The sequence below is a fragment of the Streptomyces sp. NPDC000983 genome (assembly GCF_040299205.1).
GTDB lineage: Bacteria > Actinomycetota > Actinomycetes > Streptomycetales > Streptomycetaceae > Streptomyces.
Genome location: NZ_JBEPBM010000002.1, coordinates 342,200 through 398,136 on the forward strand (window position 1 = coordinate 342,200; position 55,937 = coordinate 398,136).

The 55,937-nt window shown below is 72.5% G+C and carries 49 protein-coding genes (1 of these 49 cut by a window edge); 21 read left to right on the top strand and 28 right to left on the bottom strand.

Annotated features, from left to right (window positions below; translation table 11 throughout):
- Positions 1 to 136 precede the first annotated feature (136 nt).
- Both ABT296_RS03570 and ABT296_RS03575 read left to right on the top strand, forming a co-directional pair.
- Positions 137 to 811, top strand: coding sequence for a GntR family transcriptional regulator (locus ABT296_RS03570; protein ID WP_351922720.1), 675 nt, complete (start codon positions 137 to 139; stop codon positions 809 to 811).
- Positions 808 to 2,100 carry an MFS transporter gene (locus ABT296_RS03575; protein ID WP_351922722.1) on the top strand — a complete coding sequence of 431 codons (1,293 nt, stop codon included), beginning with the start codon at positions 808 to 810 and terminating at the stop codon, positions 2,098 to 2,100. Before ABT296_RS03570 ends, ABT296_RS03575 begins: the two co-directional genes overlap by 4 nt.
- Positions 2,101 to 2,139: 39 nt before the next feature.
- On the opposite strand, the gene ABT296_RS03580 is transcribed toward ABT296_RS03575, so the two are convergent.
- Entirely contained in the window at positions 2,140 to 2,982 is an 843-nt protein-coding gene (locus ABT296_RS03580; protein WP_351922724.1) for an SAM-dependent methyltransferase, read from the bottom strand.
- 72 nt (positions 2,983 to 3,054) lie between these two features.
- Positions 3,055 to 3,879, bottom strand: a complete 825-nt coding sequence (locus ABT296_RS03585; RefSeq protein WP_351922726.1) for a maleylpyruvate isomerase family mycothiol-dependent enzyme — start codon at positions 3,877 to 3,879, stop codon at positions 3,055 to 3,057.
- A 179-nt stretch (positions 3,880 to 4,058) separates the two neighbouring features.
- On the opposite strand from ABT296_RS03585, the gene ABT296_RS03590 reads away from it, so the two are divergent.
- Positions 4,059 to 4,844 (top strand): carbon-nitrogen family hydrolase, encoded by a 786-nt coding sequence (locus tag ABT296_RS03590; RefSeq protein ID WP_351922728.1) that lies wholly within the window; start codon positions 4,059 to 4,061, stop codon positions 4,842 to 4,844.
- 19 nt (positions 4,845 to 4,863) lie between these two features.
- Here ABT296_RS03590 and ABT296_RS03595 read toward each other — a convergent pair whose 3' ends face one another.
- Together ABT296_RS03595 and ABT296_RS03600 are read right to left on the bottom strand one after the other, a co-directional pair.
- The gene (locus ABT296_RS03595) at positions 4,864 to 5,358 is read right to left on the bottom strand and encodes an LURP-one-related/scramblase family protein (RefSeq protein WP_351922730.1); all 495 of its coding nucleotides are present in this window, start codon (positions 5,356 to 5,358) and stop codon (positions 4,864 to 4,866) included.
- On the bottom strand, positions 5,355 to 6,356 hold the full coding sequence (locus tag ABT296_RS03600; protein WP_351922732.1) for a GlxA family transcriptional regulator: 1,002 nt from the start codon (positions 6,354 to 6,356) through the stop codon (positions 5,355 to 5,357). The genes ABT296_RS03595 and ABT296_RS03600 overlap by 4 nt, the downstream gene beginning before the upstream one ends.
- Before the next feature lie 51 nt (positions 6,357 to 6,407).
- On the opposite strand from ABT296_RS03600, the gene ABT296_RS03605 reads away from it, so the two are divergent.
- On the top strand, positions 6,408 to 6,800 hold the full coding sequence (locus tag ABT296_RS03605) for a cupin domain-containing protein (RefSeq protein ID WP_351922734.1): 393 nt from the start codon (positions 6,408 to 6,410) through the stop codon (positions 6,798 to 6,800).
- Between the two features lie 9 nt (positions 6,801 to 6,809).
- Here the strand turns inward: ABT296_RS03605 and ABT296_RS03610 are convergent, their stop codons facing one another.
- Positions 6,810 to 7,466 carry a hypothetical protein gene (locus ABT296_RS03610; RefSeq protein ID WP_351922736.1) on the bottom strand — a complete coding sequence of 219 codons (657 nt, stop codon included), beginning with the start codon at positions 7,464 to 7,466 and terminating at the stop codon, positions 6,810 to 6,812.
- A gap of 61 nt (positions 7,467 to 7,527) precedes the next feature.
- Here ABT296_RS03610 and ABT296_RS03615 point away from each other — a divergent pair, with 61 nt between their 5' ends.
- Positions 7,528 to 9,363 (top strand): NHL domain-containing thioredoxin family protein, encoded by a 1,836-nt coding sequence (locus tag ABT296_RS03615; protein WP_351922738.1) that lies wholly within the window; start codon positions 7,528 to 7,530, stop codon positions 9,361 to 9,363.
- Between the two features lie 9 nt (positions 9,364 to 9,372).
- Here the strand turns inward: ABT296_RS03615 and ABT296_RS03620 are convergent, their stop codons facing one another.
- The 3 genes from ABT296_RS03620 to ABT296_RS03630 form a co-directional block, all read right to left on the bottom strand.
- Complete coding sequence (locus tag ABT296_RS03620; RefSeq protein ID WP_351922740.1) at positions 9,373 to 9,600, bottom strand: hypothetical protein; 228 nt, start codon at positions 9,598 to 9,600, stop codon at positions 9,373 to 9,375.
- A gap of 58 nt (positions 9,601 to 9,658) precedes the next feature.
- Positions 9,659 to 10,951 (bottom strand): M18 family aminopeptidase, encoded by a 1,293-nt coding sequence (locus ABT296_RS03625; protein WP_351922742.1) that lies wholly within the window; start codon positions 10,949 to 10,951, stop codon positions 9,659 to 9,661.
- Positions 10,952 to 11,038: 87 nt separating this feature from the next.
- Positions 11,039 to 12,865: an acyl-CoA dehydrogenase gene (locus ABT296_RS03630; RefSeq protein ID WP_351922744.1), complete on the bottom strand. Its 1,827-nt coding sequence runs from the start codon at positions 12,863 to 12,865 to the stop codon at positions 11,039 to 11,041.
- A 219-nt stretch (positions 12,866 to 13,084) separates the two neighbouring features.
- Between ABT296_RS03630 and ABT296_RS03635 the strand changes: the two genes are divergently transcribed.
- From ABT296_RS03635 to ABT296_RS03650, 4 genes are all read left to right on the top strand, one after another.
- Positions 13,085 to 13,567, top strand: coding sequence for an SseB family protein (locus tag ABT296_RS03635; protein WP_351922746.1), 483 nt, complete (start codon positions 13,085 to 13,087; stop codon positions 13,565 to 13,567).
- 190 nt (positions 13,568 to 13,757) lie between these two features.
- Positions 13,758 to 15,689, top strand: coding sequence for a YncE family protein (locus tag ABT296_RS03640; protein ID WP_351922748.1), 1,932 nt, complete (start codon positions 13,758 to 13,760; stop codon positions 15,687 to 15,689).
- Positions 15,690 to 15,816: 127 nt separating this feature from the next.
- On the top strand, positions 15,817 to 16,788 hold the full coding sequence (locus ABT296_RS03645; RefSeq protein WP_351922750.1) for a pirin family protein: 972 nt from the start codon (positions 15,817 to 15,819) through the stop codon (positions 16,786 to 16,788).
- Positions 16,789 to 16,863: 75 nt separating this feature from the next.
- Entirely contained in the window at positions 16,864 to 17,910 is a 1,047-nt protein-coding gene (locus tag ABT296_RS03650; protein WP_351922752.1) for an AI-2E family transporter, read from the top strand.
- On the opposite strand, the gene ABT296_RS03655 is transcribed toward ABT296_RS03650, so the two are convergent.
- Positions 17,892 to 20,042, bottom strand: a complete 2,151-nt coding sequence (locus ABT296_RS03655) for a SpoIIE family protein phosphatase (RefSeq protein WP_351922754.1) — start codon at positions 20,040 to 20,042, stop codon at positions 17,892 to 17,894. The two genes, ABT296_RS03650 and ABT296_RS03655, sit on opposite strands and share 19 nt — an antisense overlap.
- A gap of 151 nt (positions 20,043 to 20,193) precedes the next feature.
- Between ABT296_RS03655 and aspS the strand changes: the two genes are divergently transcribed.
- Positions 20,194 to 21,957, top strand: a complete 1,764-nt coding sequence (gene aspS / locus ABT296_RS03660; RefSeq protein ID WP_351922756.1) for an aspartate--tRNA ligase — start codon at positions 20,194 to 20,196, stop codon at positions 21,955 to 21,957.
- 82 nt (positions 21,958 to 22,039) lie between these two features.
- Here aspS and ABT296_RS03665 read toward each other — a convergent pair whose 3' ends face one another.
- From ABT296_RS03665 to ABT296_RS03680, 4 genes are all read right to left on the bottom strand, one after another.
- The gene (locus ABT296_RS03665; protein ID WP_351922758.1) at positions 22,040 to 22,297 is read right to left on the bottom strand and encodes a cupredoxin domain-containing protein; all 258 of its coding nucleotides are present in this window, start codon (positions 22,295 to 22,297) and stop codon (positions 22,040 to 22,042) included.
- Positions 22,294 to 22,641, bottom strand: coding sequence for a hypothetical protein (locus ABT296_RS03670; RefSeq protein ID WP_351922760.1), 348 nt, complete (start codon positions 22,639 to 22,641; stop codon positions 22,294 to 22,296). The genes ABT296_RS03665 and ABT296_RS03670 overlap by 4 nt, the downstream gene beginning before the upstream one ends.
- A gap of 62 nt (positions 22,642 to 22,703) precedes the next feature.
- Positions 22,704 to 23,555: a helix-turn-helix domain-containing protein gene (locus ABT296_RS03675; RefSeq protein ID WP_351922762.1), complete on the bottom strand. Its 852-nt coding sequence runs from the start codon at positions 23,553 to 23,555 to the stop codon at positions 22,704 to 22,706.
- Between the two features lie 147 nt (positions 23,556 to 23,702).
- A complete protein-coding gene (locus ABT296_RS03680) occupies positions 23,703 to 24,248 on the bottom strand; it encodes an ATP-binding protein (protein WP_502977165.1) in 546 nt (181 codons plus the stop codon).
- 156 nt (positions 24,249 to 24,404) lie between these two features.
- On the opposite strand from ABT296_RS03680, the gene ABT296_RS03685 reads away from it, so the two are divergent.
- Positions 24,405 to 25,280, top strand: a complete 876-nt coding sequence (locus ABT296_RS03685) for a helix-turn-helix domain-containing protein (RefSeq protein ID WP_351922764.1) — start codon at positions 24,405 to 24,407, stop codon at positions 25,278 to 25,280.
- Positions 25,277 to 25,483 (top strand): DUF397 domain-containing protein, encoded by a 207-nt coding sequence (locus ABT296_RS03690; RefSeq protein ID WP_351922766.1) that lies wholly within the window; start codon positions 25,277 to 25,279, stop codon positions 25,481 to 25,483. Before ABT296_RS03685 ends, ABT296_RS03690 begins: the two co-directional genes overlap by 4 nt.
- On the opposite strand, the gene ABT296_RS03695 is transcribed toward ABT296_RS03690, so the two are convergent.
- The 6 genes from ABT296_RS03695 to ABT296_RS03720 all read right to left on the bottom strand — a co-directional run bounded on the left by ABT296_RS03695 (position 25,476) and on the right by ABT296_RS03720 (position 35,552).
- Positions 25,476 to 26,891 carry a VCBS repeat-containing protein gene (locus ABT296_RS03695; protein WP_351922768.1) on the bottom strand — a complete coding sequence of 472 codons (1,416 nt, stop codon included), beginning with the start codon at positions 26,889 to 26,891 and terminating at the stop codon, positions 25,476 to 25,478. The genes ABT296_RS03690 and ABT296_RS03695 overlap by 8 nt on opposite strands.
- Before the next feature lie 8 nt (positions 26,892 to 26,899).
- Positions 26,900 to 29,995 (bottom strand): FG-GAP repeat domain-containing protein, encoded by a 3,096-nt coding sequence (locus ABT296_RS03700; protein WP_351922770.1) that lies wholly within the window; start codon positions 29,993 to 29,995, stop codon positions 26,900 to 26,902.
- A 90-nt stretch (positions 29,996 to 30,085) separates the two neighbouring features.
- Positions 30,086 to 31,588, bottom strand: coding sequence for a polysaccharide pyruvyl transferase family protein (locus ABT296_RS03705; protein ID WP_351922773.1), 1,503 nt, complete (start codon positions 31,586 to 31,588; stop codon positions 30,086 to 30,088).
- Positions 31,589 to 31,717: 129 nt separating this feature from the next.
- Positions 31,718 to 32,083, bottom strand: a complete 366-nt coding sequence (locus ABT296_RS03710; RefSeq protein ID WP_015659096.1) for a PH domain-containing protein — start codon at positions 32,081 to 32,083, stop codon at positions 31,718 to 31,720.
- Positions 32,084 to 32,177: 94 nt separating this feature from the next.
- Positions 32,178 to 33,896, bottom strand: coding sequence for a methionine--tRNA ligase (gene metG / locus ABT296_RS03715; protein ID WP_351922776.1), 1,719 nt, complete (start codon positions 33,894 to 33,896; stop codon positions 32,178 to 32,180).
- A gap of 120 nt (positions 33,897 to 34,016) precedes the next feature.
- Positions 34,017 to 35,552, bottom strand: coding sequence for a VWA domain-containing protein (locus ABT296_RS03720; protein WP_351922778.1), 1,536 nt, complete (start codon positions 35,550 to 35,552; stop codon positions 34,017 to 34,019).
- A 235-nt stretch (positions 35,553 to 35,787) separates the two neighbouring features.
- Between ABT296_RS03720 and ABT296_RS03725 the strand changes: the two genes are divergently transcribed.
- Complete coding sequence (locus tag ABT296_RS03725; protein ID WP_351922780.1) at positions 35,788 to 37,866, top strand: PhoX family protein; 2,079 nt, start codon at positions 35,788 to 35,790, stop codon at positions 37,864 to 37,866.
- A 16-nt stretch (positions 37,867 to 37,882) separates the two neighbouring features.
- Here ABT296_RS03725 and ABT296_RS03730 read toward each other — a convergent pair whose 3' ends face one another.
- The 3 genes from ABT296_RS03730 to ABT296_RS03740 all read right to left on the bottom strand — a co-directional run bounded on the left by ABT296_RS03730 (position 37,883) and on the right by ABT296_RS03740 (position 41,877).
- Positions 37,883 to 39,832 (bottom strand): FUSC family protein, encoded by a 1,950-nt coding sequence (locus tag ABT296_RS03730; protein ID WP_351922782.1) that lies wholly within the window; start codon positions 39,830 to 39,832, stop codon positions 37,883 to 37,885.
- Positions 39,833 to 40,006: 174 nt separating this feature from the next.
- Positions 40,007 to 40,996 carry an endonuclease/exonuclease/phosphatase family protein gene (locus tag ABT296_RS03735; protein ID WP_351922784.1) on the bottom strand — a complete coding sequence of 330 codons (990 nt, stop codon included), beginning with the start codon at positions 40,994 to 40,996 and terminating at the stop codon, positions 40,007 to 40,009.
- Positions 40,997 to 41,031: 35 nt separating this feature from the next.
- The gene (locus ABT296_RS03740; protein ID WP_351922786.1) at positions 41,032 to 41,877 is read right to left on the bottom strand and encodes a hypothetical protein; all 846 of its coding nucleotides are present in this window, start codon (positions 41,875 to 41,877) and stop codon (positions 41,032 to 41,034) included.
- A gap of 154 nt (positions 41,878 to 42,031) precedes the next feature.
- On the opposite strand from ABT296_RS03740, the gene ABT296_RS03745 reads away from it, so the two are divergent.
- A complete protein-coding gene (locus ABT296_RS03745) occupies positions 42,032 to 42,577 on the top strand; it encodes an SH3 domain-containing protein (protein ID WP_351922788.1) in 546 nt (181 codons plus the stop codon).
- A 61-nt stretch (positions 42,578 to 42,638) separates the two neighbouring features.
- Here the strand turns inward: ABT296_RS03745 and ABT296_RS03750 are convergent, their stop codons facing one another.
- Positions 42,639 to 43,085, bottom strand: a complete 447-nt coding sequence (locus ABT296_RS03750; protein WP_351922790.1) for a hypothetical protein — start codon at positions 43,083 to 43,085, stop codon at positions 42,639 to 42,641.
- A gap of 120 nt (positions 43,086 to 43,205) precedes the next feature.
- On the opposite strand from ABT296_RS03750, the gene ABT296_RS03755 reads away from it, so the two are divergent.
- Both ABT296_RS03755 and ABT296_RS03760 read left to right on the top strand, forming a co-directional pair.
- Positions 43,206 to 44,429 (top strand): PP2C family protein-serine/threonine phosphatase, encoded by a 1,224-nt coding sequence (locus ABT296_RS03755; RefSeq protein WP_351922792.1) that lies wholly within the window; start codon positions 43,206 to 43,208, stop codon positions 44,427 to 44,429.
- A gap of 69 nt (positions 44,430 to 44,498) precedes the next feature.
- Positions 44,499 to 45,578 carry a hypothetical protein gene (locus ABT296_RS03760; RefSeq protein ID WP_351922794.1) on the top strand — a complete coding sequence of 360 codons (1,080 nt, stop codon included), beginning with the start codon at positions 44,499 to 44,501 and terminating at the stop codon, positions 45,576 to 45,578.
- 6 nt (positions 45,579 to 45,584) lie between these two features.
- Here the strand turns inward: ABT296_RS03760 and ABT296_RS03765 are convergent, their stop codons facing one another.
- Together ABT296_RS03765 and ABT296_RS03770 are read right to left on the bottom strand one after the other, a co-directional pair.
- On the bottom strand, positions 45,585 to 46,826 hold the full coding sequence (locus tag ABT296_RS03765; protein ID WP_351922796.1) for an amidohydrolase: 1,242 nt from the start codon (positions 46,824 to 46,826) through the stop codon (positions 45,585 to 45,587).
- Between the two features lie 30 nt (positions 46,827 to 46,856).
- Entirely contained in the window at positions 46,857 to 47,090 is a 234-nt protein-coding gene (locus ABT296_RS03770) for a hypothetical protein (protein ID WP_351922910.1), read from the bottom strand.
- A gap of 123 nt (positions 47,091 to 47,213) precedes the next feature.
- On the opposite strand from ABT296_RS03770, the gene ABT296_RS03775 reads away from it, so the two are divergent.
- The 3 genes from ABT296_RS03775 (at position 47,214) to ABT296_RS03785 (ending at position 50,398) form a co-directional block, all read left to right on the top strand.
- A complete protein-coding gene (locus tag ABT296_RS03775; RefSeq protein WP_351922798.1) occupies positions 47,214 to 48,557 on the top strand; it encodes a helix-turn-helix domain-containing protein in 1,344 nt (447 codons plus the stop codon).
- A gap of 90 nt (positions 48,558 to 48,647) precedes the next feature.
- On the top strand, positions 48,648 to 49,643 hold the full coding sequence (locus ABT296_RS03780) for a permease (RefSeq protein WP_351922800.1): 996 nt from the start codon (positions 48,648 to 48,650) through the stop codon (positions 49,641 to 49,643).
- Positions 49,640 to 50,398, top strand: a complete 759-nt coding sequence (locus ABT296_RS03785) for a TIGR03943 family putative permease subunit (protein ID WP_351922802.1) — start codon at positions 49,640 to 49,642, stop codon at positions 50,396 to 50,398. The genes ABT296_RS03780 and ABT296_RS03785 overlap by 4 nt, the downstream gene beginning before the upstream one ends.
- Positions 50,399 to 50,432: 34 nt before the next feature.
- Here the strand turns inward: ABT296_RS03785 and ABT296_RS03790 are convergent, their stop codons facing one another.
- Complete coding sequence (locus ABT296_RS03790; RefSeq protein ID WP_351922804.1) at positions 50,433 to 50,918, bottom strand: VOC family protein; 486 nt, start codon at positions 50,916 to 50,918, stop codon at positions 50,433 to 50,435.
- Positions 50,919 to 51,356: 438 nt separating this feature from the next.
- On the bottom strand, positions 51,357 to 52,139 hold the full coding sequence (locus ABT296_RS03795; RefSeq protein ID WP_351922806.1) for a hypothetical protein: 783 nt from the start codon (positions 52,137 to 52,139) through the stop codon (positions 51,357 to 51,359).
- Positions 52,140 to 52,340: 201 nt separating this feature from the next.
- Between ABT296_RS03795 and ABT296_RS03800 the strand changes: the two genes are divergently transcribed.
- Entirely contained in the window at positions 52,341 to 53,306 is a 966-nt protein-coding gene (locus ABT296_RS03800; RefSeq protein WP_351922808.1) for a nucleoside hydrolase, read from the top strand.
- An 87-nt stretch (positions 53,307 to 53,393) separates the two neighbouring features.
- Here the strand turns inward: ABT296_RS03800 and ABT296_RS03805 are convergent, their stop codons facing one another.
- Entirely contained in the window at positions 53,394 to 54,329 is a 936-nt protein-coding gene (locus tag ABT296_RS03805) for an LAETG motif-containing sortase-dependent surface protein (RefSeq protein ID WP_351922810.1), read from the bottom strand.
- A 356-nt stretch (positions 54,330 to 54,685) separates the two neighbouring features.
- On the opposite strand from ABT296_RS03805, the gene ABT296_RS03810 reads away from it, so the two are divergent.
- A protein-coding gene (locus ABT296_RS03810) for a glycoside hydrolase family 13 protein (RefSeq protein ID WP_351922812.1) crosses the window boundary here: on the top strand, positions 54,686 to 55,937 show its 5' portion. The gene runs 410 nt beyond the window's last position; 1,252 of the gene's 1,662 nt are visible here — the first part of the coding sequence; the start codon lies at positions 54,686 to 54,688; its stop codon lies off the right edge, out of view.

Consider the following 55,937-nt stretch of genomic DNA (forward strand, 5'->3'; position numbering starts at 1 on the left):
CCGTTGCCCGGGAAAGTGTGGCCGGGGTGGCTCCGGGGTGCCTCCGGGATGGCTCTGCGGTGTCTCCGCGGCCTCCGCCGGGTCCGCATCCTGGACGCCGCTCCTCATGCGTACGTGTTGTATCTAAGATGTGCGCATGCCGTCAGCCCCGCCCGCCCCCGCACCGGCCGCCGTCCGGCAGCCGCCCGCCGCCGACCGCGTCTACGCCCACGTCAAACAGGGCGTCCTGGACCGCCGTTACGAGGGCGGCACGCTCCTGACCGAGGGCGAGCTGGCCGAGGCCGCCGGGGTCTCCCGCACCCCCGTACGGGAGGCGCTGCTGCGCCTGGAGGCGGAGGGGCTGATCAAGCTCTACCCGAAGAAGGGCGCCCTGGTGCTGCCGGTGTCGGCGCAGGAGATCGCCGACGTCGTCGAGACCCGGCTGCTCGTCGAGGAGCACGCGGCGCGCAAGGCGGTCCCCGCGCCCGCCGGGCTCATCGACCGGCTGACGGAACTCCTCGCCCGGCAGAAGGCCGAGGCCGCGGCGGGCGACCTGGCCGCCGCCGCCGTCACCGACCGCTGCTTCCACGCCGAGATCGTCCGCAGCGGCGGCAACGAGATCCTCGCCCGCCTCTACGACCAGCTCCGCGACCGCCAGCTGAGGATGGGCGTCGCCGTCATGCACTCCCACCCCGACCGGATCGCCAAGACCCTCGCCGAGCACGAGGAGATCCTCGACGCCCTGCGCTCGGGCGACGCGGAACGGGCCGTCGCCGTCGTCCACCGGCACGTCGGCTGGTTCTCCCACCTCGCCCGGGGCGAGGTCCGATGACCGCCACCCTGCCGGGCGACCCTCCCGGCGGCCGGCGCGCGCTCGCCGTCTGGGGGATCGGCGTCTCGGTCTACTTCGTCGCGGTCATCTTCCGCACCTCGCTCGGCGTCGCCGGCCTCGACGCCGCCGACCGCTTCGACGTCAACGCCTCGGCGCTGTCCACGTTCTCGATCCTGCAACTGCTCGTCTACGCGGGCATGCAGATACCCGTCGGACTCCTCGTCGACCGGCTCGGCACCAAGAAGGTGCTGACCATCGGCGTGGTGCTCTTCACGGCGGGCCAGCTGGGCTTCGCGTTCTCCCCGACGTACGGCATGGCCCTCGCCTCGCGGGCGCTGCTCGGCTGCGGCGACGCGATGACCTTCATCAGCGTGCTGCGGCTCGGCAGCCGCTGGTTCCCGGCCCGCCGCGGCCCCCTCGTCGCCCAGCTCGCCGGGCTCGCCGGCATGGCCGGCAACCTGGTCTCCACGCTGGTCCTGGCCCGGCTGCTGCACGGCGTCGGCTGGGAGGCCGCGTTCGCCGGCAGCGCGCTGGCCGGAGCGGTCGTCCTGGTCCTGCTGGTGCTCTTCCTCAAGGACCACCCCGAGGGCCACGAACCCGAGCCCTTCCCGCACCGGGGCGCCACCTATGTACGGCGTCAGATCGCCGCCTCCTGGCGGGAACCGGGCACCCGGCTCGGCCTGTGGGTGCACTTCACCACCCAGTTCCCGGCGATGGTCTTCCTGCTGCTGTGGGGCATGCCCTTCCTGGTCGAGGCCCAGGGCCTGTCCCGCGCCACGGCCGGCGAACTGCTCACCCTCGTCGTGCTGTCCAACATGGCGTTCGGCCTGGTCTACGGCCAGCTCGTGGCCCGGCACCACGGGGCCAGGCTGCCGCTGGCGCTCGGCACGGTCGGGGCGACCGCCGCGGTGTGGGCGGCCGCCCTCGCCTACCCCGCCGAGCACGCCCCGATGTGGCTGCTGATCGTGCTGTGCACGGTGCTCGGCGCGTGCGGGCCCGCCTCCATGCTCGGCTTCGACTTCGCCCGCCCGGCCAACCCGCCCGAGCGCCAGGGCACCGCCTCGGGCATCACCAACATGGGTGGCTTCGTCGCCTCCATGACGACCCTGTTCGCCGTCGGCGTCCTCCTCGACGCCACCGGCGACGACTACACGGTCGCCTTCTCGGCCGTGTTCGTCCTCCAGGCGCTCGGCCTCAGCCAGATCCTGCGGCTGCGCGGACGGGCGGCCCGGCGGGAGCGGGAGCGGCTGGTGGCGAGCCGGGTGGAGACGGTGCACGTTCCGGTCTGAGCACGGGCCTGCCCCTGCCGTTGTCCCTGCCCGTGCCGCTCAGCCGGCTGCGGCCGCTACCAGGGTGAGGTAGGCCAGCCCCAGGACGCCCCGGTAGTTCATCCACTGGGCGCGGTGCCGGTCCAGGCGCTCCCGGGTGGCCCCCGCCGCGGGGTGGGCGGGGTGCGCGGCGAGCCAGACCTCGGCGTCCGCCTGGTAGGCCGACTCGAACTCCTCCCACTCGTCGCGGTTCGCGGTCTCGGTCCACTCGGGCCGGAAGCCCGCGGCCACCGCCGCGTCGAGCAGTGCCGCCAGGTCGTAGTGGTCGCAGACCGTGGCGTCCGGCCACATCCCGGCCAGCTCCCGGTCCGTGGGCGTCCGCTCCCAGAACCCCTCGCCGAGCAGCACCCGTCCGCCGTCCCGGACGAGCCCGCGCAGCGCCCGCAGCGCCTGCACGGTGTGCTCGGGCGCCGCCGCCCCGCTCAGCGCGTGACTGGCACCCAGGCACAGCACCAGGTCCGCCGGCTCCAGGCCGCCCTCCCGCGCCGACGCCTCCCGGAACGCGACCCGTTCCGCCAGCCCCCGGGCCTCGGCCGCACGCCGGCCGCGCTCCAGGTCCTCGGCGTTGATGTCCACGCCGACGCCCTTCGCCCCGGGCGCGGCGGCCAGGATCCGCAGCAGCAGCTCGCCCCACCCGCACCCGATGTCCAGCACGGTGGCCGGCTCGTTGCGTGCCAACCGGCGGACCAGGCGCTCGGCCCTGTCCTCCGACAGCGGACCGTGGAACGCCAGTTCGGTCAGGCGCGGTGGGCCGTCGGCGGCCCGGGTGGTCGTCCCGGTGGTGGTCACGGTGGTCGCCCCGGTGGTGGTCACGGTCGTGGTCTCGTTCGTGGCATCGGTCATGCGGGGCAGGCAAGCACCGGACGAGCGGTCGTCACAACGTCTTTTCGCCGCCGTACCACCGTGTCCGACCCGCTACTGCGTCACCTGGAAGTTGCGCAGGATCGCGGCGGTCAGCGCCGGGTCGCCCTCGGTCTTGATCCGGTCCGCGACCGCGTCCGCGGTCACCCGCCCGCAGGCCAGCCGCACATACGTCTCCCAGTCCAGGCTCAGCGTCGCGGCGGGCCCGAGCGCGGGCGCCGTCTCCACCGTCCCCCGGCCCTGGATGTCGACACGGACGGTCCGCAGGAACTCCACCGGCCCGTGCACGTCCAGCACGATCGCCGAACTGCGCGGAGCCTCCGCCTTGTTCGCGATGACCTCCGGCAGCGCCGCCAGCAGCACGTCCCGGGCGATGTGCGCGCCCGGCGAGTCGAGGTTCCCGGGCCGGCCGAGGGAGTGGCGCAGGTCCTGCTCGTGGGCCCACACGTCGAACGCGTGGTTGCGCATGGCCTCTTCGAGGGTGATCTCGCTGCCCAGCGGGCCGCGCACCTTGGTGCCCGGGTCCCGGGACTCGTTCCGCAGCTGACGGTTGCGGCGGATGATCGTGTACTCCAGCTCGGAGGTCATCTCCGGCGCCGTGTGGTGACGGCGCACGTCGACCTGCATCTCCATGTACCGCTGGTGCTCGTTGGTGACGTGGAACAGGTCGCGCGGGAGGGTGTGGATGGGCCGCGGGTCGCCGAGCATCTCGCAGTCCAGGCCGATGACATGGGAGACCACGTCCCGGACCGACCAGCCCGGGCACGGCGTGCGCCGGTTCCATTCGCCCTCGACAAGGGGCGAGACCAGTTCGGATATCGCTTCGATGGAGTGGGTCCACGCGTCGGCGTAGGGCTGGAGGGTGGGATGCAGACTCACGGAACGGGACCCCTCGGCGGTCGGTACACGGGCAGGTGGTGGCGGCGATGCCAGTGGGAGGTGGCTGTCGGCGGGTGTCTTGAGACGCTAAGTTACGCTGCTGAGAGGCACCCCGGCAGTGCTTTCGTGTGACGATCGTAGGCCCGTGTGGACGGCTCGAATGCCAGGACGGTGGTAGTGTGCGCGCCTCTCTGATCCAGATCGCCGTAGACGAGGGCGAATCGGTCGAATCCCGCCGGGTCCGCGTCGCCTCCCTGGTCCGGGCGCAGGCTGGCGCCGATCTGGTCGTCCTGCCGGAGCTGTGGACCACCGGCGCGTTCGCCTACGAGGAGTTCGGCCGGCACGCCGAGCCGCTCGACGGGCCCACCCACGAGGCGATGGCGAAGGCGGCGAGCGACGCGGGCGTCTGGCTGCACGCGGGCTCCATCCCGGAACGCGCGCCCGGCGGCCCGGGCGACGGGCCGCTCTACAACACCTCCCTGGTCTTCAGCCCCGCCGGCGAGCTGGCCGCCTCCTACCGCAAGATCCACCGCTTCGGCTTCGACAAGGGCGAGGCCGTGCTGATGAGCGCCGGACGGGACCTGGTGACCGTCCCGCTGCCCGCCACCACCCTCGGCGTGGCCACCTGCTACGACCTCCGCTTCCCCGAACTCTTCCGCGGCCTCGTCGACGCCGGCGCCGAGACCCTGGTGATCCCCGCGGGCTGGCCGGAGCGCCGCCGGGCGCACTGGACGCTGCTGGCGCAGGCGCGGGCGGTGGAGAACCAGGCGTACGTGCTCGCCTGCGGAACGGCCGGGACGCACGCCTCGGTTCCCCAGGCCGGTCACTCGATCGTGGTGGACCCCTGGGGCGAGGTCCTCGCCGAGGCGGGCGCCGACGAGGAGATCCTCACCGTCGACTTCGACCCGTCCCGGGTCGCCGCGACCCGGGAACAGTTCCCGGCCCTGAAGGACCGGGTCCTGTAGGCCTGCCAGGAAGGGGGCTTCAGTCCTCCCGCTCCTTCTCCGCCAGGTGGATCACGCACACCGCCACCGCGATCAGCAGCGCCGGGTCCGCGTCCTCCCGTACGACGTCCACGCCGTAGGTGTCGCGGACGTGCAGCCACCGGCGGGAGATCACCGCGAGGAGTTCGCCCTCGTACTCCACGGCGAACTCGCGGTCGACGATCCTGCCGCTGACGTCCAGCTCGGTGCTGCCGTCCGCCAGCGCCACCCGGTAGTGGTTGCGCAGCAGCGACAGCCGCTTGCGGCGGATCGTGGCCAGCGGCTCGCCGTCCCGCTCGACGACCATCGTGTCCCGCAGGGCCAGCATCTTCTGCCGGATGTCGATCAGGACCCGGCCCTGCCGGTCCTTCAGCTCGAAGGTGTCCCGCAGCCGCATGGCCTTGCCGTCGACGAGGAACACCTTCTCTCCCCGGTCGTCCTCGATCCAGTAGTCGTCACCGAAGCCGAGGAGCCGGTCGCGCACGAGGAATCTCATGACACCAGGGGTTCCCCCGCACGCGGTCCGAAACGCCGCCGGTAGGCCGACGGGCTGAGCCCGGTCCCGCGTCGCAGCCGCGCCCGCAGGTTCGCCGCCGTACCGAGCCCGCAGCGCTCCGCCACCACGTCCAGCCGCTCCTCCCCGCGCTCGATCAGCCGGCAGGCCAGCGCCACCCGCTCCCCGGTCAGCCAGGCCAGCGGCGTCGTGCCCAGCCGGGTGCGGAACCGCCGGTGCAGCGTGGCCGGGGAGACGGCCGCCCGTGCCGCGAGATCCGCCACCGTCAGCGGCTCGCCCAGCCGCTCCTGCGCCCACGCCAGCAGCGGCCCCAGCCAGTCGTCGGCCACCTCGGGCACCGGCCGCTCCACGAACTGGCGCTGCCCGCCCTCCCGGTGCGAGGCAAACACCAGCCGCCGGGAGACGGCGTTGGCGATCTCCGCGCCGTGGTCCTGCCGCACCAGGTACAGGCCGAGGTCCAGCGCGGCGGCGCTGCCCGCCGCGGTCAGGATGCGCCCCTCGTCCACGAAGAGCACGTCGGGCTCCAGCCGCACCCGGGGGTGCAGCGCGCGGAAGGTGTCGGCCCACATCCAGTGGGTGGTGGCCCGCAGCCCGTCCAGCAGCCCGGCCTCGGCGAGCGCGAAACTGCCCGTGCAGAAGCTCAGCACCCGCGCCCCGCGCGCGTGGGCGCGGCGCACGGCGTCCAGTACGTCGGCCCCGCGCGGTACGACGTTGTCGGGGCGGCCGGGTACGACCAGGGTGTCGGCGTCGTCCACGGCGTCCAGGCCGGGCGTGCCGGTCAGGGTGAAGAAGCCGTGGTTCATGCGCACCTCGGGCGTGGGCGTGCACAGCGTGACCTCGTACAGCGGGGCGGGCAGCCCCAGCTCGGGGCGGGGCAGACCGAACAGCTCGGTGGCGACGCCCACCTCGAACGGGTTGGTGGCCTCGTCGACGATCACGGCCACCCGGTGCGTCGCGTGCTGAGAGGATCCTTGCGCCATGTGCGATTCCTAGCACTCGCGCCGCTCGCGCGGCCATCGCACGATGACGCCATGACACCGGAACCCGTCTCCCTGCCCGCCGCCCTCGCCTCCTTCACCGAGCGCTGGAGCCCGCGCATCGCCGCCACGGTCAACGACTACGACGTCCGCGTCACGCACGTCGAGGGCGAACACCTGTGGCACGTCCACGACGACACCGACGAGTTCTTCCTGGTCCTCGACGGCGAACTGCACATCTGTCTGCGGGAGCCCGCCGGCGAACGCACGGTCGTCCTGCCGCCCCTGTCCGTCTTCACCGTCCCCCGCGGCACCGAGCACAAGCCCTACGCCCCGGTCCCCACCGACATCCTCCTCCTCGAACCCTCCGGCACCTCCACGGTCGGCGACCGCCACGAGACCGTCCCCGACCACGTCGACGTCACCACCGGCCACGCCCTGCACTGACCTCGGGTCTCACTCGCGGACCTGGTGCTCGACGCGGTGGCGGAGGTAGTCGTCCGGATGGGCCCGGGCGACCGCCACCACCGTGTCCACCAGGTCGTGCAGCCGCTCCGGGTGGAACGACTTCCACAGCGGCAGCCCCGGCAGCAGACAGCGCCGCACGTCCAGGTTCTCGTTGCGGACGAACTCGCGCAGGGCGGCCTCGTACCACTCGGCGGTCACGTCCGGCCCGTCCTCGGACGGCGACTGGGCCCGCACCAGGGGCATCCGCAGCGGCAGTGCCGACCAGTACCAGGCGCGGGCCGCCCCCGCCCGCTCGGCGTCCGTGCCGGTCCGCAGGTACGCGAGCAGGGCGGACCGCACCCGCCGCTTTCCGAACGCGTTCAGCGCCGGCTCCAGGAACTGCCGGTTGAAGCTCGGATCGGGATCGTGGACGGCGGCCCCGACCAGCGCCGCGAACGCCTCCCCGGAAAGGCTCAGGCCCTGCGCGCAGGCCCGGCGCAGCGCGAGCCGCACCCGGCCCTCCCACTCCCGCCCGCCCCCGGGCTCCGCGGGCCCGACCTCCAGCCCGACGGCCCGCACGACCTCCCCCAGCGCGCCCCGGAACACCTCCCGCGCATCCTGCGTACGACCCGGCAGCGCCATGAAGACCTGGGCGTTCTCACTCACCGCTACTCCCCCCGTCGTGGGCGTCGGGCCGTCCCGTCCGCCCGGTGGCAAGCTTGGCCGCATGAGCGACTCCGCCCCCACCCCCCGCCGCCGCGTCCGAGTCCGTGCTCCCGAGCTGACCGGGCGGGGCGGGTGGTTGAACACCGGGGGCAGGTCCCTCGGCCTCGCCGAGCTGCGGGGGCGGATCGCGGTGCTGGATTTTTGGACCTTCTGCTGTGTGAACTGTCTGCATGTGCTCGATGAGTTGCGGGAGCTTGAGGAGCGGCATCGGGACACCGTGGTGGTGGTCGGGGTGCACTCGCCGAAGTTCGCGCACGAGGCCGAGCACGCGGCGGTCGTCGATGCCGTGGAGCGGTACGGGGTGGAGCATCCGGTGCTCGACGATCCCGAACTCGGGACCTGGAAGCAGTACGCGGTGCGGGCCTGGCCGACGCTGGTGGTGATCGACCCGGAGGGGTACGTCGTCGCGCAGCACGCCGGGGAGGGGCATGTGCACGCCATCGAGCGGCTGGTGACGGAGCTGGAGGCCGAGCACGAGGCGAAGGGCACGCTGCGCCGCGGGGACGGGCCGTACGTGGCGCCGGAGCCGGAGCCGACGGTGCTGCGCTTCCCCGGCAAGGCGCTGCTGCTGCCGGGCGGGAACTTCCTGGTCAGCGACACCACCCGGCATCAGCTGGTGGAGCTGGAGCCGGACGGGGAGACCGTGGTGCGCCGGATCGGCTCCGGTCGGCGCGGGTTCGCCGACGGCGCTCCCGACACCGCGGCGCTGAACGAGCCGCAGGGTCTGGCGCTGCTCGACACGGGCTCGGTCGTCGTGGCCGACACCGTCAATCACGCGCTGCGGCTGCTGGACCCGGCCACCGGCGGGCTGACCACGCTCGCCGGTACCGGACGGCAGTGGATGCAGGGGGACGCCGTGTCGGGGCCGGGCCGCGAGGTGAACCTGTCCTCGCCGTGGGACGTCGCCGTCTTCGGCGGGCGGGTCTGGGTCGCCATGGCGGGGGTCCATCAGCTGTGGGTGTACGACCCGGAGGACCGGACGGTCGCCGTGGCGGCCGGGACCACCAACGAGGGGCTCGTGGACGGGCCGGCGGCCGAGGCGTGGTTCGCGCAGCCCTCGGGGCTCGCCGCCACCGCGGACCGGCTGTGGCTCGCCGACTCCGAGACCAGCGCCCTGCGCTGGGTGGACCGGGACGGCCAGGTGCACACGGCCGTCGGGACCGGGCTGTTCGACTTCGGGCACCGCGACGGCAAGGCCGAACAGGCGCTGCTCCAGCACCCGTTGGGGGTGACCGCGCTGCCCGACGGCTCGGTGGCCGTCTGCGACACCTACAACCACGCCCTGCGCCGCTACGACCCGGCGACGGGCGAGGTGACCACCCTCGCCACCGATCTGCGCGAGCCCAGTGACGCGGTGCTGGTCGGGGACGACCTGGTGGTCGTGGAGTCGGCCCGGCACCGGCTGACCCGGCTGAGGCTCCCGGAGGAGGCGGTGCGGGTGGAGTCGGTGGCCCATCGCACCCGGCGTGCCGCCACCGAAGTGGCGCCGGGCACGCTGACGTTGGACGTCATCTTCCAGGCGCCGCCCGGACAGAAGCTCGACACCCGGTACGGGCCCTCGACCCGGCTGCTGGTCTCCGCCACCCCGCCGGAGCTGCTGGCCGAGGGCGAGGGGGCGGGTACCGGTCTGACCCGCACCCTGCGCCTCGCGCCGGGTTTCGAGCAGGGGGTGCTGCATGTGTCGGCGATGGCCGCGTCCTGCGACGACGACCCGGCCAACGAGTATCCGGCCTGCCATGTGCATCAGCAGGACTGGGGCGTGCCGGTCCGCGTCGGGGACGGTGGCGCGGACCGGCTGCCACTGGTGCTCGCCGGGATGGACCCGCAGGCCCGGTGACCGGCACGGTCAGCCGCCGGGGTGGTGGCGGCCCTGCTCGTCGATGACGGGCGTGGTGGGCGGTACCACCACCCGGCGGCGCCGGGCGATGCTGCTGAACGTGGTGACGCCGATCAGACCGACGATCATGAAGATCACCCCGACCAGGTCGAGGTTGATCCCCTCCATCTCCCAGTCGGTCGCGAACGTGAGTATGGCTCCCGCGGCGATGAGGATGATGCATCCACCGAGGCCCATGGCACCTCGCCTCCCTCTGTGACGATTTCTCGCAAGCGGGTACCCGGCGCCGCCCGGACTACCCCTGGAGGAACGACACCAGGACGTTGGCGAGGAGGAACGGGTCGTCGGCGCCGCACAGTTCGCGGGCGCTGTGCATGGAGAGGATCGCCACGCCGATGTCGACGGTGCGGATGCCGTGGCGGGCCGCGGTGATGGGGCCGATGGTGGTGCCGCAGGGCATGGAGTTGTTGGACACGAAGGACTGGAACGGCACTTGGGCGCGCTCGCAGGCGGCGGCGAACACGGCCCGGCCCGAACCGTCGGTCGCGTAGCGGTTGTTGACGTTGACCTTGAGGATGGGGCCGCCGTTGACGCGCGGGTGGTGCGTCGGGTCGTGCCGCTCGGCGTAGTTGGGGTGGACGGCGTGCCCGGTGTCGGAGGAGAGGCAGACGGTGCCGGCGAAGGCGCGGGCGCGGTCCTCGTAGGAGCCGCCGCGGGCGAACACGGAACGCTCCAGGACTCCGCCGAGGAGCGGGCCGTCCGCGCCGGTGTCGGACTGGGAGCCGTTCTCCTCGTGGTCGAAGGCGGCGAGGACCGGGATGTAGGGGAGGCCGGCGGTGGAGACCGCGGTCAGGGCCGCCGTGGCCGCGTGCACCGACAGGAGGTTGTCCATGCGCGGGCCGGCCAGGAGTTCGCGGTCGCGGCCGAGGTAGGCGGGGGGTTCGACGGAGTGGACCATCAGGTCCCAGCCGGTGACCTCGCCCGGGGCGAGCCCGCTCTCCTCCGCCAGGAAGGCCATCAGGTCGCCGTCGCGGGGGGAGTCGCCGAGTCCCCAGACGGGCTGGAGGTGGCGCTGCTTGTCGAGCTTGAGGCCGTCCGAGGAGACCGCGCGGTCGAGGTGGATGGCGAGTTGGGGGACGCGCAGCAGGGGGCGGTCGACGTCGACGAGCCGGGTGGAGCCGTCGCGCAGGGTCAGCCGACCGGCGAGGCCGAGGTCGCGGTCGAGCCAGGAGTTGAGCAGGGGGCCGCCGTAGATCTCGACGGCCACCTGCCGCCAGCCGTGCGCACCGGTGTCGGGCAGCGGTTTGACGCGCAGGTTGGGCGAGTCGGTGTGGGCGCCGATGATGCGGAACGGGGTGTGCGGCGCGGCGCCCTCGGGCACGTACCAGGCCACGATCGCACCACCGCGCACCACGTACTTGCCGCCGCTCGACCCGTCCCAGGCGTCCGTCTCGGCGACCTGCCGGAACCCGGCCTTCTCCAGCCGCTCGGCGGTGTTCGCCACGGCGTGGTACGGCGTGGGACTGGCCGCAAGGAAGGTCATGAGGTCGTCGGTGTGGCCGCGGTCGAAGCGGGAGGGTTCGCTCATGGGGTTCACCTTAACGACGTACCAGGGCCCGCCCCCCGTTGATGCGGAGGGCGGGCCCTGGTGGGAAGGGGAAAGGGGGGTCCGGGGCTAGAAGGCGGCCTCGTCCAGCTCCATCAGGTCCAGGTCGGTGCCCTGGGCGAGCTTGCGGGCGCCGGTGACACCGGGCAGGACGTTGGCCGCGAAGAACTTCGCCGCCGCGATCTTGCCCTGGTAGAACGCCCGGTCCTTGGCGGAGGCGGTCTGAAGCTTCTCGGCCGCCACGGCGGCGCCCCGCAGGAGCAGGTAGCCGACGACGACGTCACCCGAGGCCATCAGCAGGCGGGTGGTGTTGAGGCCGACCTTGTAGATGTTCTTGACGTCCTGCTCGGTGGCCGCGAGGTCGGTCAGCATCAGGCCGACGATGGCCTCCAGCTCGACGGCGGCCTTGGCGAGGTGCTCGCGGGCGCCGGAGAGCTCCTCGCCGCCCGTGCCCAGCGCGAGGAACTTCTTGATGTCCTCGGCGAGGGAGTTCAGCGCGGCGCCCTGGTTGCGGACGATCTTCCGGAAGAAGAAGTCCTGGCCCTGGATCGCGGTGGTGCCCTCGTAGAGGGTGTCGATCTTGGAGTCCCGGATGTACTGCTCGATCGGGTACTCCTGGAGGAAGCCGGAGCCGCCGAAGATCTGGAGCGACTGCGCGAGCTGCTCGTAGCCCTTCTCGGAGCCGTAGCCCTTCACGATCGGCAGGAGCAGGTCGTTGAGGGCGTGCTCGGCGCCCGCGTCCTCGCCGGCGGCCTCCTTGACGGCGATGGCGTCCTGGACGGAGGCGGTGTGCAGGACGAGGGCGCGCATGCCCTCGGCGTACGCCTTCTGCGTCATCAGGGAGCGGCGCACGTCGGGGTGGTGGGTGATGGTGACCTTGGGCGCGGACTTGTCCATGAAGTTCGCCAGGTCGGGGCCCTGGACGCGCTCCTTGGCGTACTCCAGGGCGTTGAGGTAGCCGGTGGAGAGGGTGGAGATCGCCTTCGTGCCGACCATCATGCGGGCGAACTCGATGATGCGGAACATCTGGCGGATGCCGTCGTGCTTGTCGCCGATCAGCCAGCCCTTGGCGGGGTGGCGGTCGCCGAAGGTCATCTCGCAGGTGTTGGAGGCCTTGAGGCCCATCTTGTGCTCGACGTTGGTGGCGTAGACGCCGTTGCGCTCGCCCAGCTCGCCGGTCTCGAAGTCGAAGAGGAACTTCGGGACGAGGAAGAGGGACAGGCCCTTGGTGCCGGGGCCGGCGCCCTCGGGGCGGGCGAGGACGTAGTGGAGGATGTTCTCCTCCATGTCGTGCTCACCGGAGGTGATGAAGCGCTTCACGCCCTCGATGTGCCAGGAGCCGTCCTCCTGCTGGACGGCCTTGGTGCGGCCGGCGCCGACGTCGGAGCCCGCGTCGGGCTCGGTCAGCACCATGGTGGAGCCCCAGGTCCGCTCGACGGCGATCCGGGCGATCTGCTTCTGGACGTCGTTGCCCTCGTCGTGGAGGATGCCGGCGAAGGCGGGGCCGGAGCAGTACATCCACACGGCCGGGTTGGCGCCGAGGATCAGCTCCGCGTACGACCAGATCAGCGACGGCGGGGCGGTGGTGCCGCCGATGCCCTCCGGCAGGCCGAGGCGCCAGTACTCGGAGTCCATGAACGCCTTGTAGCTCTTCTTGAAGGACGCGGGAACCGGCGCGGTGTTCGTCTCCGGGTCGAAGACGGGCGGGTTGCGGTCGGCGTCGGTGAAGGACTCCGCGAGGTCGTTCTCCGCGAGGCGGGTCATCTCCTCGAGGATGCTCTTCGCGGTGTCCGTGTCCATCTCCGCGAAAGGCCCGGTGCCGTACAGCTTGTCGCGTCCGAGCACTTCGAAGAGGTTGAACTCGATGTCCCGCAGATTCGACTTGTAGTGCCCCATGGCGACGGCTCCGTAGAGAGAGATCGGCGAGGCACTGGATCCTCGCGCTAGTTCACGTACCAACAAGTAGCTCCGATGATGCTACCCGTCAGTAATAAGCCGCAACCCCGATCCGGCCATCTGTGACGGTTCACACCGGAACCGGGCCCCGGCCCCGCCGTCGCCGCTTTGCCGGGCGTGCCCGCCCCACGCCCCCCGCCGCTCGGTACGCTTGCGCCCATGTACGGATACGGCCAGCCCATGGATGGTGGCGCTGCGGGCCAGCAGTACGCCCCGCCGCAGCAGCCCATGACCGGTGGTGTCGGCGGGTACGGCCAGCAGCCGCCGCTCTACCCGGAGCCGTCCCCGCCCTCGCTCGCGGACGCGGTGCGGGCCTTCACCACCGGCCAGATGGCGGCGGAGGACTTCCAGCAGGTCTTCGCGACCTCGAAGGTGTACTGCCCGCGCGGCGACAACCCGGGCTTCCTCGCCCTGCACAACACCCAGCAGCCGGTGATCCCGATGTTCACCTCGCTCAAGGAGCTGCGCCGGTACGCGGGCAAGGAGTCCAAGTACTTCGTGATCACCGGGTCCGAGGTGATCGACCTCCTGCCGACCGGGTACGGCTTCGTGGTGGACATGGAGGGCGAGCACCGGATGGTGTTCGACGCGAAGGCGGTCGAGCAGATGGTGGAGTTCGCGATGCGCAGGATGTACGGCTAAACGTCGCTTCCCGCCGTTTCCTGGCGGAAAATTCCCCCCTGTGGTTGTCGCAACCATGCCATAGAGTTCCCCCGGCAGCCGCGCCCCGCACGTCACCGCCTCCCGGCGGCACACGTCCGGGTGCCGCGCGGCGCTTCTCTCGTCACCCCGGCCCGGCCGGGGTCATCCGTGGGGGTACATCACTGTGCGCATGCGCACCACTTCGGCCGCGACGGCGCTCGCGGTCCTGTTCAGCTCGGCGGCGCTGAGCGTCGTGGCCGCCGGTCCGGCGTCGGCGGCCTCCGCCAGGGTCACCGTGCCCGGCGGCATCGTCGCGGACGGCCAGCGGGTCTTCCTCGGCGACCGCTCGGCCGGCACCGTCCTCGTCGCCGACCACTCCGGCGCCGTCCTCGCCTCGGTGAGCGGTGTTCCCGGCGTCTCGGACCTGGCGCTGTCGGACGACGGCACCACCCTGTACGCCACGGCGCGGGACACCCACGAGATCGTGGCCCTCGACGCGGCCACGCTCGACGAGAAGGCCCGCTATCCGGTCGCCACCGACACGGGTCCCGTCCACGTCGAGTTCGCCGCGGGCAAGGTCTGGTTCACCTACGGCGACCAGTGGGACGGCGACCTCGGCTCGGTCGACCCGACGGTCGACCCCGCGACCGGCGCGGACCCGGTGGCGCTGGCCCAGTTCCCGACCGAGGGAACGTCGATCGGGATGTGGGGCCAGTCGCTGCTGGACACCGACCCGCTGCGTCCGGGCCTGCTGGCCGTCGCCGAGACCGGGCTGTCCACCAGTTCGATGGCCGTCCTCGACGTGTCGAGCGGCACGCCTCAGCTGAGCGCCTGGCACAACGGCGACTACACGCTGAACGACGGCATCGGGGACATCGACCTCGTCGCCGGCGCCGACCAGGTGCTCGTCAACGGCACCGACCGTGACGCCTACGCGGACGGCACGTTCACCGAGGCCGGGGCCTACCCGGCCGGGCTGCGGGCCGACGTCGCGCGCAGCGGCCTCGTCGCCCAGAGCACGGGCACCAAGGTCGCCGTCTACCGGCCGAACGCCACGCGCCCGCTGCGCACCTACACCACCAGTGCGGTCGACGTGGCCTGGGCCCCGGACGCCTCCCGGATCTTCACCCTGGTCCCGGGCAGCGGCGGCTACACGCTGAAGGCGCTCACCGACCCCACCCTCAACGTCCCCACCCTCACGGTCGCCGCCCCGTCGACCGCCACCCGCGCCAAGACGCTCACCGTCACCGGCAAGATCTCGGCGACGGTCGCGCTGCCCGCGGGCGTGCAGCTCTCCGTCACCCGCACCGACCTGGAGAGCCCGAGCGGCAAGGCGCTCGCGCCCGTCACGGTCAAGGCGGACGGCACCTACTCCTTCAAGGACGTCCCGCCGGCCGGCGGCAAGGTGACGTACACGGTGAAGTACGCGGGCGACGCCGCGCACACCGCGGTGAGCACCTCCGACACCGTCGAGGTCTCCCGGGCCTCGACCTCGCTGAGCCTGAACAACAACGGCAAGCTCTACGGCTACGGCGCCGACGTGAAGTTCACGGCGCACCTCGGCACCACCTACAAGAACCGCTCGGTGGAGATCTGGGCCAACCCCTTCGGCTCGGACCGGCCCAACAAGCTGATCAAGAGCGGCAAGGTCAACTCCGACGGCAACATCGCCGCCTGGGTCGACATGACCCGGGACACCACGGTCACCGCGGTGTTCAAGGGGGACGCCCGCTACAAGCCGAGGACGGTCGAGGTCACGGCGTACGGCAAGGCCAAGGTCTCCACCGCCGTCTCCAAGCACTACAAGACGGCGAAGATCGGCTCGACGACGTACTACTGGTTCCGCAAGAACACCGACCCGCTGCTCACCACCACGATGAACTACTACGCGGGCCGCCAGCAGCGCTTCGACCTCGAGGTCTACTACTCCGGTAAGTGGTACTCGGCGGACTCGCAGTACTTCCCGCTCGGCACGAACGGCAAGTCGGCCGTGACGCTGGGGGCGCCCGGCGAGTCGGGCATCCGGGCGCGGATGCGGTCGGTGTACGTCAACGGCTCGTCCGGCGACACCGTGAACTCCACGGCCTACGGGTCCTGGAAGTACCTGTACTTCAGCAACTGACGCCGCCACGGCCCGTACGGCGGGAGCCCGGAGGGAATGCCCTCCGGGCTTCTTCCGTTAGGAGTGGCAAGAAGTTCAATGCTCAACTAAAGTGAAGTCGCAAGCTGACGCACAAGGAGGTACCGACATGCCCGCAGTGACCGTCGAGAACCCGCTGACGCTGCCCCGTGTCGCCGCGCCCGCGGACGCGGTGGCCCGTCCCGTGCTCGCCGTCACGACCGCGCCCAGCGGTTTCGAGGGCGAGGGCTTCCCGGTGCGCCGCGCGTTCGCCGGGATCAACTACCGCCACCTGGACCCGTTCATCATGATGGACCAGATGGGAGAGGTGGAGTACGCGCCGGGTGAGCCCAAGGGCACCCCCTGGCATCCGCACCGCGGCTTCGAGACCGTCACCTACATCATCGACGGGATCTTCGACCACCAGGACAGCCAGGGCGGCGGCGGCACCATCACCAACGGCGACACCCAGTGGATGACGGCCGGCGCGGGCCTGCTGCACATCGAGGCGCCGCCGGAGCACCTGGTCATGTCCGGCGGTCTCTTCCACGGCCTCCAGCTGTGGGTGAACCTCCCCGCCAAGGACAAGATGATGCCCCCGCGCTACCAGGACATCCGCGGCGGCAACGTCCAGCTGCTGACCACCCCCGACGGCGGCGCCCTGCTCCGCGTCATCGCCGGTGAACTGGACGGCCACGCGGGCCCCGGCATCACCCACACCCCGATCAGCATGATCCACGCCACGGTCGCGCCGGGCGCCGAGGTCACCCTCCCCTGGCGGGAGGAGTTCAACGGCCTCGCGTACGTGCTGGCGGGCAAGGGCTCCGTCGGCGCCGACCGCCGCCCGATCCACATGGGCCAGACCGCCGTCTTCGGCGCCGGCGGCTCGCTGACCGTCCGCGCGGACGAGCAGCAGGACTCCCACACCCCCGACCTGGAGGTCGTCATCCTCGGCGGACAGCCCATCCGCGAGCCGATGGCCCACTACGGCCCCTTCGTCATGAACACCCGCGAAGAGCTCCAGCAGGCCTTCGAGGACTTCCAGAAGGGCCGCCTCGGCACCATCCCGGCCGTCCACGGGATGTCCGAGGGCGGGCTGTAGCAGCACGCCGCCGCCGCGTCGCCCGGGTGGGTCTGCCGGAAGGTGGGCCCGCCCTTCGCGTGGTCGGGTGGGAGGGTGCTGGAGTCGCGGGCGTTGCTGCCGGAACCCGTGCGGCGGGTGGAGGCCTGGTGTGCCGTCATCCTGCTGGGCGCGGGGGTGTTCTACGTCGCGATCCGGCTGTGCGTGGCGTTCCGGACGGCTGTCGTGCCCGTGCTGCTCGCGCTGCTCGGGACGGCGCTGCTCGGGCCCTTGCACCGGCGGCTGGTGCGGGCCCGGGTGCACCGGTCGCTCGCCGCCGCGCTCACCTGTGTCGCGGTGGTCGCCGTGGTCGGCGGGGCGGTCTACATCGTCGTCGCCGCGCTCATCGACAGCGGGGACCAGATCGTCACCTCGCTGCGCAGTGCCGGGGAGGACCTCGCCGAGCACTTCGGGGCCGCGGGGACCTCCCTGCACGACCTCGCCGCCAACTCCCGGGAGCTGCTCACCAAGTTCGGCGGGACCGCCGCGTCCGGTGTCATCAGCGGGGTCAGCGTCGTCGGCGAGACCGTCGCCATGGCCGTGCTGGCGCTGCTGCTCGTCTTCTTCTTCCTGCGGGACTCCGACCGGGCCGCCGGAACCCTGCGCTCGCTCGCGCCGCCCGGGACCGCGGACACGCTGGAGGCGGTGGCGCGGCGGGCGTTCGAGGCCGTCGAGGGGTTCATGCGGGGGACGACCTTCATCGCGTTCATCGACGCCATCTGCATCACGGTCGGGTTGTTGATCCTGGATGTGCCGGGGGCGGCCGGGCTCGGGGCGCTGGTCTTCGTCGGCGCCTACATCCCGTATCTCGGCGCCTTTCTGTCCGGTGCCGTCGCCGTGCTGGTGGCGCTCGCCGACCGTGGGTTCGTGATCGCGCTGTGGGCGCTCGGTGTGGTGCTGGCCGTGCAGGTGCTGGAGGGGCACGTGCTCCAGCCGATGATCCAGAGCCGCACCGTGCAGATGCATCCGGCGATGGTGATGGTGACGATCACCGCGGGCGCCTCCGTCGCCGGCATCCTCGGCATGCTGCTCGCCGTGCCGATCACCGCCGCCGCCTTCGGCGTCATGCAGGAGCTGCGCAGCCGCTACGCCTCCTCCTCCTGAGCGGTCTCCACCAGCTCGAACCAGATGCTCTTGCCCTCGCCCCGCGGATCCACCCCCCACACGTCGGCCAGCAGCTCGATCAGCAGCAGCCCCCGCCCGGAGGAGGCGAGTTCGCCGGGGCTGCGCCGGTGCGGCAGGTCGTCGCTGGTGTCGCTGACCGTCACCCGCATCCGGCGCCGGCCCGGCTCGCCGCGCACCTCGGCCCGCAGCAGCGCCTCGGCCTCGGTGTGGACGAGGACGTTGGTCAGCGTCTCGGAGAGCAGCAGCACCGCGGAGTCGACCTGGTCGGAGGAGGCCCAGTCGTGCAGCAGCTCTCGCAGCTGCCGGCGGGCCACCCCGATCCGCTCGGGCTCGTCCTGGGCGACGGTGAGCATCGTGCGCCGGACGACGGGGCGTACGGCCGCGGTCTCCCCGCAGCCGCAGCCCTCGCCCTCCCGGCACAGCAGCAGTACCGCTATGTCGTCCTCGCGGCGGTCGGCCAGCGGGCCGGTGGTGTGGTGGGAGAAGGGGCCGTGCACGGCCTGGACCAGGGCGTCGGCGAGTTTGTCGAGATCGCCGCGGTGGTCCTCCAGGATCGAGCGGATGCGCCGCCAGCCGGTGTCCAGGTCGTGGCCGCCGGTCTCGATCAGACCGTCGGTGCACAGCATCATCGTCTCGCCGGGCTCCAGGACGACCTGGGTCGTCGGGTAGTCCGCGTCCGGGTCGATGCCCAGGGGCAGCCCGCCCGCCGTGTGCCGGGTCAGCACGGTGCCGTCCGCCATCCGGATCGCCGGGTCGGGGTGCCCGGCGCGGGCGATGTCCAGGGTCGCGGTCACGGGGTCGACCTCGACGTACAGGCAGGTCGCGAAGCGCAGGTCGGCCGGTTCCGGGTCGCCGTCGTCGGTCATGCCGTGCAGGAAGCGTGAGGCGCGGGAGAGCACCGCGTCCGGGCGGTGCCCCTCGGAGGCGTAGGCGCGCAGGGCTATCCGCAGCTGGCCCATCAGGCCGGCCGCCCGCACGTCGTGGCCCTGGACGTCGCCGATGACCAGGGCGAAGCGGCCGGTGTCGGAGGCGGTGCCGCCGGGCAGCGGGATGACGTCGTACCAGTCGCCGCCGACCTGGAGGCCGCCGCCGGTGGGCACGTAGCGGGCGGCGACGCTCATGCCCGGTATCTGGCGCGGGCCCAGGGTGGGCAGCATCGAGCGCTGGAGTCCGTCGGTCAGCTCCCGCTGGGTCTCCGCGGCGCCCGCCCGGGACAGCGCCTGGGCCAGCATCCGGGCCACCGTCGTCAGCACCGACCGTTCGTCGGGGGTGAACGACACCGGGTAGGTGAAGGCGGCCATCCAGGCGCCCATGGTGCGCCCGGCGACCGTCAGCGGCAGGAACGCCCAGGAGCGGCGGCCGAAGGCCTCGGCGAGCGGCCAGGTCACCGGGTAGCGGGAGCGGTACTGCTTGGGGGAGGACAGGTAGACGGCCCGGCCGGTGCGGACCACCTCGGCGGCCGGGTAGTCGGTCCCCAGGGGCATGTGGGTGAAGGGGCCCTCGTCGCCGGGCCGATGGCCGTGGTGGCCGATGATCGTCAGGCGGTCACCCGTCACCCCGAAGACCGCCAGCCCGTCCGGCGAGAAGCCCGGCATCGACAGCCCGGCCGCCACCCGCAGCACCTCGGCGGTGGACCGGGCCTCGGCCAGCGCCCGGCCCGCGTCCAACAGGAACGCCTCCCGTGAGCGCCGCCAGTCGCCGGTGACCGCGCGCCGCCCGGCCGGGGTGCCCGGGTCGGGCTCGGTGACCTCCTGGAGGGTGCCGATCACCTCGTAGGCCCGCTTCTCCGGGTCGAAGGCCGGCTTGAAGCGGCTGCGGGTGACGCGGACGACCTCGCCCCGCTCGTCCATGATGCGCACCCGCACCTCGCCGAGGGTGCCCTCGGCGACGGCGAGCTGGATCACGCCGGCGATCTCGTTCCAGTCGACCGGGTGGAGCCGGGCCCGCACCTGGGACTCCCGGAGCGTGGCCCGCACCTGGGGCAGCCCCAGCAGCCGGGCCGCCTCGGCGTCCACCGTGACCAGCCCGGTCGCGGTCGACCAGTGCCATTGGCCGGTCTCCAGGGCGGCCAGAACCTCAGCCACGGGCGGCAGGGGCTCACCAGTGCGCATTGACCCACTGTAGGAAGAGGTGCTCCGCGGCTGCCACCGAAGCCGCCCCGCGCCCAATGGTGGGGAGCCGATCTCGGGTGGCCGGTACCCTTGGGACGTCCGGGCACCGGGCCCCGGAGATTCCCGATCCGCGAAGACTGGATGAACGACGATGCATCGGTACAGGTCCCACACCTGCGGCGAGCTCCGCGCCTCTGACGTCGGCACCGACGTCCGGCTGAGTGGCTGGCTGCACAATCGGCGCGACCTGGGCGGCATCCTCTTCATCGATCTGCGCGATCACTACGGCATCACGCAGCTCGTCGCCCGCCCCGGCACCGCCGCCTACGAGGCCCTGGACAAGCTCTCCAAGGAGTCCACGGTCCGGGTCGACGGCAAGGTCGTCTCCCGTGGCGCCGACAACGTGAACGCCGAGCTGTCCACCGGTGAGGTCGAGGTCGAGGTCGGTGAGGTCGAGCTGCTCGGCGCGGCCGCGCCGCTGCCGTTCACGATCAACGCCGAGGACGGGGTCAACGAGGAGCGGCGCCTGGAGTACCGCTTCCTGGACCTGCGCCGCGAGCGCATGCACAAGAACATCCTGCTGCGTACGGCGGTCATCTCGGCGATCCGTCACAAGATGACGGCGCTGGGCTTCAACGAGATGGCGACCCCGATCCTGTCCGCGACCTCCCCCGAGGGCGCCCGTGACTTCGTGGTCCCCTCCCGCCTGAACCCGGGCAAGTTCTACGCCCTCCCCCAGGCGCCGCAGCAGTTCAAGCAGCTGCTGATGATCTCCGGCTTCGACCGGTACTTCCAGATCGCGCCCTGCTTCCGTGACGAGGACGCCCGCGCGGACCGTTCGCCGGGCGAGTTCTACCAGCTCGACGTGGAGATGAGCTTCGTCGAGCAGGAGGACGTCTTCCGGCCGATCGAGAAGCTCATGACGGAGCTGTTCGAGGAGTTCGGCAACGGCCGCCACGTCACCTCCCCCTTCCCCCGCATCCCGTTCCGCGAGGCGATGCTGAAGTACGGCTCCGACAAGCCGGACCTGCGGGCCCAGCTGGAGCTCGTCGACATCACCGACGTCTTCGAGGGCTCGGAGTTCAAGGCGTTCGCCGGCAAGCACGTCCGTGCGCTCGCCGTGCCGGACGTCTCCGCGCAGCCCCGGAAGTTCTTCGACCAGCTCGGTGACTACGCGGTCTCGCAGGGCGCGAAGGGCCTGGCCTGGGTGCGGGTCGCCGAGGACGGTTCGCTGTCCGGCCCGATCGCGAAGTTCCTCACCGAGGAGAACGTCGCCGAGCTGACCAAGCGGCTCTCCCTGGCCGCCGGTCACGCCGTGTTCTTCGGCGCGGGCGAGTTCGACGAGGTCTCCAAGATCATGGGCGCGGTCCGGGTCGAGGCCGCCAAGCGCGCCGGGCACTTCGAGGAGGGCGTGTTCCGGTTCTGCTGGATCGTCGACTTCCCGATGTACGAGAAGGACGAGGACACCGGGAAGATCGACTTCTCGCACAACCCGTTCTCGATGCCGCAGGGCGGCCTTGAGGCCCTGGAGAACCAGGACCCGCTGGACATCCTGGGCTGGCAGTACGACATCGTCTGCAACGGCGTCGAGCTGTCCTCCGGCGCGATCCGGAACCACGAGCCGGAGATCATGCTCAAGGCGTTCGAGATCGCCGGCTACGACCGGGACACCGTCGAGGAGCAGTTCGCGGGCATGCTCCGCGCGTTCCGCTTCGGCGCCCCGCCGCACGGCGGCATCGCCCCCGGCGTCGACCGGATCGTCATGCTCCTCGCGGACGAGCCGAACATCCGGGAGACCATCGCCTTCCCGCTCAACGGCAACGCGCAGGACCTGATGATGGGCGCCCCGACCGAGCTGGACGAGACCCGCCTGCGGGAACTCCACCTGTCGGTCCGCAAGCCGCAGCCGAAGTAGTCCTCGGCCGAGGGGGCCCGGAACCGCACGCGGTTCCGGGTCCTTTCAGTTTCGACACCGGCCAGCCGGGGAGCTCGCGGGCTCAGAACCCCAGGTACGTGATCTGGACGACGTAAACGCGCTCGCTGCGCACGACGACCTGATACGTGAACATTCCGCCCGGGACGATGACATCGCCGCCCCTCGGGTCCATGTCCTGGTGGGCCCGGCCGTGGATGTGGACGGCTTCGGCGGCTCTGACCAGCTCATCCGCCGCGCTCGCCACCCTGGCGAGAAAGGCGGCGGGCGCTGTCCGGGCGGCTTCCTCCGCTCCGAAGGCGTACTCCCACTTCCAGCTCAACCGCGTACTGCCTTCATGGCTTCGTCCAGTACAGCGGTCAGCTCCCGAAGAGCCGCCCGAGCGGTATCGGGATCCTCGTCCTCCAGTGTGTTCCGCGCGCGCTCGAAACGGGCGGACAGGTCGGGGCGGCGGGCGATCTCGATGTCCCGGGACCACAGGAGGACCCAGCTCCTCACGGGGCTCAGCGACTCCCACTCCACGGCCTTGGCGAACGCCTCGTCCTTCGTGGCCTGCATCTCCTCCAAGCGGGCGGGAGCCACGACGGCGAGGGCCGTGCGCAGGGCGTCAGGGGTCTGCTCGGGCCGGGGGATCAGCTCGCGCCCGTGGTCGGCCAGTGTGCTCATGGTGTCCTCCAGGAGTACCCCTGCCAGGGTATCCGGGCCGGACCGGGCGAGGGCTCGCATGCTCACAAGGCACCCTTCGGGTCGGTTCGGCAGTCGCGGCAGAGGCCCGGTTCGGGGGCGCGGAAGGCGCGTTCGCAGCCGTCGCAGGTCTGGAAGGGGTGTCTGGGCTCCGGGGCCGGGCGGAACGAGGGCAGCGGGGGGAGTTTGGCCGCCAGGCGGTGGGCCAGCAGGGCCGCCGGGCGGGTCAGGGGGGTTGGCGGGAGGCCCTCGGTCAGGGCCTTGGTCATGTCGGGCGGGGTGATGTCCCGTTCCAGCCAGGCGACCACGCCCGGTGCCAGGTGTTCCACGTCCGTCTGCGAGAGGAGCAGACGGGGGTCCTCGCGGCGGAGGCCGGCCAGGACGCCGATGGCCGTCTGGAGCAGGTCTGCCGAGGTCAGCGACGGTTTCGGTACGGCAGGGAGGCTCTTGCGGGGCGGCGGCTTGGTCGGGGCCCCGCGTCGGGCCGGGGGCTTGTCCGAGGGGGCGGGCCCGCGGTGGCCGGGCTTGTTGCAGGAGATCGTGCGGGTGATGAACCGGCCGCTGGGGGTGCGTTCGCGGACGCGGCGCAGGTAGCCGTACGTCTCCAGCTCGCGCAGGCCCGCGGCGATCGTCGTGCGGCCCTCGGGGAACCTCTTGGCGAGGCTCTTGATGTCGACCTCGGTGCCCTCCCGCAGCGACTGGATGTGGGTCGCGAGGCCGATCGCCACCAGCGACAGGTGGTGGTGCTGGGAGAGGTGGTTGCCGACCACGACGAATTCCTCGGTGTGGCGGATGTTGTCGTGGATCACGCCACAGTTGGGCCGAGGACGGGGGTGGCTTTTGCCCGGGATCCGGGACTTGGTGGGCGTGGGCGCGTTAGGGTTTTGAGAGTCCATTGGGAAGGTTCTGCTTCCTCGGTGGTCAGGCCCCCGCAGGGACGCTACTCCCGGCGGGGGCCGTCGCATGTCTGGTGGTGGGGGGCGTCTTGCTGCGCTGAGCGTAGGGCAGGCAACCGGGCTCGAATCCAGCCCAGTTGGGCATATTCACTCGCGGGAGTGAGTTTGCCCGGCGGGAGGGAGGGGTGGGGTTTGGTGGGGTTCTTTCTCTTCGGTGGGTAGTTCTTGGGGACGTCCCGTCGGACCGGAGTCCGGTGCGTCGGGTTCCGGTGACTCGCCTTCCCCGAGGGCGAGTTCGGCCCAGACCGTCTTGCGGGGGTGCGATCCTCGGGTGACGCCCCAGCGGTCGGCGAGCGCCTCCACGAGGGTCAGGCCGCGGCTCGACTCGTCCTCCCCGTCCGGCACTTGGGGCGTCGGCAGCCGGTCGCCGCGGGTGTCCGTCACCTCGATGCGGAGGGTTCCGCCCACGACGTACAGCAGCAGTGCGAAGTTCCGGCCGGGGACCCTGCCGTGCGTCGCGGCGTTGTTCGCCAGCTCGGCGACGACGTGCGCGGCCCGCTCCAGCGGCAGTCCCCACGAGCGGAGTTGCTCCGTCGCGAGCAGTCGGGCGAGGCGGGCGCCGCGTGGTGTCGGTGACAACAGCACGCTGAAGTGGCGGATGTGGCCCTCGGGTTGGGCCGGTTCAGGAATCACGTCACTCAGCGTGGCCGAGTACGCCTACCGTGAGTAGTGACGACGCCGTTGCGTACGGTGACTGTCCGGAGCTTGTCCGGTGCTGTCCGGGCTTGTCGGGGCGGTGCGTACGGGTAGGGGCGTGGCGGTACGCGGCGGTACGACCAAGGGGCGCGCATGTCGGTGGACGGCGAGGTACGACGGCTCAGGACAGAGGCGGACGAGCCGGGCTGGGAGGTCGATCCGGACGACGAGTGGGGCGTGGCCGTGGTCGCCACGGTGGGGCGGCAGTTGAAGCTGAGGCGCGAGGCGGTGGGGATGCGCGCCGGCGAGTTCGGCGACGCGGTGGGGTACGGCGAGGACCTCGTCTACAAGATCGAGGCCGGGAAGCGGATTCCCCGCCCCGAGTATCTGGACAGAGCGGACGAGGTGCTGGGGGCGGGCGGGCTGCTGGCGGCGATGAAGGAGGACGTGGAGAAGGTCCGGTACCCGAAGAAGGTTCGGGCCTTGGCTGAGATGGAGGCGAAGGCGGTCGAGATCGGGGTGTATGAGTGCAACATCATCGCGGGGCTGTTGCAGACACCGGAGCATGCGCGAGCCGTCATCGGGGCTGCACAGCCGCCGTACTCGCCGGATGATGTGGAACGCATGGTGGCGGCGCGCGTCGCTCGGCAGTCGGTCTTCCGGCGTGACCCGGCGCCCGCGCTCAGTTTCGTCCTGGAAGAGGGCGTACTGAGGAGGCCCATCGGGGGCACAATGGTGTGGCATCAGCAGCTCGAACGGCTGCTGGAGCTGGGGCAATTACACAACGTCGTGCTTCAGGTGATGCCGATGGACTGTGACACCCACTCGGGGTTGGACGGGCGTATCGAGCTGCTGAAGTTCGTGGACGGCGCGGCGGTCGGTCGCTCCGATGGTGCGTTCAACGGCCGACCTGTCCATGATCCCAAGCAGCTGCGCATTCTCGAACTGAGGTATGGCACCATCCGGGCTCAGGCGCTCTCGCCCCGGGAGTCGCTGGCCCTCATCGAGCGAATGCTGGGAGAAACATGATCCGCGAGGCCTCTACTGGGGATGTCTCCGAGCTGGCGTGGTTCAAGAGCAGCTACAGCGGCGGCAATGACGGCAACTCCTGTGTAGAGGTCGCCCATACTCCCGGCACCATCCACGTCCGAGACTCCAAGTACCGCGAAGTCGGCCCCCGTCTCGCCCTCGGGGCGGAAGCGTGGGCCGACTTCGTGGTGTTCGTCAGATGAGCCAGAGCAGCCCGTTACCGCCGAGCAGGGTGCCGTTGGTCTGGGACAGGCCGAGCGAGGGGCCGGTGTAGACGCGGGCGCCGGTGCCGGTGGGGCGGGCGGAGCCGCCGGGGAGGACGAACACCGCGCCGGTGTCGTTGTTTTCGCCCGCCGCTCCGATGAACAGCTCCGGACGGCCGTTCTTGTTCACGTCCCCGACGGAGACGGTCGTGCCGAAGAAGTCGTCCTTCTCGGAGACGCTCGGGACGCCCGAGGTGTCCTGGGTGAAGGTGTACGCGCCGCTGCCGAGGGCGCCCGAGGCGCGGCCCGGGATCACGGTGACCGCGCCGGCCCGCCGCACGCTGCCGACGCCCTCGTAGGGCGCGCCGACCACGATCTCGTCGAGGCCGTCCCGGTTGAGGTCGGCCACCGTGAGGCCGCCGCCGAACGCGTCGCCCTTCTCGCTCGCGCCGGGCACACCGGCCGTGTTCTGGGTGATCTGAACCGGCTCGGTGTCTGCTGAGATGCCGTTCGCCGAGCCGTGCCAGACCAGGACCCGGCCGCCTGGCATGCCGTCGGCGCCCGCGACGGCGGGCTCGTCCGGGTCACCGGCGACGAGGTCGTCGTAGCCGTCGCCGTTGACGTCGCCGGAGGCGGTGATCAGGCCGTTGCCGGTCAGCTCCGTGCCGATGGCGAAGGTCGTGTGGAGCCGGCCGCCGGTCAGGTCGCCGTCGCGGGCCGTGGCCACGCCCGGACGGGGTGTCGAGTCGCCGTACCAGTCGCCGAGCGTGACCGACTCCACGGAGCCGACGTCCATGCCCAGGATGGCGACCCCGAAGGTCCCGGTGCGCGAGAAGGGCCCGGAGAAGTGGATGAACGCGTCGTACCCGGCCACCACGACCGAGGTGCCGCCCGCCGGGCCGAGGCTCAGCGCGGCGATGTCCTGCCCGTACTGGTGCGGGGACTCGGACGGCGACGGCAGTTCGGTGCCGCTGGTCAGCCCGTTCTTGCCGCCCCAGAGGACCGACACCTGACCGGAGTCCGTTCCCTTGGTGGTGTCCTCGTAGGGGGAGCCCACGACCAGGTCGGCGTAGCCGTCCCGGTTGAGGTCGGCGGTGGCGGTGGCGGCGCCGAACCGGTCGTACGCCTCCGCCGTGCCCGGCACCCCGGAGGTGTTCTGCGTGATCGTCTTGCGCCGGGTCGAGGAGAGCCCGGAGGACGAGCCGTACAGCACGACCACCGCGCCCGCGGCCTCCTTGCCCGACACGTTCGCGCCCGGCGCGGGCAGGACCGCGTCCCGGTAGCCGTCACCGTTGAAGTCGCCCGGCACCGCGCCGTGGACCGCGGCCGCCGGAACGGCCGGCAGCAGGGCACCCGCGGTCAGGCTCGCCGCCACGAAGGCGGCGACCCCCCATCTGCGTATCGTCATGTCTCCCCCTAGGAAAGGGACTTGTAGCCCGAGTAGCCGGTCGCGATCTTGGCACGGCCGCCGAAGGAGCCCTTGCCGTCGCCGCTGTTGCGGTACAGGTTGCCGCTGGTGTCGCGGGAGACCAGGTCGGGTCTGCCGTCGTCGGTGATGTCGCCGACGCCCACGACCACGTCGTAGGAGGCACCCCAGTCGGAGAAGACCTTCGCCCGGGCCGCGAACGTGCCGTCACCCTTGCCGTCGTAGCGGTAGAGGACGTTGGCCTTGTCCTGGGCGACGAGGTCGGCCCTGCCGTCGCCGGTGATGTCGCCGACGCCCACGATCTTCTTGTACGTCTTCCAGTTGTCGTAGAGCTTGACGCGGGCGGCGAGCTTGCCCGTGCTGGTGCCCTTGTACAGGTAGACGGTGCCGGTGGAGGCGTTGCGGGCCAGCAGGTCCGGGCGGCCGTCACCGCTGAGGTCACCGGGCGAGGTCAGCACGTCGTACTGGGTCCAGCCGCTGGTGGCGAGGGTGGTGTACGAGGTCGACGGCTTGACCGCCGCGTTGCAGCCGGGCTTGTACAGGCGCAGGGCGCCGCTGCTGTAGCGGACGAGCACGTCGTTGCAGCGGTCTCCGCTCAGGTCCCCGAAGGGGACGGCCTTGACGGTGGTGGGCCAGCCCGTGCCGGTGGTCTTCTCGCCGAACTTGCCGGTGCCGGTGCCCGCCTGCCAGGTCAGGCCGCCGGAGGAGTTGAGGGTGAGCAGGTCGCCTCGGCCGTCGGGGCCGTCGGGGCTGGTGAAGTCGTGCCGGACCGCCGACCCCCGCTCCATGAAGACACTGCCTGCGACCACGGTGTTCGCGGTGGAGGAGCCGAGGCCGGTGGCCTTCAGCGTCCAGGTGACGGGACCGTTCGGGAAGTAGGTCCCGTCGGATGCCTTGCCGGTCCACGTCATCGACACCCGGTCCGTGCGCGCGCCGCCGGTGAAGGTGCGCGTGGCCCTGCCGTTCGCTCCGCTCTGGAGGGAGCTGAAGGTGAGCGACCAGGAGGTGACCGGGCGGGAGAGCTCCACGTCGACCTCGTACGGCATGGCCGGCGTGACCAGGCTGGCGTACGCGCTGTCGAAGGCGGTCACCGGGGAGGGGGCGATGCCCGTGGTGGTGACCCGGACGCGCTCGTACGAGTCGAACCAGGCGACCAGGCCCGTGTACTCGTCGACCGTCCAGCGGTAGCGGCGGTCCAGGGCGACGCCGCTGTCGGGGAGGCCGGAAGCGATGACACGGCTCGTGCCGCCGGCCGCCTCGGTGAGGACCAGGGTGGCTGCCGCGTGGTCGTGGCGGACGGTGAAGCCGTCGCCGAGCAGCACGTCACCGGGGGTGACCGCCCTCGACGTACCGGCCTTGGTGTCGTACACGCCCGCCGAGGCGGACCCGCAGGCCCAGTACACCCAGCGGCCGGCGGCCTGAAGCTCGGTCGGCGCGCAGGCCAGGCCCGGCACGGTCACCGTGGCCAGTGTCTTCTTCGTGATCAGGCTGTACGAGGTGAGCGTGCCCGCGGTGGTGGTGGCGCTCCACAGGGTGGGGCCGTGCAGGGCGGCGGCGCGCGCCGATCGCTTCAGCTGCTGGCCCTGGCCGAACTCGCCGACGTACTGGGTGGATCCGGAGGTGTAGACGGCGTAGTCGTCGGAGACGTCGACGATGCTGCCGCCGCCGGTGCCGAACTCCAGGTCGCTGCTGACGACGGCGTTGAGCCGGTCGGCCTTGTCCAGACCGCTGCCGCCCTCGTCGGCGTCGGAGAACGTGCTGAGATAGACGTCGTCCGGCTCGCTGCCGGTGTTGCCCCACAGCGGGATGCAGGTGGTGCTGCCCGGCTGCGGGCAGACCGCGGCGGAGGAGAGCTGGACACTGTCCACGGCCGCGGTCGAGGTCAGCTCGGTGGAGCCGTTGGTGGTGAGGGTGCGCAGGGTCGTGTAACGGCCGGAGTCGACGACGCGCAGGCTGCCGCGGCTGAGGGCGAGGCCCGTCTTGGCCTTCTCCACCGCCGGGGACTGGTACGTCTTCTCCAGCTTCAGCGCGTCCCCGGCCTGGCTCACCCGCTGCACCCACCAGTCGGTGGCGTCGGTGCCGCCGGTCACCAGCGCGGTGCCGTCCCCGGAGGCCAGCGTGTACACGTCCGCGCTGGCCAGCAGTGTCTGCCGCTTCGAGGGGTCGGTGACGTTCACCGCCGTCAGCTGAGAGCCGAGCGCGCTGGACGTCAGCGGGAGGATCAGCCAGTCGCCGACCAGGACCGGGTCGCCCTCCAGGGTGCCGGGGAGCGAGGACAGCGTCACGACCTGCTCGGGGGCGGTGAGGTCGGTGCGGGACTTCAGGTGCAGTTCGCCGCCGCCGTACCAGCCGAGGCGGTCGGAGCTCATCACGAACTCCGCGTTGGCGTCGTAGTCCTCGAAGGCCGTGGTGTTCACGGCCGACTCGACGTCGATGTATTGGAGCGTGCCGAAGGTGCCCTCCGCGAAGAGGACACCGGAGGAGTCCGCGGCGAGGACACTCTCGGACGGCACACTGGACTCGCCGGCGATCCTGCGGGTCCGCCACTCGCCGTCGACCTTGTCGATCAGGGAGTAGGAGGTGACGATCGTGTCCCCCGCCAGCGCCCGGTACTTTCCGTGGGTGCTGTTCCAGCTCACCTTCCTGGACTCGGCGATCGCCGGGTCCCAGAACGTGGCGAACTCGTCGGTCGTGGAGGCGGGCAGGGCGATCAGGTCGCTGCCCGAGCCGTACCAGCCGCCGTAGCAGTCCCAGCCCATGTACTTGCAGTTGGCGACCGGGGTGTAGACACCGGCGTCGTTCTTCACCGTGACGGTCTCACCCGTCGCGTAGTCCGTCCACGCCAGCCCGGTCCGGCCCGTCTGCCAGTGCAGGAAACCGCTGTCGCCGGAGACCAGCGGCCGGTCGGCACGCGGAGTGGTGCTGCTGGGATCGGTCAGGGTGATCGCGGCGGTGCCGGCGACCTCGGCCGCCTCGGCGGTGTCGTGGCCGTCCGACAGGACGACCACGGACGCGGTCGCGACGGCGACCACGAGAGAGGAGACGGCGGCGGTCAGACCGCCCCGTCTCAGGGCGTGTCTGCCCACGTGCGCTTCCCTCCCCAGCGAAAGCGCTCGCTTTCGCACAAGTGGCCGAATGCTAGCAGCGGTTGGCTCAAACCAGGAGGTCAGCCCGGGTCAGCTCTTGGTGCTGGACACCTTGCGGGTGCGGCGGCGCAGCGCCGGGCCGAGGCGGACCAGGACCCGCTTCTCCATGCCCGCGACGCGCCGCTCCAGGGCGGTGAGCTGCTTGCGGGTGGCCTCCAGCCGCTCGACCGCTTCGGCGAGCTTCTCGGCGGTGCCCGCGGCGCGCTTCTCGGCGGCGGCCAGCTTGCCGCGCAGTTCGTCGTTCTTCCTGGTGGCGGCCGTGAGCTTCTTGGTGAGCCTGGTCTCCGAGGCGGTGACCGACTCGCGCAGCCTGCTCATCCGGTAGCGGTTGTGCCCGTCCTCGGTGCCGTCCCAGACCTCCATCGAGGCGGGCAGGTCGAGGGCGGCGACCTGGGCGTCGAAGGCGGCACCGCCGTCACCGTGCTGGTAGGTGTTGTCCAGGCCGTTGCGGGTGAGGAAGGCGGTGATGCGCTCGAACCGCTCGCCGTGGCCCTTGATCATGGCCGAGAAGTCGGCGGCCTCGTACAGGTCGCGCGGGTCGGTGTCGGCGGACAGCGTGGAGAGCTGCCGGTGCGGGATGTCGAAGTACCGGCACAGCTCCAGGGTGCGCGAGTCGTGGGTGAGGACGACCGCGGGGGTGCCAGCCAACAGGGCGGCGATGTTCCCGTGGATCCGGGTGCCGTAGGCGAAGTCGTAGGAGCGCAGCTCGTCGATCCAGGTCGCCGGGTCCAGCGGCATGCGCACCTTGTTCTCGCGGAGCAGGGCGTGGCTCAGCTGGAGCGGGAAGGGGTCCTCGAAGCCGGACTCGGGGGTGGTGTCGCCCCAGAGCAGCAGCTCGGCGTCGACGAGGTTCTGCGCGTAGTAGGTGAGGTTCGGGTAGTGCGCGTGGGCGTGGGCGGCGATGCCGGCGACGGGGCCGACGGGTATCGCGTTCGGGGAGAGGTTGATCGCCAGGCGGGAGTCCGCGGTGATCTCCGTGGCGCGGATCTCCGGGAACCGCTCGCCGTACAGGAACATCGACGGGCAGCCCATGATGTCGATGCTGTCGTCCGGGACGCCGTGGTCCCTCAGATAGCTCGCGGTCAGCTCGCCGCGGACGCCGATGGAGGCGGAGCGGTCCAGGACGGCCCGCGCGAAGCGCTTCACGGAGGCTTCCATCGGGGCCAGCATGTCGGTCGCGTAGTCGTCGGTCGCCTGGGCGCCGACGCCGAACACCACCACCGGGATGGTGAGCTGTTCGATCAGCGTGGAGAGCCGGTCCAGCGACGCCTGGAACTGGGGGCGGAAGGCGTTGGCGAGGGGGACGACGAAGACGTCGTACCGCTCGTTGATCTCCGCCGCGCGCTCGGCCGAGTGGTTCGTGCGGATGCCGTTGGAGGTGACCTCGGTGTCCGGGGTCGTCAGCATCTTGTGGGCCGAGTCGCTGAACAGCAGGTTCCCGGTGTTCGTCCCGATCAGGTCCTGCTGGATGAACTCCGTCGGCGTGGCCACCCGGAGCGGGCTCTTTCCGGAGCGGATCAGGATGCGCTTCACGAGATTCCTTGATGCTGATGCGTCGCGTGCGAGGCGAGCGGTGAGAGGAGTAAATCGAACACTATCCAGGGATAGATGAATAGTGAAGGAATTGTCACCGCTCGCCCGTCTCGCGAGCCGATTCGTGACTTATCGCGCGACGTACTGCGTCAGGATCGCCTGGACCTCGTAGATGTCGACGCCCTTGGTGAAGGTCTTCGTGATCGGGAGCTGGGCGCCGGAGACCCAGATCTTCAGCTCGGCGTCGAGGTCGAAGGTGCCGGCCGTCTCCACCGCGAAGTGCGTGATGCTGCGGTACGGGATGGAGTGGTACTCCGTCTTCTTACCGGTGATGCCCTGCTTGTCGACCAGGATCAGACGGCGGTCGGTGAACAGGATGGTGTCGCGTATCAGCAGGTAGGCGGTGTGCACCGTCTCGCCCTGGCCGAGCAGCTTGGCGTAGTCCTGCGCGGCCTGCGCCGGGTCGATCGGGTGTGCGTTGCCGAAAAGAGCCATGAGAGGACCCCCCACTCGAATTGCTGTGCGGCCGTGCCCGGCCGCGTGATCATGGCCAGATATACCCGCAGAGTGAGGGGCCCGAGAAGGGCTGTTACGCCGCTGTGTCTCCGCCGAAGCGCTCCTTGTACGTTTCGAGGTCTTCGTCCGTCAGCTTGGCGAACAGCACCGGCGGGACGGTGAACGGCGTACCGGCCGGGACGAAGGACAGCGCCTTCGCCTCGTCCGCCGACACCCAGGTCGCGGTGTCGTCGGCGAGCGCGAACGCCTGCCGCATCGCCGCCGAGGTCGACGGGATGAACGGCTCCGAGACCACCGCGTACAGGTGGATCAGGTTCATCGCCGTGCGCAGGGTCAGCGCGGCGCCCTCCTGGTCGGTCTTGATCTCCAGCCAGGGGGCCTTCTCCTCCAGGTAGGAGTTGCCCGCGGACCACAGGGCGCGCAGCGCGGCGGCGGCCTTGCGGAACTGGAGGGCCTCCATCTGCGCCTCGTACTCGGCCAGCAGCTCGGCGATCTGCTCGCCGAGCCTCGCCTCCGCCTCACCGGCCGGGCTGCCCGCCGGGACCTCCTCGCCGAACCGCTTCTTGGAGAAGGACAGCACGCGGTTGACGAAGTTGCCGAGGGTGTCGGCGAGGTCCTTGTTCACCGTCGCGGTGAAGTGCTCCCAGGTGAAGGAGGAGTCGTCCGACTCGGGGGCGTTGGCGATCAGGAAGTAGCGCCAGTAGTCGGCGGGGAGGATGTCCAGCGCCTGGTCGGTGAAGACACCGCGCTTCTGGGACGTGGAGAACTTCCCGCCGTAGTACGTCAGCCAGTTGAACGCCTTGACGAAGTCGACCTTCTTCCACGGCTCGCGCACGCCGAGTTCGGTGGCCGGGAACATCACCGTGTGGAAGGGGACGTTGTCCTTCGCCATGAACTCCGTGTAGCGCACGGTGTCGTCGGCCTCGTACCACCACGACTTCCAGTCGCGGTTCTCCGGGTCCTCGTCCGACCACTCCTTGGTCGCGCCGATGTACTCGATCGGGGCGTCGAACCAGACGTAGAAGACCTTGCCCTCGGCGGCCAGCTCCGGCCAGGTGTCGGCCGGGACCGGGACGCCCCAGTCCAGGTCACGGGTGATCGCACGGTCGTGCAGGCCCTCGGTGAGCCACTTGTGGGCGATCGAGGAGGCCAGCTGCGGCCAGTCCTTGTCGTGCCGGGCGACCCATTCGCGCACCTCGTTCTCCAGCTTCGACTGGAGCAGGAAGAGGTGCTTGGTCTCGCGGACCTCCAGGTCGGTGGAGCCGGAGATCGCCGAGCGCGGGTCGATCAGGTCGGTGGGGTCCAGGACGCGGGTGCAGTTCTCGCACTGGTCGCCGCGGGCCTTGTCGTAACCGCAGTGGGGGCAGGTGCCCTCGACGTAGCGGTCCGGGAGGAAGCGGCCGTCGGCCGGGCTGTACACCTGGCGGATCGCCCGCTCCTCGATGAAGCCGTTCTCGTTCAGCCGGCGGGCGAAGTGCTGGGTGATCTCCACGTTCTGCGGGGAGGAGCTGCGGCCGAAGTAGTCGAAGGCCAGCGCGAAGCCGTCGTAGACCGCCTTCTGCGCGTCGTGCGCCTGCGCGCAGAACTCCGCCACCGGGAGGCCCTGCTCCTTCGCGGCCAGTTCGGCGGGGGTGCCGTGCTCGTCCGTGGCGCAGATGTACAGGACGTCGTGGCCGCGCTGGCGGAGGTACCGGGAGTACACGTCCGCCGGGAGCATGGACCCCACCATGTTGCCCAGGTGCTTGATCCCGTTGATGTACGGAAGGGCGCTGGTGATGAGGTGTCGAGCCATGGCTTGGCTGCTCCCGGGTCGGTTGTTTTTCGAACCTTGAAATCGTAGCCGACACGGGTGGGCCGCCCGCTTCCCGTTTTACGGGGTGGGAAGGGGGCGGCCCGGGTGCGCCTTTTTTTGTTACGGGCGCCAGTCCGCCAGTACGCCCGTGTAGAGCTCGGTGTCGGTCAGCTCTCGGGGGGTCGGGCCCGCGTGGAAGAACGACGCGTTGCCGGTCTTCAGTTTGCGGAGGTAGTCGAAGGCCTTGTTGTCGAGGTCGCCGAAGGCCACGAAGGCGAAGTGGATGTGGGGGTGGTTCTTCGCGGCGTCGGCCAGGGCCTGGGTGGCGGGGGTCTTCGCGTCGGGGGCGCCGTCGGTCTGGAAGATCACGAGGGTGGGGGTGGTGTCGGTGGCCTCGGGGTTGTTCTTCGTGTGGGTGGCCACGACTTCTTCCACTGCTACGTGGTAGCTCGTGCGGCCCATGCGGCCGAAGGTCGCGTGCAGGTCGTCGATCTTGTTCTCGTGGTCGGTGAGGGTGAGTTCGCCGGTGCCGTCGAGTTCGGTGGAGAAGAAGGTGACCTGGACCGTTGCCTCGGGGTCGAGGTGGGCGGCCAGGGCGAGGGTCTGCTCCGCGAGGGCCTGGGCGGAGCCGTCCTTGTAGTACGGGCGCATGGAGGAGGAGCGGTCGAGTACGAGGTGTACTCGGGCCCTGGTGCCGGTGAGGTTGTTCTTCTTGAGGGGGGTGGTGGCGGCCTTGTAGGCGGTGAGGAGGCCGGGGGCGGCGGTCTTGAGGCGGGTGAGGGGGATGGCGGGGGCCGGGGTGGGCTCCTCGGCCACGGTCGGCTCTGGTTCCGGGGTGGGCTCCTCGGCCACGGCCGGCTCCGGGGCGGGGTCCTCGGCTACGGCCGGCTCCGGGGCGGGGTCCTCGGCTACGGCCGGCTCGGGCTCCGGGGATACGGCCTCGGCTTCGCCTTCGGCCTTGTCGTTCCCACCCGCACCACCCGTGCTGGATTCGTCGTCGGGTGCGGGTGGCCCCTGTGGGGCCTGCTCGTCGTCGGCGGCCGCGGGTGCGGCTGCCTCCGGCTCGGGCGCCTCCGCGACGACGGGCTCGGGGGCCGGGGTGGGCTCCTCCGCGACGATGGGCTCGGGCTCGGGGGTGGGCTCCTCGGCCACGACCGGCTCGGGCTCGGGGACGTCGGCCGCTACCGGCTCCGGCTCCGGTTCCGGGGTGGGGTCCTCGGCCACGACCGGCTCGGGCTCGGGGACCTCGGCTGCTACCGGCTCCGGCTCCGGGGCGGGGGCCTCGGCTGCGACCGGGGTGGGGTCCTCGGCCACGACCGGCTCGGGCTCGGGGACCTCGGCCGCTACCGGCTCCGGCTCCGGCTCAGGGGCGGGGGCCTCGGCTGCGACCGGCTCCGGGGTGGGCTCGGGCGTGGGGGTCTCGGCCACGATCGGCTCGGGGGCCGGGGTGGTCGTGGCCTCGTCCGCCGGGGGTGACTGCTTGGGGACCGTTACGTTGTCGAAGGCTGCCGCTACCAGTTCGTGCTCGTTGTCGTCCTCCGCGGGGCGGGGGTCCGGGAGCTGGGGCGTGGGCGAGGTCGCCGCACCCTCTGCTTCGGCCGTGCGCTCCTTTCGGGAGCGGCCGAATGCGTTCCGCAGGAGAGTGAGAATGCCCATGTGCGCAACCCTTCGCATGAGTTGTGTCCGTCAATCCCTGGCCAGGACGGACACGTAAGGTTAGCCGCCCCGTGGGGTGATCTTGGGGCGGGATCCCCCAGGTGGGCGCCTGTGGGGCAACTGACTTTCCGATACCTCCAGTTCACCCTCCGTTAAGTCGGCGTCCCCGTTTTCGCACATACATCCCCCTAGCGTCCGACTGGCTGGATTCAAGGGGAAGCTAGGGGAGTACAAAGTGCGCATTCCACTGCCGCTGATCAGAACGTCGGACGGTTCGCACGCCGGTGGGCGTTCTGCCATGACATGCCGTTTCCGTTGTGGTGACGCCTGTTTCCACGAGGTGCCCAACACCACCGCCAACCCGTACGTCGGCGATGTCATCGCCGGTGCCCTCAGTCGTCGTGGCGTGATGCGTGCCGCGGCCGTCGTGACCGCCGCGGCCGCCGCCGGTACCGCCGTGTCCGTCGCCGCCGCCCCGGCCGCCGAGGCCGCGCCCCTCGCCGGGCACAAGCCCAAGCCCAAGCCGTCCGGCAAGGGTGCTCGCGGGCTTCGGTTCTCGCCCGTAGCGCCCAATACCAACGATGCCGTCACCGTGCCCGAGGGGTATGGGCAGAACGTGGTCATTCGGTGGGGTGAGCCCATTCTGCGTGGGGCGCCCGCCTTTGACCCGGAGAAGCAGACGGCCGCCGCGCAGGCCCAGCAGTTCGGGTACAACTGCGACTTCCTCGCGCTGCTGCCGCTGCCCGGCGAGCACAACCGGCAGATCCTCGTCGCGAACCACGAGTACACCGACGAGATCCTGATGTTCCGCGGCTACGACCCGGCCGCCCCGACCCGTGAGCAGGTCGAGATCGCCTGGGCCGCGCACGGTCTGTCCGCCGTCGTCGTCGAGGGCGAGCGCCGCAGCGGACGGCTCCGTCCCGTGCCGCGCCACCCGCTGAACCGGCGGATCACCGCCACCACCGAGTTCCGGATCACCGGCCCCGCCGCCGGCTCCGACCTGCTGAGGACCTCCGCCGACCCGACCGGCACCAAGGCGCTCGGCACCCTCAACAACTGCGCCGGCGGCACCACCCCCTGGGGCACCACGCTGCACGGCGAGGAGAACTTCAACCAGTACTTCGCCAACTCCTCCAGCGCCACCGACAAGCGGTACGGCATCGGCACCGGCGCCACCGAGCGCAAGTGGGAGCTCTTCGACAAGCGCTTCGACGTCGCCCAGGAGCCCAACGAGGTGCACCGCTTCGGATACGTCGTCGAGCTGGACCCGTACGACCCGCACTCCAAGCCCCGCAAGCGCACCGCGCTCGGCCGCTTCAAGCACGAGGGCGCCACCGTGCGGCTCACCGACGACGGCCGCCCGGTCGTCTACTCCGGTGACGACGAGCGGTTCGACTACTTCTACAAGTTCGTCGGCAGCAAGCGGATGAAGAAGGGGTCGAGCAGGGCCGCCCGTGAGCACAATCTGACGCTGCTCGACGAGGGGACGCTCTACGTCGCCCGGCTCACCGGGGACTCTCCCGCCATCGAGATCGACGGCACCGGCAAGCTTCCCTCCGACGGCGAGTTCGACGGCTCCGGCGAGTGGATCCCGCTGGCCACCGCCACCGCCAAGGGCGCCGTCAGCCACGTCGAGGGCATGACCGCCGACGAGGTGTTCGTCTTCACCCGGCTCGCCGGTGACAAGGTCGGCGCCACCAAGATGGACCGCCCCGAGGACGTCGAGCCCAACCCGCACACCGGCAAGGTGTACATCGCCCTCACCAACAACTCCAACCGCGGCAAGGCCGGCTACGCCGCCGCCGACGAGGCCAACCCGCGCAACAGCAACAAGCACGGCCAGATCCTGGAGCTGACCGAGCGCTGGAACCGCGCCGACAGCACGAAGTTCGCCTGGAGCCTGTTCCTGGTCGCCGGTGACCCGGCCGACCCGGCCACCTACTTCGCGGGCTTCCCCAAGGACCAGGTCAGCCCGATCTCCTGCCCCGACAACGTCGCCTTCGACCCGCACGGCAACCTGTGGATCTCCACCGACGGCGCCCAGCTCGGCTCGCACGACGGACTCTTCGGCGTCGCCACGCGCGGTGACCGGCGCGGTGAGCTGAAGCAGTTCCTGACCGTGCCCAAGGGCGCGGAGACATGCGGCCCGATCATCCAGGACCGCCGCGTCCTGGTCGCCGTCCAGCACCCGGGCGAGATCGACGGCGCGAACGTCGAGAACCCGGCGAGCACCTGGCCCGACGGGCCCGGCCGCTACGTCCGCCCGGCCGTCGTGGCCGTGTGGCGCGAGGACGGCGGCGACATCGGCGCCTGACCGGCGCCGGTGGCGTTCAGCGCGGTGCGGTGGGGGAGGCGATCGCCCTGGCCGCCGCCACCTCCTGGCGCAGCGGCTCCAGGACGCTGCCCGCCGGCCCGGTGAGGTCGGTGCGCACCGCGTACAGCACGTCCACCTTCCGCAGGCCGTCCGCCAGCTCCCTGAGCTGACGGGCGGCCTGTGCGATCTCCCCCTGCGAGGGCGGCGGCGCCCCGTGCTTGATCCGTACCCGGGCCGCGGTGGTGGCGTCCACGATCCGTTCCACGGCCACCACCAGCGGCCACCAGGCCGCGGCCCGGCGTCCGACGGGCGGCGGCTCGGTCAGGGCCCGCTGGAACTCCGTACGGATGACGGAGAGGTCGCGGTAGAGGCGGCGGCGCATCCGGGCCCGGGCGGGCGGGTCCACGGCGTCCTTGCCGAAGGCGCCCTCCACATAGCGCGCGGTGTCGGCCACCGCGTCCGCGAGCCGGTCCCCGACCCGGGTGTGCCAGCTCTCCGGCCACAGCAGGTACCCGGCGACCAGGGCGATGGCGCAGCCGGTCAGCGAGTCCACCAGCCGGGGCAGCAGCAGCCCGGTGCCCTGGTGGTTCAGGGTGTCGGACAGCAGCATGATCACCGGGGTGATGGCGGCGGTCTGGTAGCCGTAGCCGCGCGGGGTGAGCGCCGGGATCAGCGGCGCCAGCACCAGCATCACGGGCACGTCCCACCAGCCCCGCGGCACCTGCGAGAGCACCGCCGCGGCGACGACGAGACCGGCCACCGTGCCCAGCGCGCGCAGCAGCGCGCGGGAGAACACCGAACCGAAGTCCGGCTTCATCACGAAGGTGATGGTCAGTGCCACCCAGTACGAGCGCGGCACCGGCACCGTCGACACCAGCACCTGGGCCGCGCCGATGCACAGGGCCAGCCGCAGCCCGTAGCGCCAGGAGGCGGCGGACAGGGCGACGTTGCGGGCCGCGCGGGCGGCCCGGACCCCGAGGGCGGCGGGCCGGCCGAGCCGGTCGTCGATGCCGCGGGGGTCCACGTCGGGTGCGGCGACCACGTCGGCGGCGTGGCGCAGGGCGTGGTCGACGGCCCGCGCGGTCTCCGACATCGGGGCGGGCAGCCGCAGTTCGAGGGGGCCGGTGAAGCCGGTCTCCACGGCCCGCGCGAGATGCCGTACCGCCTCGGGGAGTTCGGGCGGCAGCCGGTCGCCGTCGAGATGGGCGGCGGGGGCGGCCTCCACGACCGGGATGAGGGCGTTCAACTGGGCGAGCAGCCGGGTCAGTTCGGGGCTGCGGCCGTGATGGCGGGTGCGCCGGGCGAGGACCAGGTCGTAGGACTGGTTCAGGGACTGGGTGACGGTGTGGCGGACGTCGTCGTAGGTGCCGGGCCGGCCGGTGGCCGCCAACAGGTCGGCGGCGGTGCGGTAGGTGTCGGCGACCGCCGTGCGCTCGGGGACGCCGCCGCGCAGCGGCCAGGCCAGCAGCGCGAGCAGCAGCACCAGCAGGCCGCCGCCGGTCATCAGCAGCGGCGCCGCCCACCACGGGCCGGGCATCGGCAGACCGGCGCCGATCACCGTGTTCAGCAGCAGGAGCAGCCCGGATACGGAGGCCACCGCGCCGATCGTCGAGATCATCCCGGAGACCAGCGCGACGCCCGTCACCACGGCGACCGCGGCCCAGCCGTAGCCGAACGCCAGGGAGCCGAGCGTGATGCCGACGGCGCCGAAGAGCTGGGGCACGGCGATGTTCAGGAGCCGCATCCGGTAGGCGTCCGCGGTGTCCCCGATGACGCCCGACAGGGCGCCCATGGAGGCCAGTGCCCCGTACTCGGGCTCGCCCACGGCCAGTCCGACGGCGAGCGGGGCCGTCAGCGCGACGGCGGCCCGGGCGACGGCGGCCCGGTTGACGGGCGCGGGCTCCGACCGGAGGTTCCGGACCAGCCAGTCGGGCGGGGTGAGGCCGATGGGGAACTCGCGGGGCATGCGCCCATTATGGGCGGCCGGGTTCAGCGGGTCCGGTGCAAGGTGACGTCGGAGCGCACGCCCCGGTGGTCGGTGGTGCGCTGGTTGAGGAAGCGGGCCGTGTGGGTGGGGAGGGCCGGGGTGGGGTGGACGTGGTTGATGTGTGGGTCGCGGGTCGGTGTGGTGCGGCGGGGTTCAGCGGGTGCGGTGGAGTGTGATGTCGGCGAGGACGGCCCGGTGGTCGGTGGCGCGCAGGTCGAGGAAGCGGACCGCGCGGGCGGAGAAGTCCGGGGTGAGGAGGACGTGGTCGATCTGGGCGCCCAGTGGGGGTGCGGTGCGGGCGGGCCAGGTCGGGGTGCGGTCCTGGCCCGTGAGGCGGGCCGCGTCCCGCAGGCCGGTGTCCAGCAGGCGGCGGAAGGCGGCGTGGTCCTGGGAGGCGTTGAAGTCCCCGGCGAGGATCGTCGGCGTCCGCCGGTCGGCGGCGGCGAAGTCCCGCAGGCCGTCCAGTTCCCGGCGCCAGTCGCCGACGCGGCCCGGCAACGGCGGCATCGGGTGCGCGAGTTGCAGCCGTACCGGGTGCCCGCGCACGTCGGCGACCGCGCCGGGCATGCCCATGGTGCCGGGGACGCCCGCGGTGCCGCGCAGCGGGAACCGGCTGAGGATCACCGAGCCGGTGGAGCCGCCGCCCGGTACGGCCCGGCGGTGCGGGTAGGCCGCGCCGACCGTCTCCTCGAGGCGGGCCGCGCAGGTGTACTCGCACTCGGAGACGAACACCAGGTCCGGGCGCTCCCGGCGGACCGCGGTCACCAGCGCGTCGGTGCCGTGCCCGAACTCGACGTTGGCGGCCAGCACCCGCAGCGAGACCAGTGCGGGCCCGCCCGGGGTGCCGGCCCGGCCGTACGGTTCGATGAACCAGGCCAGCAGCCCCAGTACCAGCACGCCCCACACCAGCCCGGTCCACCAGCGGGCGAGCAGGGCGCAGAGGAGGCCGAGGGCGGTCGGCACCAGCAGCCAGGGCAGGAAGGCCAGCAGTTGCGGTACGGGGGTGAGGGCGTCGGTGCCGGCGGCACGGCAGCCGACGACCACGCTCACGCCGGCCAGCGGCAGCCCCGCGCACCAGGTCCCGAACCGCCGTCCGCCCGGCCGCCGTTCCCCGGCCGCCGTCCCTTCAGCCGCACCGCCCAACTCCCGGCCCTTCGTTCACGGAGAGGACTCCTCCCTCAAGGACGGGAGGCCGGCGCCGAAGGTTGCCGCCGGGTCAGCAGCCAGGTGGCCGCGGCCACCGCGAGGCCGACGGCGACCAGCAGCCAGGAGACCGTGCGCAGGGTCCCGGTGAGGGCGTCGTAGACCGCTCCCGCGGCCGGCCGGTGCACGTCGTCGGGCAGGTCGGAGAGGGTGAGCCGGCGGCCCAGCGCGACGGCGAGCCCGAGGAACGCGCCGCCCAGCGCGGTGCCCAGCGACATCGCGGTGACCGCGCGCCGGCGGCAGGCGGCGACCGCGAGCCCGGCGACGGCGAGCCCGGCTGCGGTGACGGGCAGCCAGAACCCGGCCACCTCCAGCGCCCGGAACCCCCGTCTCAGCTCGGCCAGTTCACCGGCCGGCAGCACGGCGACCTCGGTGTGCCGGACGGGGATGCGGTGCGCGAAGGGCACGTGGTCGGCGGCGAGCCGGTCCCTGACCTCGGCGGCGACCGGCGCGAGGTCGACCCGCACCTCCTCGGTGCCGCCCTCCCGTACGGCTGTGAGGATCGCGTCGTGGACGGCCCGGTTGCCGCTGTCCCAGGCGGCGCGGAACGCCTCGGTGCCGGTGAAGGAGCGCACCGCGTCCCGGACGAAGGGCCTGAGCGGTGCCCCGGCGCCGGTCTCCCGCACGATGCCGTCGCCGACGGTGTCCGCGACCGCCTCCCGGACCGCGGGGTTCCCGGCCAGCGGCGCCATCGCGGTGACGTACCGTCCGGTGTCGGCCAGCCCGTAGGAGGCCCAGGCCGCGAGCGCGCCGAAGGGCACCAGCAGACAGGCCGCCGCGATCAGCGCGGCCGACAGGGCGTTCCGCAGTCGGGTGGACACCCTCCCAGGCAAGACCGACCCGCCGGGGCCCGCCAGCGGGGTGCCGCCGTCTGGCCGAGGCCCGGAACCCCTTGGGGGAAGCGGGATCCGCGCCCTCCGGTGGAGGGTTCACCCGAACGGGTGTTTCCTGGTGCTGGGGAGAAGGAGGCGATTCATGCGCACCACTCCGGCCCTGCGGACCCTGGCCGTGGCCCTGCTCACCGGCGGCTCCCTGATCGCCGCCACAGCGGGTGCGACGGCCGCCCCGGCAGCACCGCCGACCTACGCCGACGGAGACGGCGGAGGCGGGCGCCACGGCGATCCGGTCTGGGGCACAGTCGTTTCCCACACGAAACTCAACGTCAGGCAGGCGCCGACCAGTCACGCGCCCGTCGTGACGCGGCTCTCGCCGGGCAGTCAGGACCGCGTGGACTGCGCGGTCCGAGGCCAGAGCGTCAACGGAAACCCGTACTGGTACTGGCTCGTGGGCGCCCAGGGATGGGCGAGCGCGGCCTTCGTCAACACCGACGGGCACTGGGTGCCCAAGTGCGCGGACCCCTGTCCGGAGTGGAAGGACGGGTCCTGGACCAACTGGGACGAGCCGTTCGAGGGCAGTTCCTGGAACGCCTCCGGGTCCGGTTCGTGGAGCGCTTCGGGCTCATGGAGCTTCAGCGCGTCCGGGTCGTCGTCCAGCGGTTGGAGCCTGCTGGGCGGCTGGTGAGGGATAGGTGAGGGAGCGCGTGGGCCCCGGCGGTCTCGCCGGGGCCCACGCGTGTGCCGGTTCAATAGCGGGGCAGGGGGTTTCCCTCGGCGTCCTCGTGCGTGTAGTAGCGGTAGAAGAACACCGCGAAGATCGCCGCCGTGACCAGCAGGCTCAGCATCACGGACTTCAGGATGCTCGCGCCCGCCTGGCTGTACAGGAAGCCGAACGCGGCGCCGGCGAAGGCGGACTTCACCAGCGAGTGGAGTTCCCGCTTGAGCCGCGGGGCCAGCGTGGCGACCGCGATGCACAGCACCGCGAACGCGATCGCGGTGACGAACCCGAACAGGACGTTCCAGCCGGTGATCTCGCCGCCGTCGCGCCGGTTGGCCGCGGCCCAGTAGCCGTAGACGAGCCCGAGGGCGACCGGGATGCCGATCCGGGCCGCCCGGTGCGTGCGCTCGTCGAAGATGTCGGATGTGATCGTCCCTCTGGCCATCAGGCCGGGTTTGGGTGCCGCATGAGCCATCGGAGCACTCCTCTCGGTGTCCCTCCCGGGCTTTCTCCCCTGTCATCAAGGGCACACCCGGGGCGGGTGACCTGGCAAGTCGAAGATGCGGGGGGCACGGGCCCGTGCTTCGCTGACGGCATGAGCGGGCGCGGACGGACACCGGTGGGCGGTCGCCCGCCCCGGCTGCTCCCGCACCGCTCCACCGCCCGGCCCACCGCCCGGCCCACCGCCCGGCCCACCGCCCGGCCCACCGCCCGGCACCCGCAGATCCTCCGGGTGCGGGGCCGCCGGGCGGCCTGGGTGCCGCCGCTGCTGCTGCTCGTCGCGATCGTGGTGATCGACTACCACACGGCGCGGGAGTTCCGGATCATCTCCTGGCTGGTCCTCGTCCCCGGTATCGCCGCCGCGATCTGCGGGGTGTGGACCACGGCCGCCTTCGCGGTGCTGTCGACGCTCACCTATCTCGTGGCGGACAGCGTCCTGCCCAACGAGTACCAGGCCGGACCCGCCGACTTCGCGCTCTCCGCGATCGGCGGCACCCTGGCCACGCTGGCCTGCGCGGTCCGGGTGCAGGCGGAGCGGCGCGCGCTGCACCTGGAGGACGTCGCCGAGACGATCCGGCGGACCGTGCTGCGGCCGCTGCCACCCGGCTGGGGCGGCCTGGACCACGCCGCCGTGTACCTCACCGCCGACGTCGAGGCGGCGGTCGGCGGCGACTTCTACGACATCCAGCCCGGCCCGCACGGCACCCGTGTCCTGGTCGGCGACGTCCAGGGCAAGGGGCTGAGCGCGGTGGAGGCCGCCGCCGCGCTGCTCGGCACCTTCCGGGAGGCCGGCTACCACGAGGCGGACCTGGCGACCGTCGCCGAGCGGCTGGAGAGCAGGATGGTCCGGCACGTCGCCCACGTCACCGCCCTCGGCCGCGAGGACGCCGACCGCTTCGCCACCGCGGTGCTGCTGAACTTCCCCGCGCACCGGCCCGGCACCCTGGAATCGGTCGTCTTCGGCCACGAACCGCCCCTGGTCATCGGCGCCGGCGAGGTGCGCCAACTGCCGCCGGGCGACGCGCTGCCCCTGGGGCTCGCCGCCCTCACCGGCACCACCGCGCCGCCCCCGGTACGGCGTACGCCGCTCGCCGCCGGGGAGACGGTGCTGCTGACCACGGACGGGGTCACCGAGGCCCGCGACGGGATCGGCGCCTTCTACCCCCTGGCCGCCGAGGTCACCCGGGCCGTGGCCGCCGACCCCCGGGCCGGCGAACCCCGCGGCCTGGTCAACCTGGTCCGCGACGGCACCCTGCACCACTGCGGGGGCGTACTGGCCGACGACACAACGGTGTTCGCGGTACGCCGCCGGTCCTGATCCCCCTCGTCACGGCCGTACCGGCTACGGTGCTGCCGTACGTGATCGACGGGGGATGGGGAGGGACCGATGCCCGGAACCGTGCTGCTGATCGCCGCCTCACCGGCGGGCCGGGGCTGTCTGGTGGACGCCGCGTCCGTGCTCCCCGTGCTCGCGGCGGTGCCGCCCGCGGTGCTGGCGGGCGCCGACACGGCGAACGTCGTGGAACTCGCCGACCCGCTGGAGCCGCAGGCCGTGCTGACCCGGCTGCGGGCCGCGGCGGCCGCCCCCGGCCCGCTCACCGTGTTCGTCACCGGCCAGCTCCAACTCGACCGCAGACAGCGGCAGGTGCATCTGGCGCTGGCCCGGACGACCCCGTCGACGGCGCGCTACACGGCGCTGCCCTGGAGCTGGGTCCGGGAGGAACTGCGGCTGCGGGCCCCGGGCACGACGGCACTGCTGCTCGATCTGCACGCGGACGCCGAGACCTGGGAACACCTGCGGGGCACGCCGCTGGACTCGGGGCGCACCAGCGCCGTCTACGGCCGGATCGCGCCGCCGCCGGGGCGGCGGACGGTGGCGGCGCCCTCGTACATGAAGGCGGTGGCGACGATCCTGCGCAGCGGACGGCGGCCCCCGCTCGCCCAGTTGCACCAGCAGGCGCTGGCCCGGGTGGGCAGCGAGGGGTACGCGGATCTGGTGCTCGGGGTGCCCGAGGCGAGCGCCCCCGACCCGCACCCGGCGCTCGCCGAGGCCGTGCAGTCCGGACGGCACGCCGACGCCGAGGCGCTGGCCGCCCGCCATGAGCTGGACGCCGTGCGCACGTACGGCCCGGGGTCGGCGCAGGCGCTGCACTGGGCCGAGGTCCGGGCCGATCTGGCGATGTTCGCGGGGGACGCGGTCCGCAGCTGCCGCGGCTGGCTGTCGGTGGCGTCGGCCCGGCTGGCCGCCGGGCAGTCGGCGGCGGACCCGGAGGTGGAGTCCGCCGTGGACCGCGCCCACCACCAGTGGGGCCTGGTCACCGATCCGGCGCGGGCCCGTGAACTGGGCCCAGCGCTCGCCGAGTTGAGGACCCGGGTGCCCGGCCGCCGGGAGGGCGCGCTGGACCATGTCCGGCGGCGCCTGGACACCCTGGCGCCGAGCGTCCTCTCCAGCGACCGCGGCGCGTAGCGCGCGTCAGGGCACCGACAACTGGGAGAGGGCGCCCGACACCAGGGTGCGCACCCCCGTCGGCACGGTGGCCGGGTCGGGCGCGAAGTGCGGGCTGTGGTTGCTGGGGACGTGCTGGGAGCGGCTGAGCGGGTCGTCGCCGGGCGCCGCGTCCCAGACCGCGGGCGGAGTGCTCGTCACGAACCAGTAGGAGTACGGCAGTTTGCCCTCGGCGAGGTGCGGGAAGTCCTCGCTGCCCATCGCCGGGCCGGGGTCGAAGACGGCGCCGGCGCCGAACACGCCCCGGTGGACGTCGGAGACCCGCCGGTCGGTCTCGGCGTCGTTGACGGTGACCGGGTAGGCGGCGCCGAGCGTGATCTCCGGTTCGCGCGGGCAGCCCGCGGCCAGGCACTCCCCGGCCGCCATCCGCCGGATCGCGGCGAGCATCCGGTCCCGGACCTCCTCCGACTGCGTCCGCAGGTTGAGGTCGATCCGGGCGGTGGCGGGGATGACGTTGGCCGCCGTACCGGCCTCGATCCGGCCGACCGTCAGCACCGCCTGCTCCCGCGGGGCCAGCTCCCGGCTGACGACGGTCTGCAACCGGGTCACCAGGAACGCGGCCGTGACCACCGGGTCGACGGTCGTCTCGGGGCGGGAGCCGTGCCCGCCGCGGCCGTGCACCACGATCTCCACGTCCGTCGTCGCCGACATGATCAGCCCCGGCACATGGGCGATGCCGCCCACCGGACCGGGCGCCACATGCTGGCCGAGCAGCACGTCGGGGCGCGGGAACCGGTCGTACAGGCCGTTCGCGACCATCGCCGCCGCGCCGCCGCCGGACTCCTCGGCGGGCTGGCCCACCACCACGAGCGTCCCCGACCAGGCGTCCCGGCCCGCGGCCAGCGCGGCGGCGGCCCCGGCCAGCCAGGTGACGTGCAGGTCGTGCCCGCAGGCATGCATCACGCCGTCGGTCAGCGAGGCGTACGCCAGTCCGGTCCGCTCGGTCACCGGCAGCGCGTCCATGTCGGCGCGGAGCAGCACGGTCGGCCCGGCGCCGTTGCGCAGCACGCCGACGATCCCGGTGCCGCCGACGCCCTCGGCCGTCTCGAACCCGGCCGCGCGCACCCGCGCCGCGAGCCGGGCCGCCGTGCGGTGTTCCCGGAAGGACAGCTCCGGGTGCCGGTGCAGGTCGCGGTAGAAGTCCTCCAGCTCCGGTACGGGCAGGTCGGCGGTGAGATCCAGCGCGGCGCGTGCGGCGGCAGAGGTCATACCCGCCAGGGTGTCACCGGAGGGGCGCCGTCACCACGGGGAGCCGTCGGAGGGGACGTCGCGGGAGCCGTCGGAGGAGTCCGCCACCGGGGACGCGCCGTGGCCGGTCCGGGTGGCGTCCGTCTGCTGGACCCGCTGCTCGTGGGCCGTTCCCGCCGCCCGGGCCGGGCCCGCGTTCGCGGCCAGGAGCAACGCGGCCACCGCCACTATCGCGGCGGCCGCCCCACGGACGTACCGCTCGGTCGTACTGGTGCGTTCGAGCACGGCGACCTCGCAAACCGGTGTAGTGACGTCATGTATTAAGCAGTTTTTGTAATCAGCCTTAATCCCCGGTTTAACCTAGGGGCTGACGGAGTCGAACGGCAAGAGGCGCCTGGGGAGTTGGCCATGTCGGAGCGCGACGATCCGATGACCATCGGGCGCAGGGTGCAGCAGTGGCGGGGCGAACGCGGCCTGACCCAGAAACAGTTGGCCGAACCGGCGTACACCCCCGCCTACATCTCCACCCTGGAGGCCGGCCGGGTGCGCGCCTCCGACGAGGCGCTGCGGCACATCGCCGAACGGCTCGGCGTGGCCTACGAGGAACTCGCCACCGGGCGCTCCGCCCGTCTCGTCACCGAACTGCGGCTCCAGCTCACCGGCGCCCAGCGCACCCTCGCCTCCGGCGCCACCGAGGCGGCCGCCGAGTCCTTCGCCGCCGTCCTCGCCGAGGCGGACGCCCACGCGCTGGTCGGGGAACGGGTCGCCGCCCTGCTCGGGCTCGGCGAGTGCGGCCTGGACACCGGCGACCTCGACGCCGCCCGCCGGCACTTCGAGGACGCCGAGGAAGCCCTCGCCGCCGCTCCCCTGCCGGCCCGCGTCCCGGCCCTGCGCGGGCGGGCCGTCGCCCACTACCTCGCCGGTGAACTCCGTTACGCGGTCTACCTGCTGGAGTCCACGCTCGACGAGCTGAACCGCGGCGGACTGCACGACCCCGACGCGCTGCTGCTGCTCTACGCCAGCGCGATCGGCCCGTACATGGACCTGGGCGCCCACGCCCGCGCCGCGCAGGCCGCCGAACTCGCCCTCGCCCTCGCCCCGCAGGCCGGCGACCCGGCGCTGGTGGCCCGGATGCACCGCTCGGTCGCCCGCACCCTGCTCGCCGAGGGCCGCACCGCCGAGGCCGACGCCTCCCTCGCCAAGGCCGCCGAGCTGTACCGGGGCCTGCAGATCCGCACCGAACTCGCGCACTGCCACTGGATGCGGGGGTACGTCTGCGCCCAGAACGGCGAGCTGGACCGCGCCGAGGCCGAACTGCGCGAGGCGCGGGCCATGCTCTCCGCCAAGCGGGCCGCCCTCTACACCAGCCAGGTCGTCGTGGAACTCGCCGACGTGCTGCACCGGCGCGGCAGGTCGGAGGAGGCCGCCGGACTGCTCCGCGAGGTCCTCAGCGAGCTGAGCCCCGAGCGCGGCGCGCTGCACTCCGCGGCCGCCCACCGCCTCCTCGGCATCATCGCCGAGGACGCCCGCGACACCGAGGCCGCCGAGGAGCACTACGTCCGCGCCCTGAGCCTGCTGGAGCGGGCCGGGGCCGCCGGTGACCTGGCCGACCTGTGCCGGATGCTGGGTGACCTGCTGCGCCGTACCGGACGTGTGGAGGCGGCGCTCGACGCCTACCGGACGGGTCTCGGGCACCGCACGGCCCCCGGCACCACCACCCTCGGGCCCGCGCCCGCACAGCCCCTTCTGTGACCTCTGAGGGCCGGCGCACACCCGGCCCGGTTAGCCTGCGGGGCGTACGAAGGCGAGATCCAGGCAGGATCCAGAGGCAGGGCAAGGCGCGTGGCGAATCAACGGACGGTGGTCTACGGAGGGCTGCGCGCACTCGTGTACGCCGTGGTCGGCGGGGCGGCACTGCTCGCCGTCGGCACGGTCGGCGCCGTGCTCGGGCCGATGCTCGCCCTCGACCTGTACACCCCGCCCGTCGCCGCCTGGTGGACGGTGTTCACCGCCATCACCGTGCAGGCCGTGCCCTTCCTGCTGCTCGGCACGGTGGTGTCGGCGGCGATCGGCGCCTTCGTGCCCGAGCGGGTGTTCACGAGGGTCCTGCCGCGCCGGCAGGCGGTCGCCGTGCCCGTGGCGGGAGCGGCCGGTGCCGTCCTGCCGGGCTGCGAGTGCGCGTCGGTGCCGGTGGCCGACAGCCTGATGCGGCGCGGGGTGGCACCGGCGGCGGCGCTCGCCTTCCTGCTCTCCGCGCCCGCGATCAACCCGGTGGTGCTGGTGGCCACCTCCGTCGCCTTCCCCGGCCAGCCGATGATGGTGCTGGGGCGGCTGCTCGCCTCGCTGGCCACCGCCGTCGTGATGGGCTGGCTGTGGCTGCGCTTCGGCCGCGACGAGTGGCTGAAGCGGCCCGAGCGGCCCGAGCGGCCCGCCGGCGCCGCCGCCTCCGGGCCGCGCGCCTTCGCCGCCGGGCTCCAGCACGACTTCCTGCACGCGGGCGGCTTCCTGGTGGTGGGCGCCGCCGCCGCGGCCACCTTCTCCGTCGCCGTACCGTCCTCGCTGCTGGACGTGCCCGGCTGGGCGGCCGTCCTCTTCCTCGCCCTGCTCGCCGTGGTGCTGTGCGTGTGCAGCGAGGCCGACGCCTTCGTGGCGGCCTCGCTCAGCGGCTTCTCGCCCACCGCGCGGCTGGCGTTCATGGTGGTCGGGCCGATGGTCGACCTGAAGCTGTTCGCCCTCCAGGCCGGCACCTTCGGGCGGGCCTTCGCCCTGCGGTTCTCCGCGGCGACCTGGGTGGTCGCGGTGACCGCGAGCGCGCTGACGGGGTGGTGGCTGCTGTGAGGAGACACGGACCGGCCGTCCTGCTGCTGCTCACCGGTGGAGCGATCCTGCGGATCTCCCTGTTCGGCGAGTTGTACCTGCGCTACGTCCAGGCCGGACTGCGGCCCTACCTGGTCGTGTCGGGCGCGGCGCTGGTCGCGCTGGGCACGGTGTCCGTGGCGCTGGGCCTGCGGGCGGGGCGCGAGGAGGACGAGGCGGACGCGCAGGACGCGGACGCGCAGGACGGCGGGCACGAGGGGCACTCCGGGCGGCACGGGCACGGGCACGGGGTCGCCTGGCTGCTCGCCCTTCCCGCGCTCGCGCTGCTGCTGTTCCCGCCGCCCCCGCTCGGTTCCTACAGCGCCGAGCGGGAGGCGGCCGCGCGGGCCTCCCAGGGCGTCGGCACCTTTCCGGCGCTGCCCTCGGGCGACCCGGTGACGCTGACGCTCGGGGAGTTCGCCTCCCGGGCCGTCTACGACAGCGAGCGGTCGCTGACCGGCCGCACGGTCCGGCTCACCGGGTTCGTCACCCACGACGCCGACGGCTGGTACGTCACCCGGCTGCAGATCGCCTGCTGCGCCGCCGACGCGGCGACCGCCAAGGCCCGTGTCCGGGGCGCGGACGCCCCGCCCGACGACACCTGGATCACCGTCACCGGAACCTGGCACCCCGAGGGGAGCCCGGGCTCGGAGGCCGCCTGGCCGCCGGTCGTGGACGCGGACGCGGACGGCGTCGAGCGGATCGCCGAGCCGGCCAACCCCTACGAGAAGCGGTGAGCGCGTCCCGGCCGGGCCCCGGCCGCGTCCTGGCTCAGGGCCGGGCGTAGGGGCGGGTCATGATCTCCATGTTGTGGCCGTCGGGGTCGTCGAAGTAGGCGCCCCGGCCGCCGAACAGGGTGTTGATCCTGCCGGGGTCGGTGTGGCCGGGGTCGGCGTAGTAGGTCACCCCGAGCGCCTCCAGACGGGCGGTCATGGCGTCGAACTCCTCGTCGGGCACGAGGAAGGCGTAGTGCTGCGACTGGATCGGCTCGTCCCGCGTCTCGTAGTAGTCGAGGGTCACGCCGTTGCCCAGGTCGACGGGGAGGAACGGCCCGAAGGGGGCGCCGACGGCCAGCCCGAGGACGGCGGCGATGAACTCGGCCGACAGCCGCCGGTCGGAGGCGAGGACGGCGGTGTGGTTCAGCTGGACGGCGGTGGGGCCGGCGGGGGCGGGCGGGTGCCGCCGGTCGGGGGCGGCTCGGGGTGCCGGGCGGGGCGTGGGGCGAGGTGTGGGGCGGGGTGCGCTGTCGGGTGCCATGCGGAAGGTGTCTCCTGGTCCGGGATCCGGTGGGAAGCGCGCGGGGCGCTGGGAACGGGAACAGGAGAAGGGGGCGGCGCTCTGGCCCGCCCGGGGCTCATGCCCGGGCCGGGAGCCCCGCTCGTGCATGGCCCATGGCCGACCCGGCAGTCACCCGGCCGAACCTAGCCGGGACCGGTGTCCGGCGGCAACGCCTTTCCCGGCGCGGGCGCGGGCGTGGGCCGTGGCCGGGGCGTTGCGGACGGCGGGGCAGCGATCGCGGCCACCGCGGCCACCGCGGCCGGTGGGTCCACTGCGGTCCTCACGGCCACCGCGGCCGGTGGGTCCACTCCCGCCGGTGGGTCCACTGTGGCCACCGGGGTCGGCGCGGTCGGTGCGGCCCTCGTGGCCATCGCGGTCGGTGCGGCCCGTGCCGCCGGGCGGGCCGGGGCGTACGGCCTACACCTGGGCGCGTCCCTGTCTGCGTACCTCCGCCAGCCGCTGGGCGCCCACCTCCGCCGTCGCCCAGGTCGCGTCGCCCGGGACCTCGCCCAGGCCGCCGTTGGTGAAGACGATGACGTCCCCGCCGACCCGGACGACCGCGAGGTCCAGGGTGAGGGTCGTCCAGTCGCCGTCGGGGTTCGCCACCGCCAACCCCATCCGCAGGGCCTGACGGGCGTCCCCCGCCTCGGGGAGTTCCATCTCGAAGACCTTGGCGTACTGCGTCCTGCCCGTCGCGTTCACCGCCGTGAACTCGGCGCACTTGCGCGGCAGGGACTTCAGCCAGGCCAGGGTGCGGTCCACCTCCTTCGCCGGGTGGTCCACCACCTGGTACCGGATCTGCGCCCCGTCCCAGTCGTCGTCGAGGCCGGTCACGGCGCGGGTCCGGGCGTCCGGCCCGAAGAACTGCTCGGCGTAGAGGGAGTCCAGCAGCCGTCGGCAGTCGGCCTTGCGGGTGGTCGCCTTGAGCATGCTGTCCCGCCAGGTGGCCGCGCCCCGGGTCGCCGCCCAGGGTTCGCCGAGGTCCGCCTCGGTGATCAGGGCCGCCTGGGCCTGCGCCTCGGTGAGGGCGGGAGCGGACGCCGGGGAGGGGGCGGCGCCGGTCGCGGAGGCCGAGGGGGCGGCGGACGCCGGGGTCTTCGCGGCGGGCTCCGGCCCGAGGGCACCGCAGGAGGTCACCGTCAGCAGGGTGCCCAGGGCGAGGGCGGGGACGGTCAGGACGCGGGCCGGGGGTCGGGGCATCGGAGGGTCTCCTGGGGGCCGGGGCGGGGCAGCCGTGATCGGGGTGCGTGCTTTCAAGGCACCACCGCGCACCGCCGTACACCAGTGCGCCGGTCCGTCCGGGTGAGGGCGCTCGCGGGGCCGAACCCCGGGCGGCTGCGTAAGGTCGGTGGCGGAACGCCGTACGCCCGTCCGCGCCCGCCCGCCGTAGAGGGAGCACCCGTGACCGGTCAGCCCATTCCGGTGATCATCGACTGCGACACCGGTGTCGACGACGCCCTGGCCCTGCTGTTCGCCGTCCGGCATCCGGGGATCGACCTGCGGGCGGTGACCTGCGTGGCGGGGAACACCGACATCGACGGCGTCGTCCGCAACACGCTCACCGTGCTGGAGATCGCGGGGGCCGGGGACGTCCCGGTCGCGCGGGGTGCCGAGCGGCCGCTGATCGAGCCGGTGCGCACCGCCGACCATGTGCACGGGCGGGACGGGATGGGCGACCTGGGCCTGCCGGCGCCGGTCCGGCGCCCGGTGGAGCTGGACGCGGTGTCGCTGCTGCGCCGGGAGATCCTGGCCTCGCCCGAACCGGTCACGCTGGTGCCGACCGCGCCGCTGACCAACATCGCGCTGCTGCTGCGTACGCACCCGGAGGTGGTCCGCAACATCGAGCGGATCGTGTTCATGGGCGGGGCGGTGGAGACCGGGAACGCCACCCCGGTCGCGGAGTTCAACGTGTGGCACGACCCCGAGGCCGCGGCGATCCTGCTCACCGCCGGGGTGCCGATCACCATGTACGGCCTGGACGTGTTCCAGCGGGTGCTGGTCCCGGGCGCGGACGTGCAGCGGCTGAGGGAGAGCGCCGAGCCGCGGCTGCGGCTGGCCGGTGAGCTGCTCGCCCACCGTCCCGCCTCGCCGTACGCCGACGGTGACGACCCGTCCGGCGGGCTGGGGGACGCGGGCGCGGTCTGCGCGGTCGTCGACCCGGGCGGCATCACCACCCGGCTGCTGCCCGTCGAGGTGTCCCTCGCCCCGGGGCCGACCCGCGGTCAGACGATCGTCGACCGGCGGGCGCGGCCCGGGGAGGCGGAGATCCACCACGGGGAGCGGGACCTGTTCCTGGCGCATGTCGCGCTGGACGTCGACGTCGAGCGGTACGTGAAGCTGTGGCTGTCGGCCGTGGAGGGCGAGTAGCGGCGCCTGCCGGTGGGAGGGGAGGCGCGTGGCCGCCGTCCGTCCGGCGGGGGCGGACCGGTCGGTCCGCCCCCGCCGTGCACGGGATCAGGCCCGGGTGGAGCGGCGCCTGCGCGTCGCCAGCACGATGGCCGCGCCGCCCGCGAGGAGCACGGCCGCGCCGATGGTCACCGGGAGGGTGCTGCCGTCGGCGCCGGTCTCGGCGAGGTCGCCACCGCCGTTGGGGGTCGGCGCCGGGGCGTCGGTGGAGCCGGCCGGGGTCGGCTCGGCGGGGGTCTGTGAGGCCGGGGGTTCCTCGGTCGCAGGCTCCGTGGCCGGGGTGTCGGTCCCCGGGGTCTCCTCGGCCGGGGTCGTCTCCTCGGGCTCCGAGGGGCTCGGGGAGGCCGGCGGCTCGCTCGGCTCCGTGGTGCAGTCCTTCGTACCGCCGTTCCAGGCCGCGATCAGCTTGTCCTTGATGACCGGGCGGTCCGGGCCCTTGGGCACGTCGCCGTGGACGAAGCCGTCCTCGGCGTCGAGGTCGCCGTCGAACTTCACCGCACCGCGGTAGAGGTCGACCTGGGCGAAGCAGCCCGCGTCGGGCACCGCGATGTCGAGGGACTCGGTCTGGCCGGGCTTGACCGTGACGGAGTCGAAGTCGACGAAGACCTGCTCGCCGGAGGTGGCGAAGGTCGGGCCGTGGGCGAGGTAGGAGGCGAGGGAGGCGGTGCAGGTGGCGGCGTCGCCGGCGGTGCGGACCTTGATGTGGACCTTGCCGTCGTCGGTGGGCCTCAGGTTCTGGTCGTCGACCTTCACCGAGTCGAAGAAGCCGTTGCCGTCGAGCGAGAACTGGCACTTGTCGGTGGCGGTCTCGGTCCCCGCACCCGTGCCCGGCTGGTACTGGCCGCCCGACGTCCAGCCGTCGCCGCCCGGAGAGCCGTGGGCGTGGGCGCCGGAGGCGGCGGCGACAGTGGCGGCGCACAGGGCGAGCGACACGGCGCCCGTCCCGAGCAGCCGACGACCGATGACACGTCTCGCTATGGACATGCGGTTCCCCATCTTGGCTTGAAGCAGAACCCGGCCGACGGCAGGCGGGCAGCGCGCAGCGGCGGCGGGGCCGTGCCGTGCCGGGGTGGTGGTCGAAGAAACACTGGGCTCATTGGTCACATGTGCCACAGCGCTCCGCCCATGGTGATCGCGCCCCTGACCCCCTGTCAACCTGCGGGAACACACTTGGAGTTCACGCTTCCACACCATTTCGCCACACAGGGAATCATCTGCTCCGCAAGCGGACGGGGCCGCTCGCCGGGCGCCGGGAGGTTCGCCGGAGGTTCACTTTTCCGGCGATCTGGACAGAGTCCTGAGTGCCGTCCTTCCGCCCTCCGTCCCGCAGGGGAGACCGAGTGACCGTCCGCCGCACCGCGCCCGACCTCTCCGGCAAGGATCCGAACTGGTGGCGGCAGGCCGTCGTCTACCAGGTCTATCCCCGCAGCTTCGCCGACGCCGACGGCGACGGCCTCGGGGACCTGCGCGGGGTGACCGAACGGCTCGGGCACCTCGCCGGGCTCGGCGTCGACGCCCTGTGGCTCAGCCCCTTCTACCCGTCCGAACTCGCCGACGGCGGCTACGACATCGCCGACCACCGCGCCGTCGACCCGCGGCTGGGCACCCTGGACGACTTCGACGCCATGGTCGAGGAGGCCCACCGGCTCGGGCTGAAGGTCGTGGTCGACATCGTGCCCAACCACACCTCCCACCGGCACGTCTGGTTCGAGCGGGCGCTCGCCGACGGACCCGGCTCGGCCGCCCGGGAGCGGTACGTCTTCCGCGACGGGCGCGGCCCGCACGGTGAACTCCCGCCCACCGACTGGCAGTCCGTGTTCGGCGGCAGCGCCTGGCGGCGGGTTCCGGACGGGCAGTGGTACCTCCATCTGTTCGCGTCCGAGCAGCCCGACCTGAACTGGGCCCACGACGAGGTGCGGGCCGACTTCCGCACCACCCTGCGCTTCTGGGCCGACCGCGGCGTCGACGGATTCCGGGTGGACGTCGCGCACGCCCTCGCCAAGGACCTCGCCGAGCCGCTGCGCGACCTCGGCGCCCCCGAGCCCGGCGAGGAGATCCTGGACCGGATGCCACCGGGGACCCACCCGTTCTACGACCGCGACGAGGTCCACGAGATCTACCGCGACTGGCGCCGCGTCCTCGACGACTACTCCCCGCCCCGCACGGCCGTCGCCGAAGCCTGGGTGCCCGGGCCCCGCCGCGTCCTGTACGCCCGCCCGGAGGAACTCGGCCAGGCGTTCAACTTCGAGTACCTGCAAACCGGTTGGGACGCCGGACGGCTGCGCCGGGTCATCGGCGGATCGCTCGCCGAAGCGCGTGCCGCGGGCGCCTCGGCCACCTGGGTGCTCTCCAACCACGACGTCGTGCGGCACGCCTCCCGGCTGATGCTCCCGCCGGGCACCGACGACAACGCCTGGCTGCTGTCCGGCGGACACGCCCCGGCCGTGGACCGGGCGGCGGGCCTGCGCCGGGCGCGGGCGGCCACCCTGCTGATGCTGGCACTGCCGGGCTCGTCGTACCTCTACCAGGGCGAGGAGCTGGGGCTGCCCGAGGTCGCCGACCTGCCCGTGGCCGTGCTCCAGGACCCGATCT

What these genes read in the sequence shown, in the direction of transcription:
- ABT296_RS03605 (WP_351922734.1), top strand. Translation starts at nt 6,408, where the DNA reads ATGACACCGGAACCCGTCTCCCTGCCCGCCGCCCTCGCCTCCTTCACC.
- ABT296_RS03775 (WP_351922798.1), top strand. Translation starts at nt 47,214, where the DNA reads ATGTCGGAGCGCGACGATCCGATGACCATCGGGCGCAGGGTGCAGCAG.
- ABT296_RS03615 (WP_351922738.1), top strand. Translation starts at nt 7,528, where the DNA reads ATGAGCGACTCCGCCCCCACCCCCCGCCGCCGCGTCCGAGTCCGTGCT.
- ABT296_RS03620 (WP_351922740.1), bottom strand. Translation starts at nt 9,600, where the DNA reads ATGGGCCTCGGTGGATGCATCATCCTCATCGCCGCGGGAGCCATACTC.
- ABT296_RS03720 (WP_351922778.1), bottom strand. Translation starts at nt 35,552, where the DNA reads ATGGGCATTCTCACTCTCCTGCGGAACGCATTCGGCCGCTCCCGAAAG.
- ABT296_RS03630 (WP_351922744.1), bottom strand. Translation starts at nt 12,865, where the DNA reads ATGGGGCACTACAAGTCGAATCTGCGGGACATCGAGTTCAACCTCTTC.
- ABT296_RS03600 (WP_351922732.1), bottom strand. Translation starts at nt 6,356, where the DNA reads ATGGCGCAAGGATCCTCTCAGCACGCGACGCACCGGGTGGCCGTGATC.
- ABT296_RS03580 (WP_351922724.1), bottom strand. Translation starts at nt 2,982, where the DNA reads ATGACCGATGCCACGAACGAGACCACGACCGTGACCACCACCGGGGCG.
- ABT296_RS03750 (WP_351922790.1), bottom strand. Translation starts at nt 43,085, where the DNA reads ATGGCTCATGCGGCACCCAAACCCGGCCTGATGGCCAGAGGGACGATC.
- ABT296_RS03575 (WP_351922722.1), top strand. Translation starts at nt 808, where the DNA reads ATGACCGCCACCCTGCCGGGCGACCCTCCCGGCGGCCGGCGCGCGCTC.
- ABT296_RS03730 (WP_351922782.1), bottom strand. Translation starts at nt 39,832, where the DNA reads ATGCCCCGCGAGTTCCCCATCGGCCTCACCCCGCCCGACTGGCTGGTC.
- ABT296_RS03635 (WP_351922746.1), top strand. Translation starts at nt 13,085, where the DNA reads ATGTACGGATACGGCCAGCCCATGGATGGTGGCGCTGCGGGCCAGCAG.
- ABT296_RS03670 (WP_351922760.1), bottom strand. Translation starts at nt 22,641, where the DNA reads ATGAGCACACTGGCCGACCACGGGCGCGAGCTGATCCCCCGGCCCGAG.
- ABT296_RS03570 (WP_351922720.1), top strand. Translation starts at nt 137, where the DNA reads ATGCCGTCAGCCCCGCCCGCCCCCGCACCGGCCGCCGTCCGGCAGCCG.
- ABT296_RS03745 (WP_351922788.1), top strand. Translation starts at nt 42,032, where the DNA reads ATGCGCACCACTCCGGCCCTGCGGACCCTGGCCGTGGCCCTGCTCACC.
- ABT296_RS03790 (WP_351922804.1), bottom strand. Translation starts at nt 50,918, where the DNA reads ATGGCACCCGACAGCGCACCCCGCCCCACACCTCGCCCCACGCCCCGC.
- ABT296_RS03685 (WP_351922764.1), top strand. Translation starts at nt 24,405, where the DNA reads ATGTCGGTGGACGGCGAGGTACGACGGCTCAGGACAGAGGCGGACGAG.
- ABT296_RS03755 (WP_351922792.1), top strand. Translation starts at nt 43,206, where the DNA reads ATGAGCGGGCGCGGACGGACACCGGTGGGCGGTCGCCCGCCCCGGCTG.
- ABT296_RS03795 (WP_351922806.1), bottom strand. Translation starts at nt 52,139, where the DNA reads ATGCCCCGACCCCCGGCCCGCGTCCTGACCGTCCCCGCCCTCGCCCTG.
- ABT296_RS03765 (WP_351922796.1), bottom strand. Translation starts at nt 46,826, where the DNA reads ATGACCTCTGCCGCCGCACGCGCCGCGCTGGATCTCACCGCCGACCTG.
- ABT296_RS03695 (WP_351922768.1), bottom strand. Translation starts at nt 26,891, where the DNA reads ATGACGATACGCAGATGGGGGGTCGCCGCCTTCGTGGCGGCGAGCCTG.
- ABT296_RS03625 (WP_351922742.1), bottom strand. Translation starts at nt 10,951, where the DNA reads ATGAGCGAACCCTCCCGCTTCGACCGCGGCCACACCGACGACCTCATG.
- ABT296_RS03640 (WP_351922748.1), top strand. Translation starts at nt 13,758, where the DNA reads ATGCGCACCACTTCGGCCGCGACGGCGCTCGCGGTCCTGTTCAGCTCG.
- metG (WP_351922776.1), bottom strand. Translation starts at nt 33,896, where the DNA reads ATGGCTCGACACCTCATCACCAGCGCCCTTCCGTACATCAACGGGATC.
- ABT296_RS03710 (WP_015659096.1), bottom strand. Translation starts at nt 32,083, where the DNA reads ATGGCTCTTTTCGGCAACGCACACCCGATCGACCCGGCGCAGGCCGCG.
- ABT296_RS03595 (WP_351922730.1), bottom strand. Translation starts at nt 5,358, where the DNA reads ATGAGATTCCTCGTGCGCGACCGGCTCCTCGGCTTCGGTGACGACTAC.
- ABT296_RS03655 (WP_351922754.1), bottom strand. Translation starts at nt 20,042, where the DNA reads ATGCGCACTGGTGAGCCCCTGCCGCCCGTGGCTGAGGTTCTGGCCGCC.
- ABT296_RS03675 (WP_351922762.1), bottom strand. Translation starts at nt 23,555, where the DNA reads ATGGACTCTCAAAACCCTAACGCGCCCACGCCCACCAAGTCCCGGATC.
- ABT296_RS03645 (WP_351922750.1), top strand. Translation starts at nt 15,817, where the DNA reads ATGCCCGCAGTGACCGTCGAGAACCCGCTGACGCTGCCCCGTGTCGCC.
- aspS (WP_351922756.1), top strand. Translation starts at nt 20,194, where the DNA reads ATGCATCGGTACAGGTCCCACACCTGCGGCGAGCTCCGCGCCTCTGAC.
- ABT296_RS03690 (WP_351922766.1), top strand. Translation starts at nt 25,277, where the DNA reads ATGATCCGCGAGGCCTCTACTGGGGATGTCTCCGAGCTGGCGTGGTTC.
- ABT296_RS03760 (WP_351922794.1), top strand. Translation starts at nt 44,499, where the DNA reads ATGCCCGGAACCGTGCTGCTGATCGCCGCCTCACCGGCGGGCCGGGGC.
- ABT296_RS03805 (WP_351922810.1), bottom strand. Translation starts at nt 54,329, where the DNA reads ATGTCCATAGCGAGACGTGTCATCGGTCGTCGGCTGCTCGGGACGGGC.